This window comes from Adlercreutzia sp. ZJ176 (assembly GCF_011038975.1).
Lineage (GTDB): Bacteria > Actinomycetota > Coriobacteriia > Coriobacteriales > Eggerthellaceae > CAAEEV01.
Genome location: NZ_JAAKEC010000011.1, coordinates 1 through 57,028 on the forward strand (window position 1 = coordinate 1; position 57,028 = coordinate 57,028).

Sequence of the window (57,028 nt, forward strand, 5' to 3'; positions counted from 1 at the left end):
CTTGATCTACGCCGCGCTGTTGCGCAAGAAGGTAGTGATGCCCCTGGCCTACCTGTGCTCGTAGGGCACTAAAAATCGAACCTTCAAAAATCAGCCCTATCAAGGGCGTAGGTCGTTGTACCCAAAAACGGGTTTGAACAGGTGTTTTAGTTGTCAAAGATACGTTCAATTAAGAGTGTTTTGCCTGATGGCGAGTTGATTATTGCGGTTTACTACCTAACATTTTGCCTAGAACCGGGAGGCGTGGCACTTCCCAACTACAACGAGTAGGCCGCACATGGCGGATCCTCCGATCTCTCGGAGGCGATGCGCTTGTTCTAGGTTTTTAAGGTTCGACATCACTTTTTTTGAAATACCCCTGTAAGGGGCTTGGGTAGGTGCGCCCTAAAATCAGGCTAATTTGGCAGAACCTCCATCGACTTTACTGTGTTTTACATTCATCATCGCAGATCAGGCTAAGCTTTTGCTCGAATCGTCCACACTAAATCCTGGATACCCCAAGTTTGCAGGACCAGCGACTTTCATGACAGGTTTCTGGTCATCGACGACGAAACCGTCTACCATATCGGTGCCTCTCTCAAGGATGCCGGGAAAAAGACTTTTGCTCTAGCACTCCTTAATGACGATGAAATAAAAGGGGCGCTTTTGAGTAAGCTTGAAGAGGAGTTCTGATCTGGTGTAGCGCATCGAAAGCGTTAATCCCTTACTTATAATCCCAGCAAGCCGTCGTGTTTGGGATATGTGGTGGTAGCATTAAATGCGGACATTCTTTCGGTTCGACGGGAGTTCAACCGGCTTGGCAGGCGTTGCCGCGTTTCCTAATGCGGCAATTCGACATAGCGCTATATGCTGTGACAGCTTTGACCTCCCATCTTGGGTTTGTTGATAAGATGTTTGCCACAGTAGGGCTTTGATGCCACTGTGCTTGTTGATGAAAAACCTCCGAAGTTTTGTAAGGGTCGGCCCTACCGTGGCTGGTCCCTAGTGTTTATGGTGTGGTTTCCTTACAGCTCATTCGCCAGAACGTCGGCTATTCGCTCGCTTGCGTGCCCATCGCCGTAGGGATTGGATGCATGCGACATCGACTCGTAAGCGGTGTGGTCGTCCAACATAAGCGAGAACTCTCGGTAGATGGTCGTCTCCTCGGTGCCGACCAGGCGCAGCGTGCCTGCCGCCACGCCCTCGGGGCGCTCGGTGGTGTCGCGCATGACGAGCACGGGCTTGCCGAGCGAGGGCGCCTCCTCCTGGATGCCGCCCGAGTCCGTGAGAATGAGATACGACCGAGCCATGAAGTTATGAAAGTCAACCACCTCGAGCGGGTCGATGATGCGCAGGCGGTCGAAGCCATCGAGTTCCTCGTGGGCGGCCTTCCGTACCTGCGGGTTCATGTGGATCGGGTAGACGGCCTTGGTGTCCGGACGTTCCTCCATGACGCGACGAATGGCACGAAACATGCAGTGCATGGGTTCGCCAAGGTTCTCGCGGCGGTGCGCCGTTATGAGGATGAGACGGCTCCCGACAGCCCAATCGAGCTCAGGGTGGAAGTAACTATCGCGCACCGTCGTATGCAACGCATCGATGCCAGTGTTGCCAGTCACCCAAATACGATCAGCTGGTTTGCACTCATCAAGCAGATTTTTTTTAGATGCCTCCGTTGGCGCAAAATACCAGTGACTCACTACGTCAACAGCCTGCCGATTGAACTCCTCCGGCCAAGGAGATTGGAGGTTGTGGGTGCGGAGGCCCGCCTCCACATGCCCCACAGGAATCTGCAGGTAGAAGCAAGCCAAGGCCGCCGCAAAACTCGTCGTCGTGTCGCCGTGTACAAGCACGCCATCGGGACGCTCAGCTTCCAACACCTCCTTGAGATTCAGCAACACGTTGCAAGTCACGTCAAAGAGCGTCTGACCAGGTTTCATGATCGCCAAGTCGTAATCTGGCACGACATCGAAGACCCGCAACACCTGATCGAGCATTTCTCGATGTTGACCCGTTACACAGACAACAGTTTCGAACTTCTCAGATCTTCCCTTTAGCTCGTTCACGAGAGGACACATTTTGATTGCTTCCGGTCGCGTACCAAATACCAGCATCATTTTCATTGTCATTTTCCTTTTACAATACCGCTAGGTTCTTTGATTTCCACTATGAGAGCAAATCGGGCATCTCAAAAAACCAGCGCCCACTAAATCCGGGATACCCTAAACTTCGAACCGCCATTCTGCAGATTAGAACTTTGAGCCGATAAGCTTAGCCGCTGCCCACGACGAGGGAACGACTCGGCCAAAAAGAAGCGCCTTGGCCAAACCATGATTCTCTATAAGAATTGGCTTGAGGTATATATTATTGAGATAATCCATCGAACGCAGCTCGTCACATGCCAAACGATACTCGGATAAGTTGTTGTTTCGTGCGGATATTAATGCGAGTTGCAGCAGAGAATAGATCACGCGATAATCAAAATAAGAGGACCATTCGCTATCCAGGCCAAACTCTTTCGAAATTACTCTTTGAGCCTTTGTGAGAAGCACATTGTCCCTGTATTTTTCTACGCTGGCATACGACGAACTCATAGAGACATGGCCAACGCGATAAAAGTAGAGCTGATCATCTACGGTCGTGATTCTCTCTGCCATCGCAAGCAACAGAGAGCAAGATCCATCGCTACATCGTTCAAGCATGCCCGAAAAGTTAGCTGCTCGTAGGTAATCCTTTTTGAAAAGCTTATTCCAAAGCTGCGTATTGCGCTCTACTGTATGAGGAGTCGCCTGCCCATCAATCCGTCTGAACCATTTCTTCTTTCGGGGTGTTTCTGCTGGGAAAAAGACATAGTCACAAAGGACAATCTGCGCATTTGTTTTCCTCGCTTTATCAATTAGAACTTTATACATTGCGGGCTGGACATAATCGTCCGAATCGACCCATCCGATATACTCTCCCCTTGCATGCTTTAGCCCCTCAATACGAGCTTGCGCCAAACCAACACCCGGGCCATCAACAAGAAAGAAGTTCTCGTAGCACTCGCAAAACCGACTCGCAATTGATCTCGTGCCATCAGTTGACGCGTCATCGACAAGCAAAACCTCGTAGACGAATCCCCTACTGTCGAGATTCACGAGGGACTGGAGGCATTCGCCGATGTAACGTTCCGTGTTCTTCGCGGGAACAATAATTGATATGTCCACTTTTGATTCCATAGAAGATAACCCTCTCAGTTCGCTATTCGATATTCGACCACTCTTGCCGGAACGCCAACCGCTACCGTTGTTTTCAAGGTTTTCTACCAACTTTTTGACTAGAACCAAAACCATCCTTCTCGGCACTGCCGAGATGCGATTCCCGATTCACAAGTTGCACCTGACTGGTAATTACCGCAGATTCCAAGTCGTTTAGAACGATTCGAGTAAACTCGCTTGAACCGCTTCCGTTCAATAATTCGGAGTCTAAAAAAAACTCATGCCTTCTAATGAAACGTTCGTCGCGTAAATAGTCGAGAACCGGCGCATCTACGCCTGATTTGACAATGTTGTCGTACATGAAAGCCTTAAGGAACGCATCCGAGAAGCGATTGAGCATTACGTCTGTCATCGGCGGGATGACCAGAGCGGGCTTGGCGCCGATTACCCTAATTTGCTCTACGATCTCGCGAAGGTACTTCCGATTGACTTCGAACTCTGATGCCATTCTTTCTGCTGGCGCAGCATCTTTCAGATTCTCCAGGCCGAAGTTCCTACACCATGCCTGCTCCATGCAAAGTGCTTCTTCTTCCCGCTCTTCTTCACTCGTGCACTGACGAACTGGCGTCGTCACGGAAGCATCCCTCACAACAGAGAGCAAAGCCCTTTTCGATGACAGAACGGGCAACATACGCTCCTGAAGCGCAATCAGAGGGCTGTATTCCCTGATGTCCTCACGAGGCAGAAAATGGTAATACATTCGGTTGTTCTGCCCCGGGTAGTGAACCACAGCAAACAATAGCGGGGCAATGGCAACGATCACGATGGCGCCAGTCGCGAATCTGTCCGAATACCGGCGAAGTATCGCAAGATCGTACGAAAGGGTCTGCGACTTGAGCGCGAAGTTGAAGCCTTTGACCCTCGCAGCCTGGTAGTCGAACGCTTCGCGCGCATGCGCGGAGCCGAGATTGGCCACGGTCAGCTCCCTCGGCACCTCTTCGATGTATTTCTCCAGCTGCAAGACCTTGAGCTTCCAGTGGTTCGTTCCGAGGTATCTCACATTCGCCACAAAGACGCACGCGACGAGAGCCATCGCGACGATTAAAACGACTAGCAGCGCATCAACGAGCATGACTCGCCTCCGTCCAATGCAATGACCTGACCCGTCATATGGCGAGCTGCAGACGAAACGAGCCACACAGAAAGATCGGCGATTTCCTCGACAACGGCCATCCTTTCGTCAGACGCTGGTGGATACCCCAGCTCGCTTTCCGAGGATCTCCCATTGATAGGAGTAGCAACGGGTCCAGGCGCTATGGCATTCACCGTAACTCCCTTCCCGAGTAATTCCTTGCCAAGACCCTCCGTCAAGCCGCATATCCCGTGCTTGGAAGCCGCATAACATGACCATGCGCCCATAAGTCCCGTGTTCGAAGCAATGTTGATCACAGATGCCTCTATCTTCCTCTCGATGGCTCGCCTACAGAACTCCTGGGTTACAAAGAAAGTCCCTTTGAGATTCGAGTCAAGCACCTCATCCCATTTCTCCTCTGAGCAATCAAGGAACGAGGCGTACCTGTACACCCCGGCGCTGTTGACCAAAATGCTGGGGGGATCCAACGAAAACGCGTCCTCCATAACGCGCGCAATGGCTGCTCGATCTCGAACGTCTAGCTGATGTGCGACAAATCCCCTCTCGCCCAACTCTGCGAGCTTCGAGGCGTTTCTTCCTGTCACATGCACGACCGCTCCCTCGTCGCTGAATCTTTCGACAATCGCCAGGCCAATTCCGCTCGTCGCGCCGGTTACAAGTGCAGACCGCCCTTGTAACCTCGCGTCTGCTGAGAGAACATTGACGTTTGCATAGACGGGCTGCTTTGCCAACACGTCTTTAACCTTTTTCAGTATTTCAATCATAGAGCCCTTCTGTCCAGTATCGTCGATAGCAGCTTCCTCGCCAGCCTGACCAAATCAAAAGCCTTAACGACGCCGATCAGTAGAACGGAACTCGCAAGGAGCTTCAGCGCCACCGAATCGGCCATAAATGACAGCGCCATCCAGGCGACGAGAAGCACCCACACAACACCGACCCTCACGTTGAAGAGCATGCCCATGTCGAACGCGCCTTGAAAATAGAGCACAGCGAGCATGAACGTGAGCATGATGGCATAGCCCGCAAGAACAGCGCATGCCAAGCCGACAGCGCCGAGACTCAAGAGTGCAACCGTGCAAAAGATGGTCGCTATCGCCCAGATCAGGTTGCCCATGAAGGCTGTCCACATCTTCTGCCTTTGGATCACTTTTCGATTGACCCCATTGAGATATGATCCGACCACGCACGAAGCCATGAGCGCTGTCATGCAGTCGGAGAAGCTCGTTGCGTCATATGTTTCGCCGTACAGAACAGTCAGCACACCAGAAAACGGAGCGATGAGTGCAGATATCATTATTGCAACGATCCACTCAGTTAACATGCTGAGCCTCTCGATGCTTTCATCCGAATCCTTGGCGGCAATAAGAATAGGAAGCATCGCGTTTCCGAACGCGCCAAGAACGGTGGTGACCATCGTTCTCCACTGGAAGGCAGCAGAGTAGAGGCCGTACTCGGCATAACCTGCGGGCAAGTTGATAAGAAGGACGCCGCAGACCCAGTTCACCGGACCGACTAGAACGCCCGCAAGCATCGTCGGCAGAGCGAAGGAGCCCAGCAGTCGCAGCTCGCTTTTCGCACCTTTAAGATCGAGCCTTAAACTAAAGCGCCTCAGCTCCCTCCTAACAGAAACCCAGTACACCAGGTTAGTGACCACGGCAACAATAGCAAGTGCCACGATGTAGCCGTCCACTCCCCAGAGAGTAGCCGCAACGGGACAGAATATGATGTTCGCCATCCCTGAAACGATGTCAACCGTCATCACCTGTCGAAAGCGCTCCAAACCAACGAGTGTTCCCCGCTGGATTCCGTTATACGTGGAAAACGCGAGCGTTACTGCAGCTACTCTTAAGTAGGGGGCCATCGACGAGGACCCGAGCTGGGATTGCGCGATCGTATCCGCCGCCGCGAAAAGAATGACAGCAAAGGACACGGATGACACAAACCCTACAGCAGCCGACATGCCGAGTATTCGATTGAGGCGATCTTTGTCGCTGTCTCTTAGCTCAGCAGCAAAGCGGGTCGTCAGAACCCCCAGCCCCAAAGCAGCCATGGCTGCAAACACCGCTGTGGTATTGACCACTATGCTTGCCTGACCATAAAGTGTTGCGCCCAAGATGCGGGAGGCAAGCACCTGTGCTATGAAAGCAGCTCCTTTACTCGCGCAAAGCCCGGCTATATTGTAGCCAAGTGCAGAGCCTATTCGCGCAATGCCCCCCATAGAGTTAAACGCACCCCTTGCTCAAGAGCTTGCGAATCAGCCTCTTCGCCCTCAAAAGGAATGAATCAGAGGCGTTTCTTCGAATGGCGTAGTCGAAACCATGAGCCGCAAGATCGGCGTAGAAGCTCTCAGAGCGCGAGTCAAGCTTCACGCAGCGAGTCAAAGCGTTCATGTTGGCGGGTGTCAGCGCTTGCTCAAAGGGCACCTCATTCCAGACGAGTCGAGATGCGGCATCCTCGAACAGTCCAACTCCTCGCGTCGTGTTAACGAACACAACGGAGACGCCATGTGAGGTATCGATGTCAGGAAGGACCCTTTCAACGCCCCAGAAATCTCCCAGGGTCACGTCACTGCCGTGAGGCGTGCCCTTGAAGCGGCAACGCTCGCAGCATTCGCGTACGTAGAGAGGGTGGACGATGTATCCCCGCATGAACCCGTCGGTGTCTCTATCCTCGCGATAAACGCTTCCGTCGTCGAAGTCGACCCTCGTCGAGAATTGATTCCAGCTGATCTCTTTGTTCTTGAACCAAACCTTCGCCACACGGCTACCAGCGTTTCTCTCCAATGATTCGAGATACTTGCGATAGACAAGGGGCGAGTTGCACCCTAGACAAAGGAAATCAACGGTAAAGAGGTTCGCTGGATCGCCAACTAGCGTCTTCAATGCGGCTATCTCACACGGAGCTGCAGCGTACAAAACCTTGCGCCCAGCATCAAGAAGGCGCTTCGCTTCCAGATAGGTTTCTTTCTTGTCGCTTTGGGCATACTTCGACTGCCGAAGCCGCGGAAGATCACCTATATCCTCGACAAGTATATGGGCTATCTGGTTGTCCTTGTCGTACGCCGCACCGAATACCGCTCCTCCTTCGAGAAGTACCTCGGTTGCAAGCTCGGTGAACAAACCCCCCGAGGTGCTTAGGTAACGAGTATCTTCATTTCTTGAATATGCAGCATATGTGTGCATAACTGGCGTCAGGGCCGAGTCTGGCGATGATGACAAGACGGGGCATGACTGCACGCACTTTCCACACGAGACGCACGCGTTCTCGTCAACACAAGGGCAGAGGAAGCCCTTCTTATCCGGTTGCATGGAAACCGCATTCGTCGGACAGATGCTGTGGCAGGCCGTGCATCCTGTGCAATCCGTCGCATTTACCGTCTTTCCCACATGCGGTCTTCTCAATCCCACCAGACACCCTCCTTAATTACCTTTGCAGGGATGCCTGCGACCAACGAGTTGGGCGGTATGTCTTTGGTAACAAGTGCCCCCGCTGCGACTATCGATCCTTCACCGACGGTAACGCCCTTGAGAATAGTCGATCGAGTTCCGATCCATACATGATCGCCTATTACAACCGGTCTTGCAGCGACCGGTTGGCCGCAAATCGAATGATGATCGGAATCCATAATCGTCACGTCATGTGAAATGGCGACCTCTTTCCCTATGTTTATCGATTTGGCGCAACGAATCTTGCAGCTCGAGTTGATGTAGCCGCTTCCGAGGGTGAGCTCGCCTCCCGGAAACACAACGACATCGGCATCATAGAAAAATGAGAAGCTACCAAGCGCTCTCACCCTCGCTCCTTTGTCCAATCTGATAGTGGACTTTCTCTCACCTCGGCTGACGCAATTGGTATTGATGAATAGCCTCGCTCCTTCGTTAACTCGAAGCTCTGCCCCTCGCGCCATGCGAATTCGAGACCCCGCAAAAGGTATGACAACACCTTTTGCGGCCGGGTTCATGCATAAGCGCAGGACGCTTAGGTACGCGATGCGCAGCGCCATATGAACTTTTCTATTGAGGCCTTTCAGCATGCCTAACCCCAGCTTTCTACTGCCGAGCAGAATTTGTCTTTTGACTCAGAAGAACATGTTCCAGCTGCTTAAAACCGCTAGTCGTTTTCAGCGTTGATCTAATGTCTAATATCCGAGCAACAAGCTGCTCGTGAACCTTGGTCGATTCCCCCTGAAGCTCAACGAGTTTGCCGGGCAGCTTCTCATCAGCTTCGGTTAACGGGAGCGCCCAGCGATCCGATCCGTAAACGAACTCGCACATCCCCTGCGCCTTCTGGCTGTAGGAGAGCAAGATGGTCGGAACGCCCTCGCACATGGCGTTCACGGCGCAGTGCATGCGCGCGGCAACCACGAGGCAACACCGACGCAGCTGACGTTTAGCATCCAAAAAACCAGTGGGCTCAATCACTTTGGCACGCCCACGGTGAAAGTCATCCATGGCGTTGTATACTCTCCTCAGGAACACAGAATCATTGTCACCCGGATTGGGAGACAGTACGTGCGGAACTAGCAACGCAGGCATACTCACCTGATCCATAAGGCACTGCACCAACATCGCTAACCGCAAGATGTCAGCATCTGACACGGCTCCATTAATCTCTCGCAAGGACAGTGGACTTAAATTCACGCCCAAGTACTCGGCGTGCACCCAGCCATTACCTGCGCCCTCATCTTCTACAAAGAAAGCAGGATCGGGTAAAAGGCACACATTATTGGAGACACCTATTGATTCCAAATAAGTCATGCTGCGCCTCTCACGACAACATATGAGATCCACATCGCATAAGTGATTCGAATAGTAGTTTACAGCCGGCATCCAGTCTCCAAAAGGGCCCACGGAAGCACCGACCACCATCTCGGAGATGCCACGTTCCTGTGCCAACTCCCCTATACGTACAAGCTTATTGAAATACGGATAGCGACGCCGTAATCGCAAATAAGCCGGGATGGTGTAAATGTCACCCCCGATAGACACAAGCACGTCCGTACCGTCCAGCACGACCCCGTAGTTCTCACGTGTCGAGTCGAAAGGAATGCATAGCGTCCTAGCCACTCTATTGAGCACACGCAGCAGCATACTCCTGCGTCCAGCTCTTAGCTGCACCACTTCAATGCCTAGGTCAGCAACTTGTCGCACGTCATCCCGCGCTCTAGGCGAAAAGTATCTCACCCTCGCATTGGGGTAAACTTCGCGCAACATACGAGTTGTTCCTCGCACAATAGCCTCACACCCGTAGTTGTACAGACCCCCTATGCCGTAAAGAGAGAATACAGGTTGTTCCGGCCTAACGGCGGCGCTCTCAAATAATTTGTGAGTAGTTTTCCTGTCTTGGGGCATTTGCACACCTCAGCTCTCTATAAAATGAGGCCACCTATATGCGGCCCCTATAAAATATATAGTATTAAATATGGTTTTGTTATCTTTTACGCTCAGCAAGCCGTGCCTCAACCGTCTTCAAGATATCGCCCATAAGGGCAAACATGTCAACAGAATCGTAATAAGCCCTGGAGGCAGCAGACATCGTTAAATAATTAGAGTCAATGGCTGAAATAGCTTGCGCTATCGCTTTGGCGTCAAAGGATGATACAGTCTTTCCGCAGCCCCATATGTCAAAGATATAATTGAGGTTCGGGTTTGCGTTTGAGAGCATAGGAATACCAAATTTGGCATATTCAAACGTCTTGTTAGGGGCGCAAAATAGAGGATTGAGCGGCGAGAGGTGTCCCCTGAAGGGAAAATAGGAGAGGACACCTATATAGGCGTTACTCGTAACCTCAAGGTGCCTCGGTGCTTGAACGTAGGGAATATGAATGTATCGATCACTTACTTGATTCTCAAGAGGGTCTTCTATACCCATTGTCGCAAAAACGAATTCGCCACCGAGAAGCTCCACTGCTTCTAAGTAGGGCTTCAAGGGGCGCTCTCGGTGTGTGATGCCCTGATAAAGTACTATCTTTTGACCCGCAACAGCATCCATAACGGAACGGGCAGCGTAGTCACTTATGGCCTGGGACCTCTCCAAAGAACCGTTGTCAACAGGTTTGTTGGGAAGCACAAGGGGTAAATCTTTGAGGTTCCACCATGCCTGCGTGATATGAGCACGGGTACGCTCGGGCACAATAACAGCCAAGGACGAGTTACCTATGGCCTCGGCGTCCATTGCGGGAAATCTATGTCCAAGCCGATAACTCAAGCATTCTGCCAACTCCATGACGTGAAAAACGTAGTTCCGGCGAAGGATCTCTCGACCAAGAAACTTCATAGAGAGGTCAGCGGATACCCAAATAAGCGTGGTTTTGGACGAATAGCTTGCATCAATGAGCCGCCAAAGCTCGCCCTTGAGACGGACGACATCCAATAATTTGGATACGATAGGCTCTTTGCCAGAGTAAGGCGAAGAGAGCAGAGATATGCTTACCCCAGAGGGTAAAGATGCCGCATAGTCAGCTTCTGGGTGGTCTCTCGTCGAGATGAGACAGACATCAACACCGGCAGAGTCAAGTAATCTGGCCACATTCAAGACAGGGGGAAAGGCAATCACATCACCGATATGGACAATTATTACGTTTGTTATAGAGCGACTCAAGAGCGTTCCTCCTCGTTACATTGAGACATATCGATGGCCTTTCCATCCGTAGCCAGGGCGGATCCCCATAACAAGCCAAACCCCCTTTACAGAGCGCCCTGTTTATCTCGCATCAAAACACTTGCCTCGGAGGCGGTATTTCCCATGGCAACGAAAAGCCAGAGCATTAGCGCAACGTTGACGGTGTTTTGAATCATCGTTACCTCAAAGCAACCAAGAACGAGAAGCATGATAAGAGAGCAAAAGGCAACTCGTTTGACTTTCGACTCCTTGCCATCGGAGAACACAAGGGACCATAATCGAGCCAGAATACCTACGAAAAGAGCAAACCCTACTATCCCTCCCTGAAACAGTATGGTCAGATATGTGTTATGAAAAGACAGGCCGACTCCATCAGTTCCATTGATGACGCCAACGGAAACACGAGAATTAAGTCCATTTCCCAGCACAGGGTTCTCGCTGATTGCGGAAAACACCTGATCCCAGATGATATTTCTCCCTGAGAAGAAATTCGAACCGAAATAGTCTCGGGAAAACTGATTTATTTCATATCCTAAAACTGTACCGTACAACGAAACGTACACAAGAGGCACCGCAATTGAAAAGAAAATGATTGAACAGAATACTCCCCAACAAACCAGTCGACGGCGGATTAGAAAGCCATAGCCCCAATAGGCAAGCAAACCAGCTGCACAACATATTGCAGAGGCCCTATCTCCAATGAGAATAAATAGAACTACGAATGAGGCGCAAAGCACGAATCGTCTCTCGCACTCCAACAGCAGTACGCAAAATACCGCTAGAAGTGTTTTGTAGATTGTCATACTAAATACAGATTCAAACATTCTTATATGCGCATCACCACCTCCTGCAACGACAATTGCAAGAACAAATGGAGAAAGAAGCAAGCATAAAGCTAGTAACCATTTCCTAAAAGAACGAACGATAACGCTCTCGTAACCAACGGCGACCATCCCTAGCAAAAACAAGTACGCCACGATTTCCACTGCAAAAGTCCGTATCGCAAGACCGCTTGGGTCCTTCGCAAGTTCAAAAAGGTTCCAGAGGCAAGTCCCAATTACGAGAAACAGAAGAATTGAATCGAGCTTCTTTCCCGTTCGAATGAGATACCCATAAACCATTAGCACACAAGCAATTAGACAAGCGTAACCTAAGGCAACGAAAACCATATTGTCAAACAGATACACTAGACCCAGCGTCAAGGCACCTGGAATCGCACTCAGATACAGTGTTTTCTCTTCGTTTCTAGCTATTTTTCCCATTCGCAAGCTCTCTAAGCAAGGAAATCTCAACTTTAACGGTATTCTCTTCAGAAAATGTGAGGTTCTTATCCGTGCTCATTTCGACAGCTTCACAAAGCGCTCTACCTTTTCTCAAGTTTAATGCCAAGCTGTCTGTGTCTAAAAGTAAAACGTTAGAGAACGATGAGAGCATCTCGCGACATATCTCGATATCGGAGGTGATAACTGGAATGCCGTAAGTAGCTAGCTCGCATGCCATGACACCCTGTGTATCCTGCCTCGTCGGCATCAATGCAAATCTAGATCTGTTAACATACTTGAGCATTTCCTCATGTGAAAGAGTCCTGTCAATTAAAGTCATGTTTTTCGGGAGTTCGTTATATTTGAAATAGTCTCCTTTTCCAATCAGCAAGAATTTCATGTTCTGATTGAGAACTGCAGCCTCTACTACAACGTCAATGCAGTACTTTGGCGAATCAAAACTTGAACGTATGGTTATAAAATCAAATTCCTTGTCACATTTCTCGTCATATGAGTACGTCAGAAAGACCTTACCTATCCCATTGGGAATAACACGAATATCCAGTCCTTTGGCATCCGCACCGCGAAGCACGTACTTACAAAACGAATTGAGCATCCACTGGCTAACCATTACACAAGTAGTTTTATCTGCGTAATCGGAAATAAATCTCCGCCAACACTTCAATTTGAATAGATCATAGACATCCTGAACGGTTATGCGCCTCAGCCGATTCCTCGCGAAGGGAAACTCGGGAGGATAGCAATCATTTATGCGAAGAAATTCGTGGCCGTGTCCAAAAAGCACAAGGTGAGATATTTCATCAATATATCGTCGCAGTAGACGAAAATGCTTCCGTATATTAGGTGCATGAGCTATCACAATATCAAATGTTTGAATAAGGTCACTGGTTACATTTCGTTCAGGAATCACATCTATCCCATCAATCCTGTACTCATTTTTGGCAGAGAAATTGAGTACAGTAACCTGAATTCCATGGTCTCTGTAAGTGACATTGCGCACATGTACATACATGAGACTTTTTCCGCCAGCCGGATCAGGATATGTGGTTGCCAGAACGAGTACCCTCATTGATAACATAAACTCACAGCTTCCAGACGTTCTCGCCGTCGCCCATGACGTCGCGCGGGTCTACCAAGACGCAATCGCCGAACGCCTCGGGCCTTCCCTTCACCTGACTGTGGCCGACCATGACGATCACCATCTCCAGGCCGTCCAGGAACTCCTCCATGGAGTGCACCTGGTTCGGGACCTCGTCGCGCTCGACCCAGGGATCGTAGACCTTGACGGCATGCCCGCAGAGGTGCTCCTCCATGGACTCCAGCATCTGGAGCGTCGGAGACTCGCGCACGTCGTCCACGTCCTCCTTGTAGGTTAGCCCATAGATCCCGACCTTCGAGGGGTCGGTTATGCCGTTCTCTGCCATGGCCTCATGTGCGCGGCGCAGGACGTAATCGGGCATGGAGGCGTTGGTCTGGAGCGCCAGGCGGATGAGGCTCGCAGTCTCGGGGTAGTCGCCCACGAGGAACCAGGGGTCCACTGGGATGCAGTGGCCGCCAACGCCAGGGCCTGGCTGGAGAATGTTGACGCGCGGATGCTTGTTGGCAATCCGTATCACCTCATGCACGTCCATGCCTCCCACGCGGCATACCTTCGCCAGCTCGTTGGCGAAGGCAATGTTGACGGCGCGGAAGGTGTTCTCCACCACCTTGGTCATCTCAGCGGTGCGGATGTCGGTGACGGCGATCTCGCCCTGGCAGAAGCTGGCGTACAGCTCGGCCACGCGCCCGCCCACCTCAGGGTCATCAGCGCCGATGGTTCGGTTGTTGTGCAGCAGCTCGTGGACCATGTTGCCGGGGATGATGCGCTCGGGGGCGTGGACGAGCGCCACGTCCCCGCGGCCCGCCTCGATCAAGAGAGGACGCACGAAACGATCTATCGTACCCGGGGAGATTGTGGATTCGACCACCATTACTGCGTTCTCGGGAGCTACCTCCAGAACCGTCCTGCAAGCGGCGACCACATAGCCAGGGTCGATCTTCTTGCTGACCTTGTCGTAGGGGGTGGGCACCGAAACGATATACGTGTCGCACACCGGATACTCGGTAGTGAATCTGATACCAGCCTTGAGCGCCTCGGCGAACAGCTCGTCCAGGCCCTCCTCCTTAAAGGTGGTGCGACCGGCATTGAGCGTTGCCACGAGTTCCTCGTTGTAGTCCGTACCCACCACCTCGACGCCGTGAGAGGCCATCATAAGGGCAGTGGGCAGCCCGATGTAGCCAAGACCGATTACATTAACCATCGTCTTCATTCCTTCCATTTATGGATATGCGATATGAGATCAACCTGTCGTGGCCCGTCAGGACGATTGACTGCGCAGCATCACAGACAAAACCGAGCCAGTCGGAATATCGAGATCGTTTAGCTTTCCTGGTTGTGAAGTTGTGTCTCATAACTTCCGTATTGTTCGAAGGTTGAGCAGGGCCTTGCTAAGCATGCCGCGCCGCCAACCTCCCGACCTCCTGCGCGAACGTCTCCGCGAACCGCTGGCGCGAGTGGTTCGCGACCACCCACGCCGAAGCGGCAGCCCTCTCCTCGTCTGAGAACCGGCGCCCCATCAGCCGATCGAAGGCAGCCAGCAGCGCGGCGGGATCCTCTGGCGCAGCGTGCACGCCGAGCCCGCATTCGTCCAGCAGGTCAGCCGCGTCACCCTCGGCGGCGAGCAGCACCGGGCACGAGCACCCGAGCGCCTCGTACATCTTGGTGGGGATGCTGTCTCGCAGGCGAGAGCTCACCAGTGGAACATAGGCAAGCGTCGCATGGCGCAGCACAGTGAAAACACTTCTCTCATCAACGGCTCCGCAGAACTCCACGTTGGAAAGGCCCTCGACAAGAACCCTCTCCCTAAGCTTCGCCTCATCCGCTCCCTTCCCGAAGATCAAGAATCGCACGCCCGAACGTGTCTTCGCGATGTCCAGTAGCGTGCCGAGCCCTTGAGCGAGGCCGATGTTGCCCACATAGGCGCACACCGGGCCGTCATCAAGGCGCAGGCGCTCCACGAGAGAGGGATCGTCTTCGTTCTCCAGGAACGACTCGTCGATCCCGTTAGGGACGAGGACCACCCGGGCGTTCGGCACCCGGGCGTTCAACTTCTCGACCTTGCCAGGAGAAACAGAAGTCACGAGGTCGGCAGCGGCGTACGCCTTTCGGGCGACGCGCTCGAAGAAACGACCGTAGAGGCTGCCCGGCACGAAGCTGCCCATCTCATAAGCCACGTCCGGCCATATATCCCGAACGTCCAGAACGAGCTTCGCCCGCTTCCTCTTGGCTATCCACACAGCGGAGGATGCGAACAGGAGCGGTGGCAGCGTGCAGACAACGGCGTCGAAGCCCCCGAGTCCATCAGCAGCCCTCACCGCCTCTCGCGCCCCGCCGAAGTTGTTGCGAAGACGGTTCACGAGTGTCTTCTCCACGAGGGGAAAGGTCTCGAAGAACGTAACGTATTCCGGAGGCGTGTAGCCCTCGGGCGCACCGATCAGGCTGTCACTCGACGCGAGTACGCGCACATCGTGGCCAGCGCCGCGCAAGACGTTCGCGAACACCACGCTGCGGTTGGCGCACGCCGTCCTGGCAGGACGATAGGTATCCGCGAGGTAGAGGATCCTCATCGCGCCCCCTCGTGGGTAAAGAGCACGCGTATTGTCTTCCAGATGATCGACCAGTCCATCACAATCGACCGGTGCTTGACGTACTCCAGGTCGTAGAGCGCCTTCTCCTCGGGGATGAGGTCGTAACCGCCGTTCACCTGGGCCAGGCCCGTGATGCCGGGCTTGACTACCATGCGCTGGGAGAAGCCGCGGATATACTTCTCGAACTCATCGTAGAACACCTTGCGCTCGGGGCGCGGGCCTATGAGGGAGAGATCACCCTTCACCACCGACCAGAACTGGGGCAGCTCGTCCAGCCGGTTGGCCCTGATCTTCTTTCCTATGGGGGTGACGCGGGGGTCGTCTCCCTCGGCCCACTGTGCTCCGCGCTCCTCGGCGTCGACGTACATGCTGCGGAACTTGACGATGGTTATGGGCCTGCCGTTAAGGCCCAGGCGCTCCTGCCTGTAGAAGACGGGGCCAGGTGAGTCCCTCTTGATCTTGCAGGCGATGACGGCCATGGGGATGGCGCACACGACCAGCGCACAGGAGCAGCTCACTATGTCGAAGACGCGCTTAACGAAGCGGTACAGATGGCGCTTGGGCAGCTTGTCCGGGTCGATTCTCTCGAGTTCGACCACCTTGGACGTGTCAACGAGCTTGGCGACCGTCTCGACTACGGCGGGGTCAACCTCGTCGTTGTAGTTGGCGCGGGGCAAGATGCCTCCCGCATGCCGTCGCTCTGCAGTGCCAGAGTAGGCAACCCCACCGCCCCCGGTGACTAAACCAGCTTGGCCATCAAACCTATCATCAAAAGGTGGTTGTGCGATCTCGAAGCCGATGATCCCAGGCCGCTTGGCCGAGGCGGAGCTCCTTTCGTCAACGATCATCATACAAACGCCGCAGCTGACGTGGTAGGCACAACGAAGCCGCGTCCCTTTCTACCGAATGCGCATTTGGGTTTTCTCGAAACCAGCTTGTTTCCATTGCCTAGCTGGGCTTTCAGGGTGTTCAGCGAGCAACTTCCGAAGCTGTGCCTAATTATGACTTGTTCGTCGCGCTCCTGCGCGTAGATCACGGGGCCCGGGGACTCCGACTTGACCTTGACCGCCATCGCGGCCATGGGCAGGGCGAGCAAGGCGAGCGCCAGCCCGCACGCGCACACGTCGAACGCCCTCTTGACGAATCGGTACCCGAGCCCGCCCGCGACCTCGGGCTCCTCGAGCACCAGCACGTCGTCGCCAGGCAGGAGCCTCTCCAGCACGTCGGCGGGGATGCCCCTCTCGCGGAGAGCAGGCTCGTGCTTGCCGGCCGCGTCCACCGCGGCCGCGGCCCTGCGGGCCCCGGGCGTGACGTAAGCGTCCTCTAGCTGCGCATCAAAGCTCACGCGCAGACCCTCCCCTCTCGCTGGGTCAATTGACCCAGTTTCACCAAGGAACACCTTGTCCGGTTGTCAACGCTTTTCTGCAATCTTGTCTTTCTCGTGCTTCGTCATTCTGGGAGAATGCCCAGGCCAACGGTGGTCTTTATCTTCATGGGACCCACGTGGAACTCCAGGAAGGCCAGGCTGTCGGAACGCCTCACCTTCGTGATACGACCCTCGTAGCCTTTGAGCGGGCCCTGCGTCACCTCGAGCGCATCGCCGACCTTGCGGCCGAAGCTCATGGGGACCACGCGGTCGCCGCGTCTCGTGTTGGCCTCCAGCCATGTGCGCTCGTAGGCGCTCAGGGGAACGTACGTCTGACCAGCCTTGACCACGCGGCAGAAGCCGCCCACGCGCCGCAGGCACTGCGCCAGCTTGGCAGGGTCGTTGGCGACGGCGATCAGGTAGCCCGGCATGAGCGCACGCTCGACGTCGCGCCACTCACCGCGCATCTTCTTCTGCGTGCGGTAACGGGGTGCGAAGCACTCGTCGAGCTTCAGGAGCTCGGACCGGCTGTCAGCGCCGTCAGGCTCGCTCATTTCGCTTGAGTTGCCTGCTAGCAGAGCGCCAGCAGTATCGCCAGCGTTGTCGGGGCCAGCAGTTTCGCCGCAGCCATCCACGTCATTCGCGCTGTTTACTCCGTCGTCTTCGGCCAGCTCACTTGCCTCAGCGTACGCAGCCGTTATCAGCCGCACCATCTTGCGCTCTTGGCCGGACATGACCTGCACCGGATACCAGTCGAGTTGGGACATGGCTTCGCCGCTCCTTCCTTCGAAGGTCTCAAAACCCCCTGGCAGAGCGCGGCTTCGCCGCTCCCCTCGCCAGGGGTCAGACCGCTCGCAGGCACGGCTTCGTCGTGGTCGCTTCGGCCTTGGTCAGACGTATCGTTCCCGCACCCGCGAGCCCTCTATGGAAGGAGCTGCCCGCAAAGCTTCTCGGGAGTATGTGGGTTGCGAGGTCGCCGCCAAAAAAGGCAGCTTCCTGCGGCGGAGGCGCGCTCGCGCTCCCGCCGCAGGAAGCTGACATGCGCCAGCCTTCCCTCTATGTCGTCGTTGCCGCTGTCGCGCCCGCCGCAGCTCGCGAGCTGGTCATCGTTGTCGTTGCCGCGCCCCTAGCGTCCCGCCGGCATCGCACGCGCAGGCCCATGCGGGCCTCCACCTCTCGCCCGGCCACGCTCATGCGCACGTAGGCGCGCTTGCCGCGATGGCTCACGCGGCGGATCAGGCCCTCGCGGCCACAAAGCGGCCCGCTTGTCACCGTGACCTCGCCGCCCGGGCCGACGAGTCCCTCCGAGAAGCCGACCACGCGGCGTCCTGGACGCGTGAGCGCGCAGAGGAGCGCGACCTCGGCCTCGCCCATCTCGGCGGCGCCGGGCCGCGAGGCGAGCACCTCGTCGACGCCACGCGCATGCCGCAAAGCCGCCCGCACCTCGCGTCGCCCGGGCGCCACGGCCACGACGACGCCGGGGATCAGGGGCTCCGCGCCCTCGACCACCTCGCCGCCGCGCACCGCGCGCGTCACCGCACTCGGCACGAACAGCTCCTCGAGCCCGTCAGCTACAGCCGTGTCCCGCAGAAGGGACAGCGCTTCCCACTCACGACCCCGCCTCACGTTGATCGCGAACCACATGCCGATCACCCCTAGCTCTTGAAGGGAACGTCTAAGGGCACAAGCTCGGTGAACCCGCGGCCGCCGTCGCCCACCCGCACCGCGCAGCGGCGCTTGTGACGGTCGACCTTGCTCACGCGCGCCTCCTGGCCTACCAAAGGGCCGCTCTGCACGCGCAGCTGACCGCCCGCGATCACCGCAGTGCTGTTGCGCAGCACGCGCTCGCCGTCGAGGGCGGCCTCGAACCACGCCTGCGCCTCGGACGACAGCGGCGTCGGGCGCAGGCTGCGCCCGCCGGCGACCTCGGCCGGGAAGCTCAAGCGGGATATGGAGCGCGCCAACGCGCGCCCGTCACGCGACACGGCGACGAAGTAGCCCTTGTACATCGGCGCGGACTCGAGACGCCAGATGCCGCCGCGCTTGAACCAGCGCTCCTTGCGCATCACGAAGGCATCGTCGATCAGCTCGGGTGAAACGGTGCCGCGCACCTTCTCACACGTGGACGCCTCGCGGCCCTCAGGCACGTGCACGAGGTACCAGCGCGCGCATCCGCGCAGGTCATCGCCCGCATGAACGCCGCCCAGAAGCCTCTCGGCAGCAACGGCCTCGCTCGTGCCCAACCCGCTTCACCTCCGTCTCGCAGCAAGGACGCCGACGCGAGGAGGAGCCCCCTCAGGCCGACGTCGTCAAAACGTACACGTTTTGACGAAGGCCCTCTGCAGGACGATATTTCGGCGCGAAAAAGCGCGCGTTCGTTGAAACGGCAGGTAATTTGCCACGTGTTGCCAGATGGAATGGGTATAATAGGCGAGCGTTAAGCGTTATGAGAACGTGTACTTTTTGTGAGCGCGCATGCTGTGCTTGGTGGCTGTTGGCGCTTTGTGCGCAGCTGCGGGCGCTTCGTGCTTGGGGCCAGATCCTTCGACTTCGCGCCCTTCGGGCGCTCCGCTCAGGATGACACGGAAAACGGGTGCTTTATTCGGAATGACACGGGAAAGAAAAAGGGGGCCTGCGACGTTTTTCGTCGCAGGCCCCTTGTCGCATTATGGCTGGCCCCTGCTGTAGGTTCAGGCCTTACCGCTCCTCTATGCTGAGGGATAGGCGGGGGGCGGCGAGGTGGTTGTCTACGCCTACTGCTTGGCAGGCGCCGCAGCCGGTGCACTTCTCGAAGGTGCAGTCGGGCGTGGTCTGACCGCGCTCGGCGCGCTTTCGCTCGAGCGCCAGAAAGCGCGTCGACACGCCGCACGAGATGTGCGCCCAGGGCATCACGTAGCTCGGGTCAAAGGCGGCCTGCGCGACGCGCTCGGGGTCGAGCCCCAGCTCAGCGGCCGCATCGCGCCACGCCTGCTCGCAGAAGAGCTCCGTCCACGCGTCGAAGCGCGCGCCGCGCCGCCAGGCGCCCTCCACCAAATCGGCCACCTCGCGCCCGCCGCGGCTCATGACCGCCTCCACGAAGCTCGTCTCGGGGTCGTGGTAGCGCACGTCGACGGCCTTGTACTTCACCGAGCGCTTGAGGATGCCCACGCGCCGCAGCGTCTCCTCGGGCGAGATCTGCCCGTCCCACTGGAACGGCGTCTGCGCCTTCGGCACGAACACCGCGCACGACACGCTCACGCGCACGCTGCCGCGCTGCTCGGGCGGCACGGCGGCCTTCGCGCGGTCGTACGCGCGGCTGGCCAGGCTCGCGATCCCCTTGATGTCGTCGTCGGTCTCGGTGGGCAGCCCGATCATGAAGTAGAGCTTGCAGCGCCGCCAGCCCGCCGCGAAGGCGGCGTCGATGGCGCCGAAGAGATCCTCCTCGGTGACGTTCTTGTTGATCACGTCGCGCAGGCGCTGCGTGCCCGCCTCAGGCGCGAACGTGAGGCCGCCCTTCTTCTGCCCGGCCACGAGGCCCGCCATCTCCACGCCGAACGAGTCGAGGCGCTGCGAGGGCACCGACACGCGGATGCCGCGGCCCGCGCACGCCGCGTTCACGCGCGTGAGGATGTCGGCGATCTGCGAGTGGTCGGTCGAGGAGAGCGAGGTCAGGCTCACCTCGTCGTACCCCGTCTCGTCGAGGCCGCGCACCACCGCGTCCACGATGCTGTCAGCCGGCCGCTCGCGCACGGGGCGGTACATCATGCCCGCCTGGCAGAAGCGGCACCCGCGCGCGCAGCCGCGCAGCACCTCCACGTTGAGGCGGTCGTGCACCACCTCGGTGTAGGGCACCACCGTGGGCTCCCACGCGCTCGACGCGGCGAAGCCGGCGAACACGCGCTTGTCGACGCGCGCGGGCACGCCCTCATCGAGCGGCTCCGCCCAGCTGCCCGCCTCCTGCGCCTCCGCTTCGCTTCTCCAGCGGTACAGCGACGGCACGTAGGTGCCGGGGACCTGCGAGAGCGCGCGCAGGATCTCGGCGCGCGAGGCGCCGGCGGCGCGCAGCTCGCGCGTGAGCAGCAGAAGCTCGGGAACCGCCTCCTCGCCCTCGCCCACCGAGATCACGTCGAAGAACGGCGCGTAGGGCTCGGGGTTGTAGGCGCAGGGGCCGCCGCCGAACACGAACGGGTCGTCCTCGGCGCGGTCCGCCGCGCGCACGGGCAGGCCCGCGAGGTCGATCACCTCGAGCACGTTGGTGGCGGCGAGCTCGTGGGGCAGCGTGATGCCGATCACGTCGAACTCGACAAGCGGCGCGCAGCTCTCGAGCGAGAACAGCGGCAGGCCCTCCTCGCGCATGATCCCGATGAGGTCGATCGCAGGCAGAAACGCGCGCTCGGCCATGAGGTGATCGGCGGCGTTCACCGCGTTCACGAGGATGCGCACGGCCTGATTCGCCTGCCCGAGCTCGTAGGTGTCGGGATACACCATGCAGAAGGCGAAGTCGGCGCCCTGCTTGTAGGTGCAGCCCCACTCGTGGTTCAGGTAGCGCGCCGGGCGCTCGACGCGCGCGAGCAGCGGCTCGAGGCGCGGCCACAGATCGGTTCTGAGCATGGGACCCCTTCGCTACTGCGCGCGCAGGCGGGCGAACGCCGCCTGGGCCGCGTCCTTCGCCACCCCGAGCGCGCGCTGCCCCGCCGGCGTGGCCGCAGCGGCGCTAGCCACGTCGACGGCCTCGTCGCGCGCCTTCTGCACCACGCTCGCGAAGCCCACGATGTCGCCGCCGGCCTCGAAGTACTCGATGGCCGCGCGCCCCATGGCGACCGTGCCCGCGTACCCCACGCCTGCGCGCACGGCCCAGCCGAGCACGGGGACGGCGCCGGCCACGCTGCGCGCCACGTTGCGGCAGAAAAACGCGCCGCCCACCACGGCGGCGAGCTCCTTGATGCGCTCGCCGTTGAGGGGGCAGCCGTAGGCCGCGGCGATCTGCAGCAGCATCTTGGCCTGGTTGAGCGTCATGACGGGCATGTCGGCGCCGGGGATGATGAGCACGAGGCCCACCGCGCCGTTCTGCAGCGCCGTGGCGTTCACCGCGTCGATGGACAGCGGGCGGCGCACGAAGGGGAAGGCCAGCGCGAAGGCGAGCTTCTTCTGGGAGCACGCCGCGATGATCCACTCGCCCATGCGGCGGTCGAGCGCGGAGGCGGCCTCGTCGTCGAGCTCGTAGGGCTCCGCGGCGGCAGCGGCGTCCGGACCCGCGGCGCCCTCCGGGCTGGCAGCACCCGCGCCCTCGCCCGCAGCGCGCAGCCCCACGCGCGCGGCCAGCTTGCCCGCCACCTCGCCGACGCGCGACGACGCGCGCACGGGCGACACGACGTCGCCCTCGGGGATCGGCGCGCCGAACGCCTCGGCCATATCGCGCACGAGGCTCGGCATGGTGGTCGCCACCATCACGGGGATGCCCGCCTCGCGCAGGCGGGCGGCCTGCGCCCCTATGAAGTCGGAGGTGCCCGCCACGATGACCGCCATGTCGTCGGCCTCGTAGGGCACCACGGGGCGCTCGTCGAGGTAGCTGATGGTCACGCGCGTGTGCCGCCCCGCGCTCGCGAACGCCGAGCGCACGTGCCCCACCACGTCGCCCGGGGCGGTGTCGTCGATAAAAACCGACACCGCCAGCGGCGTCTTCGTGGCCGTCTCTATGTCAGTCGCCGCCTTGATCACGGCGGGAATGTCAACGGGCAGTTGCATAGTTGCCTCCCTTCCCGAGGGCGCTCTCATGGGACCACACCGAGCCGATGAGCCCCAGCATCACAAAGTTCACCACCATGAACGACGAGCCGTAGCTCACGAACGGCAGCGGGATGCCCGTGATGGGCATGAGCCCGCAGCACATGCCCACGTTCTCCAGGATCTGGAACAGCCACATGCCCACGATGGCGCACACCACCAGCATGCCGAAGAGGTTGTCGCAGTTCCGCGCTATGGACAAGCTTACCAGAATGAGCGCGACGTAGAGGGCGAGCAGGGCCATCGCGCCCACGAAGCCCGTCTCCTCCGCGAGCACGCAGAAGATGAAGTCGGTGGGCGCCTCGGGCAGAAAGCCCATGGTCGACTGGCTGCCGCTCAGAAGCCCCTTGCCGAAGAGCCCGCCCGAGCCGATGGCGATCTTAGCCTGCGCGAGGTTGTAGCCCTCGTCGGTCATGTTCGCGCCGTCCTGGTCGAGGAACACGAGCAGGCGGTTGCGCTGGTACTGCTTGAGCAGGCGGTACTCCCACTCACCCGAGTCGGTCTGGTACTTCAGCACCTCGTCGACCGCGAACACGCAGGCCACTGCCGCGATGCCGGCCGCCAGCGTGATGAGCAGGTACTTCCGCTTGGCCCCGCCCATCACGAGCACCGTGCCCGAGATGAACAAATACACCAGGCCCGTGCCCAGATCGGGCTGAGTCATGATGCACAGAAACGGGATGGACAGAAGGCCGAGCACCTTCAGGTACTCGCGCGCGTCGTCGAGCGTGCCGCCGTAGCGCGCCACGAGGCTCGCCGCGAACAGCACCACCGTGACCTTCGCGAACTCGCCAGGCTGCACCTGCATGCCGATGTTGATCCACGAGGTGGCGCCCATGGTGGTCACGCCGATCACCGGCAGGTGCGGCGAGAGGATGAGCACCACGTTCACCACGAGGAAGGCCGTGGTCATGTTCGCGAGCTTGCGGTAGTCGAAGCGCCACACGAGCGCCATGAGGATGAGGCCCGCCGCCACGCCGCCAAGCTGCTTGGCGAAGCTGTAGTCGGCGTCGGTCTCCACCGCCGACCAGCAGATGACGAGGCCGAACGTGACGAGCACCGCGACGATCGCCACGAAGGGGACGTTCACCCACCGCAGAAGCCCCGTCTGCGGGCGGGCGGCGGAGCGCTTCACGTCAGGCGTGCGCAGCGCGTCGATCTGGGGAAGTCGTGCCATAGTTCGCTCCCTCCCCTAGTCCGTGCGGCCCGTGCTGCCGGTGAACTCCACCGCGACGGACTTGCCCGTCGAGCCGGCCACGCGCTTGACCTCGCCCGCCTCGCCCGCCTCGGCCCGCATGAGCGCGCCGAGCACCGCCGCCACGATGGGGCCCGCGGTGTCGGAGCCGCCGCCGCCCTGCTCGATGATGCAGGTGGCCACGTAGTGCGGGTCGTCGTAGGGCGCGTACGCCGCGAACCACGCGTCGTCGGGGCGGTCGGTGTGCTCGGCCGTGCCCGACTTGCCCGCCGCGTTGAGGCCCTGCTCGTTGAACACGCGCGCCGAGCCCGCGTTGTCGGTGATCACCGCGCGCAGCGCGTCGCGCACGTAGGCCAGATGGTCCTCGTTCACGTCAGGCTCCGAGACCACCTCCGCCGACGCCTTCACCACGGCGTCGTCCTGGGCGTTGCGCACCTCCTTCAACAGGTGCGGGCGCATGATCTTGCCCGTGGCGATGCCGCCGTAGGCGCAGGCCATCTGCAGGGGCGTGACGAGCACGTCGCCCTGGCCGATGATCATGTTGGTGTAGTCGCCGCCGCGCCACGCCGCCTCGGAGGGCACGTTGCGCCACTGCTCGGCCTTCCACGCCGGCGTGGGGATGCGCCCCGCGAGCTCGCCGTCGAGGTCGACGCCGGTGGTCTTGCCGAAGTTGTACTTGGCCAGGTAGTCCTGGAGCGCCGTCTCCGACAGCTCGCCCGTGCCGTTCGGGCCGTGGTCGTAGAACGCCTTCGCGATCTCGTAGAACACCACGTCGCACGAGTGCACGATGCCCCCGCGCAAATCGAGCGTGCCGTGCCCGGTGAGCAGCCAGCACTTCTGCACGTCGCCCGAGCCGAAGCCGTCCCACGAGCCGCTGCACGCCCACGTGCTCGTCTTCGTGGCGAACCCGTGGTGCAGGCCCGCCATGGAGGTGAACGCCTTGTAGGTCGACGCAGCCGCGTACTGCCCGGCCACGGAGCGGTTGGTGAGCGGCGAGTGCGACTCCTCGGTGGTGTAGAGGTCCCAGATGTCCTGGGAGATGCCGCCGGTGAAGTTCGCCGGGTCGAACGTGGGGTAGCTCGCCATCACCATGACCGAGCCGTCGCGCACGTCCATGGCCACCACCGAGCCGGCCACGCCGCTGCCCGTGCCGATGTCGCCTTTGGGCGCGATGGTGGAGGCCAGAAGCGAGTCGGCCACGTACTGGGCCGCCGCGTTGATGGTGAGGTGCACGTCGGAGCCCTTCGAGGGCTGCGTCTCGCTCACGACGTCCTCCACGTTGCCCTCCGCGTCCACCATCACCTTGCGCTGGCCGTGGTCGCCCGAGAGCACGTTGTCGTAGTACGCCTCGACGCCCGACAGGCCCACGGTGTCGGTGGCCTTGATGGTGCGCCCGTCGATGGACGTCTCGAGCAGGTCCTCGGTCGGCGCGCCCGTGTAGCCGAGCGCGTGCGCGCACAGGGCGCCGAAGGGGTACTCGCGCACGGTGCGCGACTCCACCGACACGCCGGGGAAGGCGTCGGCGTGCTCGGAGATGAAGGCCACGTCGCGCAGGCGCACGTCGTCAGCCACCACGCGCTGGCTCTGCGCGCCCGCCGTGGTGTCGCTGATGCGCTTGCGCACGATGTTCGCGGGCAGGCCGAGCACGGCCGACAGGCGGCGCACCACGTCGTTGTCGTCGATCACGTCGGGGTCGGCCAGGACCGTCTGGCTCGCGCGGTTGGTCACGAGCGCCACCCCCGTGGAATCGTAGACGCACCCGCGCGGCGCGGGGGTGGACACGGTGGCGTAGAGGTTCTCCTCGGCGTCGGAGGCGTACTGCTCGCCCGACATGACCTGCATGCCCCACAAACGCGTGGCGAGCGCGGCGAAGATGCCAGCGGAGAGCACGCCGAGGCCCACGAAGCGGCTCGAGAGCGAGTCGCTCGGCTTCTTCGCGGCGGCGGTGTCGGTGGACACGTGCACGTCGCCGGCGAGCGCGGACTTCGCGCCCGACTGCTTCTCGAAGGGAGACGAGCCCACGCCGACGGTGTCGAGCTGGGCCACCTTCTTGCCCGATCCCGCCTTCGGCGTGGCGCTTCGGGCGCGCACCACGAGCACGGCGATGACGACGGCGATGACGACGAGCGCGGCGACGACGGCCGCGATGATGGCTGTGAGCATTCCGCGCACCTCCTCGCTAGATCATCGTGGGCGTCTTGGGCTGCTGCGGTCCGCGGCGGGCGATGAAGCGCACGACGAGCGGGAACATCACCAGCCCGATGACGGCGTCGTAGAGCGCGCACGGCAGGCCGCGGTAGACGAGCGCGTCGAGCAGGCTCACGTCCATGCCGCACACCATGAGCAGCACGCCGTAGAGCAGCTCGACCGCAAGCGACGAGACGAGCAGCATCAAAAGCGGCATGAACAGGGTGCCGTTGTCCACGAGCGCCGAGGCGCGGGAGAGCAGAAACGTTGCCAGAACGAGAAGAAGCGCGCACGCCCCCACCGGGCCGCCGCCGATGAGGTCGAACAGAAGGCCCAGCACGAACGGCATGACGAGCCCGCACGACTGCGCGCGCGTCACGGCGACCACGAGCGCGTAGGCCAGCATGAAGTTCGGCACCGCCGCGAACAGCGCGATGTGGGGCGCCACGACGACCTGCAGCAGCACGGCTATGACCGCGCCTATGCCCGTGGCTATGCGCTCGCCGTTGTCCATGCTACTGCCCACCTCCCCCGTTGTCCGAGCGGTCGGACGCGGCGCTCTTCACCACGATGACCTCCTCGAAGGAGGTGGCCTGCTCGTTCGGCGACACGATCACGCGCCGCGTGCCGTCGTTGGCGTTGCCGTCCACGCGCACGATGGTGCCGATGAGCAGGCCGCGCGTGTAGCTTCCGCCCAAGCCGCTCGTGAGCACCACGTCGCCCACGGAAAGCGTCACGTCGGCGTCGACGTTCTCCAGGTACAGCAGGCCCGCCAGAGACCCGCGCACCACGCCCTCGGCGCGCGAGGACTGCACCATGGCGGCCGCGCCCGACTGCGGGTCGGTGAGCAGGCGCACCTCGGCGGAGCCCGGGCTCGCCGACACCACCTGGCCGACCACGCCCGAAGGCCCCATCACGGTGAGGCCCGGCTCCACGCCGTCGGACGTGCCCACGTCGATGGTCACGCGCTGGTTCCACGCGTCGGTGGAGCGCCCGATCACGCGCCCCGACACGCCGTCGACCTGGTACTTGTCCTTGAGCTCGAGCAGGCCGCTCAAGCGCTCGGCCTCGAGGCGGTACTCCTCGGCCTGCGTGACGAGCTCGGTGAGCTCGGCGTTGCGCTCGCGCAGGGCCGTCAGCGTCTCCTCGGAGGCCGTGGCGTCGGCCACCGCCGCAGCCGCGCCCTCCCCTGCCGCGCCGACCGCCGTGCCCGCCGCCTTGAACGGCGCGGCGGCTCCCGCGAACGCGCTCTGCACCGCGTGCAGGGGCCCGTCGGCGCCTTCGCGCGCGTAGATCGTCATGCACGCGATGGAGACGACCACGAGCACGACGAGAAGCACCCGCGTGGCGGATGCTGATCCTCTGTCTTGGAAGTTCAACGCCATGCGGAGACGTGGAGCCCTATTTGGAGCGCATGAGCGTCTGGCGCAGCGCCGTGGGCGTCTCGAGCACCTTCAGGCAGCCCGACACCACGTTGGTGAGCGCCGTCTCGGACACCCACACGGGGATCTCGAGCTTGTCGGTGAGATAGCGGTCGAGGCCCGACAGCAGGCCGCCGCCGCCCGTGAGCAGGATGCCGTTCTGGATGATGTCCGAGGCCAGGTCGGGGTTGGTGGTCTTGAACGTGTCCTTGATGTGGATGACCATCTCCTCGATGGGCGCCTGCAGGGCCGCGCGCACGTCCTCCGACTGGATGGTGACCTCCTTGGGCTGTTCGGTGTAGACGTCCTGGCCCGAGATGATCATGTCGCGCTCGCGCCCGTCCTCGAACGGCAGGATGGAGCCGATCTTGATCTTGATGATCTCGGCCGTGCGCTCGCCGATCTTGATGCCGAGCAGGTCGCGCAGGTGCATGGCGATGGCCTCGTCGAGGCGGTTGCCCGCCAGGCGCAGCGAGCTCGAGGTGACGATGCCGCCGAGCGAGATGACGGCCACCTCCGTGGTGCCGCCGCCGATGTCGACGACCATCGAGCCCGTCGGCTCGGTGACGGGCAGATCAGCGCCCATCGCGGCCGCCATGGGCTCCTCGATGAGGTAGGCCTGGCGCGCACCGGCCTGGATGGCCGCCTCGAACACCGCGCGCTTCTCCACCGAGGTGGCGCCGCACGGGATGCAGATGACGATGCGGGGCTTGGGCTGCCAGGGGTACTTGCGCTCGGACGCCTTGTTGATGAACGCGGAGAGCATGGCCTCCGTGACGTCGTAGTCGGCGATCACGCCGTCCTTCAGCGGATGCTCCGCCGAGAACGCGTCGGGCGTGTGGTTGATCATGTTCTTGGCCTCATGGCCCACGGCGAGCACGCGGTGCGTGCTCTTCTCTATGGCGACGACCGAGGGCTCGTTGATGACGATGCCCTCGCCCGTGATGGCGACAAGCGTGTTGGCGGTGCCGAGGTCGATGGCCATGTCGGCGGACATCTGACCGGTCAGACTCGAGAACGCATCTAAGAAGGACATGCGAAATTACCCTTCTGATTGGGTCGTACAGATAGACCAAAATTCTATCATAGCGCCCCAACCGCAGGCGAAAATCCACAGGGGGAACAATCCTCGGGCAGGCACGGGGCGCGCCCCTCACGCGCGCCCGGAAGCGCCCCGCCGGCCATGCGACGCGATCGGCCGAATCCTCGGACGCACCCGCCGACGCGGCGGCGCCCGCGCTCCCCTCCCTAGTGGACGCTGCAGCTCAGGCAGGGGTCATAGGCGCGCACGAGCTTCTCCACCTCGAGCTGGATGACCTCCTCCGACTCGCCGGCCGCGACGAGCTTCCCGGCGAGCTGGCGCATGTCGGCCTCGAGGTTCGCGATGTTCTGCGCCGTGGGCGTCATGATGCTCGCGCGCACCACGCGCCCCTCCTCGTCGAGCTCGAGCTCGTGGAACAGCGCGCCACGCGGGGCCTCCGTGAACCCGACGCCGCGGCCCGCGCGCACCTCGAACGCCACCGGCTCGCTTACGCCCTCGAACGCCGCGCCCGCCGGCTCGGCCAGGCGCCGGCACAGCTTCGCGCACCGCTCGAGCGCGTCCACGATCTCGACCGCCTGCGCCACGTTGTTGGCGAACGGGTTGTACTCGGGCGGGCGCAGCCCCGCCTTGGCCGCCGCGAAGCGGGCCGTGCGGGACAGCGCGCCCCACGAGGCGTTGATGCGCGCGAGCGCCGCCGTCATGTAGGGCGCGCCCGTCGCGCGCACGCGCGCGCAGAACGCCGCCGAGTGCCCCACCGCGTACTCCTCGATGGCCTCGCCGACATGGGCGGCGTCGAACTCCACGCCGCTGCGCACGAAGCGCGCCGTGTCAGAGTCGATCACCGGGTAGGCGCCCGGCGCCACCATGGCGAGCATGTCGCCCTCGGTCTGCACGTCGACCACATCGAAGTCGTTGAACAGGTCGACCGCGGCCAGCGCGAAGGGCTGCGCGGCCTCGAGCTTCTCGGCCAGCTCCAAGTACTCGTCAGGCGAGATCTCGTGCGTGAAGCCGCCCACCACCGCCGTGATGGGGTGGATGGAGCGCCCGCCGACCTTCGTGCACAGCTCGTTGCCGAGCGCCTTCAGCGAGAGCGCCCCGTCGAACAGCGCCGGGTTGGCGTCGGCCAGCGGGAACACGCTCTTGTGGCCCAGGAAGTCGGGCGCGGCGAACACGAACAGGTGCGTCGCGTGGTTCTGCAGGTAGCTCCCGTACACCAGAAGCTCGCGCAGCGCGCGCGTGCGGTCGGACACCGCGACGCCGAAGGCCTGCTCGATGGCGCGCAGGTCGGTGACCACGTGGCTCGACGAGCAGATGCCGCACACGCGCGAGGCGATGTAGGGCACCTCCTCGAAGTAGCGGCCGCGCACCATGCTCTCGAACAGGCGCGCGGGCTCCACCACGGCGAGCTCGCACGAGGTGACCTCGCCGTCCTCGATGACCAGGCGGATGTCGCCGTGCCCCTCGACGCGGGCGACGTGATCCACGGATATGGCGGTTTTGCTCATAGCTCAAACGTCCTTCACTCGTGCGGCAGCTGACGTGCGCAGCTGGCAGCTAGGCGGAAATGGCGGGGTTTGTCTGGTTGAACATCTCGAGCGCCTCGTCGAAGCGCGCGACGGGCACGCCCGAGCGCTCGCAGACGCGCCGCGCGGCGGGCACGTTCGCGTCCGGCGAGAGGCCCGCGCACCCGTTGCAGGGGCGGCCCAGGTTCGGGCAGCGCGCGCCGCAGCCGGAGCGCGTCACCATCCCCAGGCACAGCGTCTCGCGGCCGTAGAAGCAGCCGCGCTCGTTGCGCTTGCACTCGCCGCACAGCGTCGAGCTGCGGCGGAAGCTGTTCGAGCCGTAGAGCACCTGCTGGAGCACGCGCACGAACTCGAGCGGGTCGACCGGGCAGCACGCCACCTCGAAGTCGACGTCGATCACCGAGCTCACCGGGCGCGGCGCGCACATGGTGCCGCACGCCTCGGGGACGTGCTCGCCGTACACCTGCACGGGGCGCGTCAGGTAGCCCTCCGCCGCCATGCCGGGGATGCCCGCCGTGGCGGCGCACGCGCCGATGGTGATGACCGCCGACGCGCGGCGGCGCACCTCGAGCAGCGTGCTCACGGCCTCCTCGGTGGTGACGGCGCCCTCGACGACGGCCACGTCGAACTCCTCCGGCATCGGCTCGGAGTGCGTGAGCTGCCAGTAGCGCAGGTCGATCTGCCCGAGCACGTCGACGAGGTGAGCCTCGGCGTTCGTGATGTTGATCTGGCAGCCGAAGCAGCTCGCAAGCCCCACGAATACCACGCGCGGCATGCGCGCCTCCTCGGCGCTGTTCGTCAAGTTCTGCATTTACATCGACCCCTGAATGTTCTTGGCTTCCCAGTAGTTGAACACGGGCCCGTCGATGCAGCAGTACTGGTGCCCGATTTGGCAGTGGCCGCACTTGCCCATGCCGCACTTCATGTGCCGCTCGAAGCTCATGTAGATGTGGTCGTAGCTGATGCCCTTCTTGCGCATCTCCTCGACCACGAACTTGTACATGACCGGAGGCCCGCACACCGCGCCGTACGTGCTCGACGCGTTGACCTCAAGGTGCTCGAAGGGCTTGGTGACCAGGCCCACCTCGCCGTCCCACGTCTCGTCGGGATGGTCGACCGTCAAATACAGCTCGAAGTCCTTGCGGTGGCGCCACATCTCGAACTGGTTGCGGAACATCACCTCGGAGGGGTTCTTCGACCCGTAGATGATGGTGACGCGGCCGAACTCGGAGCGCTCGTCGTGGATGTTGTTGATGAGCGAGCGCAGAGGCGCGATGCCGAGGCCGCCCGCCACGAGCAGGATGTCATGCCCCTTCATCTGCTCGAAGGGGAACGGGCGCCCGTAGGGCCCGCGGATGCCCACGATGTCGCCGCACTGCATCTGGTGCAGCCGCTCGGTGAAGGTGCCGGCGCGGCGCACGCACAGCTCGATGAAGCCGCTCTTCGACGGCGAGCTCGTGATGGAGATGGGCGCCTCGCCCACGCCGAAGATGGACACCTCCACGAACTGCCCGGGCTCGTGGTGGAACGCGTTGCGGATGCGCTCGTCCACGAGGCGGAACTCGAAGAGCTTCTCGGTGGCGGTGAGCTCGGTGATGCTCGTGATGCGCGCCGGCCACGGGCGGTACGGGTTCGCGCGCATCATCTCGGCGCCGGTCTGCGGCGCGCCTGAGTCGCGGAAGGGATGCACGACCACGCTGGTGCTCCTAGGCATTCTCGGCCCCCTTCCGCTCGAAGAACTTCAGCACCTCGATGGGCGATATGTCGGCCTTGCAGGCGTACACGCAGCGCCCGCACCCCACGCAGAGGTTGCGGTCGTGCGCGGACAGAAAGCCGTTGAGCTTGTGGTACATGCGGTGGCGCACGCGGTTGCGCCCGTCAGCGCGGAAGTTGTACCCGCCGGCCACCTGCGCGAACTGCGGGCTCGTGCAGGCGTCCCACACGCGCTCGCGCCGCCCGGACTTGCCGTCGGGGTCGAGCGTGTCGCAGATGTCGAAGCAGTAGCACGTCGGGCACACGCTCGAGCACGCCGTGCACGAGAGGCACCGCCCCCCGAGCTCCTCCCAGAACGGGTCGGAGTGGAAGGCGTCCATGAGCATGGGGATCTCCTGGATGTCGGGGATGTCGGGGTTGAACGCGGCCTGGCGGCGGCGCGTGGCCTGGCGGAACGCGATGCGGTCCTCGTCAGTGGCCTCGCGCGGGCTGCACGCGCCCTCGAGGATGTTGGCCGCCTCGACGCTGCCGATGGACACGAGGTAGCGGTCCCCGATGTCCTGCAGGAACAGGTCGTAGCCGTTGCGCGCCTCGTCGGAGTCGAGCAGGTGGCAGAAGCACCCCTCAGACGGCATGCAGCTCACGCCCACCACCATGGTGGCCGCCTTGTGCGCCTCGTAGTAGGGGTCGGGGTAGCGCGCGTCCTCGAACACGCTGTTCAGGCAGTTCAGCGCGTTGATGTCGCAGGCGTGCGCGCCGAAGAGCACGCGCGGCTTGACGCGCATCTCGAAGTCGCGCACCTCGTTGCCGTCCTTGTCGAACTCGAACAGCGTCTCGCGCGGGGGAAGGTAGTACTTCTTGAGCGACGTGATGGTGGTCGGGTAGTCGAGCACGATGTCGTCGAACGACTCGATCACCTCGAAGGCGTAGCTGCGCCCGCTGCGCACAGGCGCCACCACCTCATACGTCTCCATGAAAGCCGACACCAGCGAGGGAAGCTCGCTCGCATCGATGACTCGATAGAGCATACGCGCGTGTCCTTGTCTCGTCTTGGGGTTGTCGCGTGTGCCCTATGATAAACCCCGCGCCCGCCTGTGGCCCGTTACATTCTGCCTAGCGGCCAAAACGAAAAGGCCGGCGCCCCAAAAGAGGCCTGATCACCACAGCGAGAGCACGCCCGCTGGTCGACTCAAGACAGCGAGAGGCCCTGAGGCGCCCGCCATTGCCGTGAAAGCGCAGCAAAGCGTACTTCGTACGTGAGCTGCGCTTGGAGCGGCAAGGGTGGGTGCATCAGGGCCTCGCAGCGTCAAGCGGTCCGCTTGTCCCGTCAGGGCAAGCGGAACCTCCTACGCGAAGAAGATGCCGATCTCGCGCTCGGCGGACTCGGGGCTGTCGGAGCCGTGGATCACGTTCTCGTCCATGATCAGGCCGAAGTCACCGCGGATGGTGCCGGGGGCAGCCTCAGCCGGGTTGGTGGCGCCCATGAGGGAGCGGCACTTGGCGACGGCGCCCTCGCCGGAGATGACCATCTTCACAACCGGACCGGAGGTGATGTAGGAGATGAGGCCCTCGTAGAACGGCTTGCCCTCGTGCTCGGCGTAGTTGGCCTTCGCCTGCTCGGGGGTGACCATGCCGAGCTCCATGCGCTCGACGGTGAGGCCGGCGCGCTCGAAGCGGTTGATGATTTCGCCGATGTGGCCGTTGCGCACGCCGTCCGGCTTGATCATGGAGTAGGTCTTCTGGATTGCCATGGGTTTCCTTTCGGTCTTGTCTCTCTATTAGCTGGCGACGCGCGGAGGGGCACTTGGCCCGTCCGGGGCGCCGCCGATGCCCAAACATAGGCGCGGCGGCCCGCTGCCGCCGCGCCGCCCTAGTTCTGGCTGGGGAAGTACAGCTCCACGTTGGAGATCTTCCAGCCGATCATGTCGCGCACCATGCTCAGGCGGTACGTCACGTCGCCGCCCTGCTCGGTGGAGGCCGTGACGTACACCTCCGACTCGCTCATGGAGCGGTTCACGCCGTCGACGGTGGCGTCCGCGTCGGTCACCACCGGATCGAGCATGGAGTCGATGTCGGCCTCGTCCATGTTCGCGAACAGGCTCGTCTTGGCCGCCTCGGGGTCGGCGAACAGCTGCTTGGCCACGCTCTCCTGCGTGGGATAGCCGTAGCCCTGGCTGTAGGCGAACACCGCGCCGGCGAACGCCAGCACGAGCACCACGATGAAGGCCACGAGGATCTTGAGTCCCACGTTGCGGCGCTTGCGGTCCTGCTTGGCCAGGCCGCGCGACCACTGCTCGAGCTCCTCCTCAGAGGCGTTGAAGAAGCGGTCTTCGTCGCCCTGGTAGGCGCCGACGTAGCCCGGGTAGGCGCCCGCGTTCTGGTCGTACCCCTCGTCGTAGTAGAAGGGGTCGGCGGCGTAGTCGTCCTCGTAGAGAGGGTCGCCGTCAGCCGACACGTCGAGGCCCGAGATGTCGGCCAGGTCGAGCACCTGCGTCAGCTCGGAGGTGCCCTGGGCCACCGCGCCTACCGCGCGCTGGTAGTCGACGCTCGCGGAGTCGGACAAAAAGTACGTCTTGTCGGCGATGGCGCCCTCGAACGCCTCGACGGCCTTCTCCATCTGGCCGCAGGCCACGTGCGCCTGGCCGAGGCTCGCGAGCAGCTTGTTGCGCGTGTCGGGGGCCATGTCGAACTGCAGCGCGCTCTCGTAGGAGGCCACCGCGTCGGCGGGGCGGTTGAGCGCCATGAAGCACACGCCCAGGTTGAGGAGCGCGCGCGTGGGGTCGGGGTTGGCCTCGTCGAGCGCGGCCTCGCGGAAGGCCACGCCCGCCTCGGCGCTCTTGCCGAGCTTCATCAGAGCGCTGCCCATGCCCATGTACGCCTTGAACGGCGTGTCGTAGCCGTCGTTGGCCACCGCGGCCTCGAAGCGGCTCACCGCATTCTCGTAGTCGCGCAGCGAGGCGTACGCCATGCCGAGGTTGCACTCCACCGTGCCGAGCGCGCCGTAGGCCGCGTCAGCCGTGGCCTGCGTGTAGGCTTGGATGGCCTCGGCGGGGTTCTTCAGCTTCACCAGGCAGTTGCCGATGCGGTGGTACAGAAGGCCCATCTCGCCGGGAGCGAGCGGGGCGCTGGCGTCCTGCAGGCAGTCGGTGAACCCGATGAGCGCGCCTTGGAAGTCGCGTTGCTGGTATTGGGCGTTAGCTCGATTAAATAGCTCGTTGTTCACTTTGTTCCTCTGATCTTAGTTGACTGTGCCGAAGAGGAGGGTTCCTACTCGGCTGCGTTCTCGATCACGACGGACTCGATGACGTCGCCCACGCGCAGCTTGCCGATGACGTCGAGGCCCTCGAGGGTCTGGCCGAACACCGTGTAGCCGTCGTCGAGCATGGGCTGGGCGCCCAGGCAGAAGTAGAACTGCGAGCCCGCGGAGTTCGGGTTGGACGAGCGGGCCATGGCCAGCGTGCCGTCGTTGTGCTCGTTGTGCGGGTTGGTGGTGAACTCCTCCTTGATGGAGTAGCCCGGGTTGCCGGTGCCGCAGCCGCGGCGCGAGCCCTCGTTGATCACCTGCTCGGGCGTGAGGTCGCGCGTGGTGGGGCAGCCGCCCTGGATGACGAAGCCCGGCACGTAGCGGTGGAACTTGAGGTTGTCGTAGAAGCCCTTCTGCGCGAGCTCGACGAAGTTGCCCACGTGGATGGGGGCGTCCTTGCCAGCCAGCTGCACGCGGATGGTGCCCTTCGACGTGGTGAGCACCGCGATCTCGTCACCGGTGGGCTGATACGCGGGAGTGTAGAGAGCCATAGCCTTTCCTCTTCCGTCAGCGGCGCCCGCGCGCCCCGGTCCGCCAGGACCCGCCGCGAACCCGCCGGGGGCCCGCTGCTGCGCGCATGCGCCATAGAACTATTCACATACGATCAGAAATTCTACCAACAATGGAGGCCAGGCGGGCAAAAACCTAGCAATCTTCACGTGCGAGGATGCTCGCGGTCTCCACGTGGTAGGTCTGCGGGAAGAGGTCGACAGGGGTGGCCCTCACGAGGCGGTAGCCGCGCTGCTCGAAGAGCGCGACGTCGCGCGCCCAGGTCAAAGGGTCGCAGCTCACGTACGCCACGCGCGCGGGGCCCGCGGACGCGATCGAGTCCACCACGCCGCGGGCGAGCCCCGCGCGCGGCGGGTCCACCACGAGCGCGTCGAGCTCGCCGAGCTCGGGCAGCTCGCGCGCGGTGTCGCCGCAGACGGCCTCCACGAACACCTTGTTCGCGTCCGCGTTGCGGCGCAGGTCGCGCACGGACGAGCCCGCCACCTCGACAGCCACCACGTCGGCGCCCGCCTGCGCGAGCGGGATGGAGAACGTGCCGCCGCCCGCGTACAGGTCAGCCACGTACATGCCCGGGGAAACCTCGAGCCCCTCCATGACGAGCTTCACGAGCTTCTCGGCCTGGGCGGTGTTCACCTGGAAGAACGACGGCGCGCTCGTGAGGAAGCGCGCGTCGCACACGCTCTCCTCCCACAGGCCGCGCCCGTCGAGCACTTCCACCTTCTTCACCTTGCGCGCGCTTCCCGGCTCAGCGAGCACGCGCACCACCGACGTGGCCTTGACGGCGTCCTTCAGGGTCTTGGCGACCGCAGTGCGCGGGAACGCGCTCGGCGGCGTCCACAGCGCGATCTCGGTGCTCTTCGTGCGCAGGCTCGCGCGCACCCCCACGCGAAAGATGCCCAGGTCCTGCGAGCCCTGCAGGTAGCGCAGCGCCCCGCGCAGGGCCTTCGGCGCGCGCTCGATGAAGCGGACGGCGAGCGGGCAGGCGTCGACCGACACCAGGTCGTGCGTGCCCTCGCGGTAGAACCCCAGCGCGAGGCGGCCTGCCGCGTCGGTGCCGCAGGCGAACTCGAGCTTGTTGCGGTAGCCCCACTGGCGCTTGCTCGGCGCGCACTCCTCCACGAGCTCCTCGGCGCGCCCGGCGTCCACATGGGCCGTGCGCACGAGCGCGTCGACGACGCAAGCGCGCTTGGCCTCGAGCTGCGCGGCGTAGGTGAGGTGCGCCCACGGGCAGCCCCCGCAGCCGCGCGCGCAGGCGGGACGGGACTCGCGCGCCCTGGCGGGCTCGAGCACGCGCGTCAGGCGGGCGCGGGCGAAGGAGGGCTTCTCCTCGGTGATCTGGACCTCGACGGTCTCCTGCGGGACGGCGCCCTCCACGAACACAGTCTTGCCGCTTGCCAGGCGCCCCACCGCCGCCGAGCCGTAGCTCATGCGCTCGATCCGCACCACCTCGCGCAAACCCTGCTCTTCCTCCATGAACGCTACCCCCTCGGCTTGTAAGTCGTCGCATTGCCCGACCATTTTATAGCTTCCCGCGCCATTCCCCCGAAAGCACCGCAACTCCGCAGAAACAAAACCCCCACGCGCGGCTTGTCCTTATTTTGGCGAACGGGGTTTCTCGCTTGCAGCGCACTGCGCATTTGGTAATATGGTCGGGTTCGCTCGCGGAGCAGCGCGAACAGGACGGCTTCGCCATCCGCGCGCCCCGACGCAAGCGACCCCCGCCCTCGTAGCTCAGGGGATAGAGCACTTGCCTCCGGAGCAAGGTGCCGCTGGTTCGAATCCAGTCGAGGGCACCAGGTCATTTCCGCAGGCCAGCCGCAAGAAAGCGCGCTGGCCTGCTTGTTTTTGCCCCGCAATTATGGAGACGCGTAGCCTAAAAGCAGGGTCATGTTTCTAATCCTGGTTGAAACGAGGTCGTTACCGACAACGGCGCTTCTTCATCCACCTCTCAAGTGATTCTGGATGAAACAAGGCCGTTATCGGCGATTTCCTGGGAAAAGTGGATGCGAAAGCGCCGTTGTCGGTGGTTTTCGGGGCCCAGAGCACCGATAACGGGCATTTTCCATCCAGTTTTTCCGAACGATGGATGAAAAGGGGGCGTTGTCGGTGCTCAGGACTTCGCGCCCTCGGTCGAAATCCTCATCGGTCAGGATGCGTCCGCCTTTCATCTTGCGCTCCATCATGGCTCCTCATTACTCGCGCCTGCAGTCATCTTGACTCCTGGCCAGCATACACCATGCCAGCGCGAGCTGATCCGCCCTTTAGTTTTCGCCGGCGTCGAGGAACTTCTTCCTCGTTACGAAGTTCCACACCATGACGACGGCGGTGGCGAAGATCTTGGTGATGAGGTAGCTGATGCCGAGCAAGCCCGTCCCCAGCCACATGAGCGCGTCGTTGATGAGCAGGCCGATCACCGACAGCACCACGAAGATGACGAACTCGCGGCGGCGCGACAGGCCCTCCTTGTGCGTGAACACGTAGCGCATGGACGCGAAGTAGTTGAACGTCACCGACACGATGAACGAGACCGTGGCGCTCACGAGGTAGTTCACGCCGAAGAGCTCCGTCAGGGCCACCATGAGCCCGTAGTCGATGACGAACGCGATGACGCCCACCACGCCGAACTTCATTATCTGGTCGATGAGCTTTCTCACGCGCGGCTCCTCTGACGGCAATCGAACGGGTCAGCTGCCTTCGCGCGTCCCACGGCGATCCGCAAAGCGCGAGCGCCGCGCATGCCTGTGGCAGCCTTGCGAAGCGCCAGCGCCAGACATGCCCGTGGCGGCCCTGCAAGGCGCAAGCCCGCGCATGCCCACAGCGGCCTTGCGAAGCGCCAGCGCCGGACACACCTGTGGCAGCCTTGCGAAGCGCCAGCGCCGCGCGCACCTGCGGCAGCACGCAAGGCGCAAGCGTCGCATGGCGGAGAAGAGCGCGTACGAAAAAGGCCGATGCGAACATCGGCCCTCGTCATTCATGGTGCCCCCAACGGGAATCGAACCCGTGTCTCAGCCTTGAAAGGGCCGCGTCCTGACCTCTAGACTATGGGGACAAAGCGTCTTCTCGCGAAAACAGCTGTACCAGTATGCCAGAGAGCGCGCCCGCTTGCAAGCCGAGCACGCGACTTTTTCACGCAAACCGAACGAGAACGCCCTGCGTACGGGCTGCCTGCGTGCACGAAGCCGCACAAGCGCCAACCTCGGCGCGGACGGCGGAAAACGCGGCGCAAAGCAAGCGGAACAGGCAAGCACGCATCCTGCGCAAGGGCGTGCAAGCGCATAAGCGCATCCTACGCAAGGGCGTGCAAAAGCGGGCAAGCACAAACAGCGCAAGGGCGCGTAAACGGGCGCATACGCGCATGTGCCTCAGCCGTGTTATGATGCGCCTTGTCAAGGGCGAGACCGCGAACGCCTGAGGAGCGCCTCAGCTGGGAGCTCCCAACCAACGAGGTCTCGCCCTTTCGCGCGCCATGGCCCCACGGTCCGCTGCCCCGCGCTCGCGCCCCCGTATGCGCAGGCCCGCAAGCCCCACGGTCCGCCGCTCGCGCCCCCGCAAGCCGCAGGCCGCGATCCCCGCAGGCCCGCAAGCCCCACATTCCCTCAGGCCGCAAGCCTCACAGCAGCCAAGCGCCTTCGCAGGCGCATCCCGCCGTCACGCTTCCCCTTGCCGCGCCCTAGCGGCGGTACACCCGGTACACCTCGAGCTCCCACTGCTTGCGGCTGTTCTTCGCCACCGTGTCCAGGATGAGGCCGGCCGTGAACGAGAGCGCGCCGCACAGCACGAACGCCACCGCGAGCAGCGCGGTGGGCATCCTCTCCACCAGGCCCGTGGCCAGGTACTCCAGGATCACCGGCACGCCCGCCACCAGCCCGAAGAGCACGAGCAAAAGCGCCAGCCACCCGAAGAAGGCCATGGGGCGGCAGTCCTTGAACAGGCTCGCGATGGCCCCGAGCACCTTGGCGCCATCGGTGAAGGTGGACAGCTTGCTCTCAGACCCCTCGGGGCGGTCGCGGTAGGCGATCGGCACGTCCACCACGCGCCAGCGCTTGTCCACCGCATGGATGGAGATCTCCGTCTCGATCTGGAACCCCGACGACATCACCGGCATGGTCTTGACGAACGGGCGCGTGAAGGCGCGGTAGCCCGTCATCACGTCCTCGAAGGCGAACCCGTAGATGAGCTTGATGAGCCAGCGCACCAGGTCGTTGCCGAAGCCGTGGAAGGCGCGGTCGTTCTCCTCGCCGTAGGAGCCGTTCGAGAGGCGGTCGCCCACCGTCATGTCGGCCTCGCCCGCGGCCAGAGGCGCCACCAGGTCGGGCGCGGACTCGGCCGGGTAGGTGTCGTCGCCGTCGACCATCACGTAGAAGTCGGCCTCCACCTCGCGGAACATCGAGCGCACCACGTTGCCCTTGCCCTGGCGGCTCTCGGTGCGCACGAGCGCCCCGTGCTCGCGAGCGATCTGCGCCGTGCCGTCGGTGGAGTTGTTGTCGTAGACGTAGACCTCCGCCTCCGGCATCACGCGCCGGAAGTCGTCGATCACCTTGCCGACGGTCAGCGCCTCGTTGTAGCAGGGCACGAGCACCGCCACGCCGACGCCGCGCCGCGCCGCCTCGACGCGCGCCGCCGCCCCCTCGCAAGCGGTCAGTGTATCGTTAAGCACGAAAGCTCCTTCGCAAACCTTTTGTCAAGCTCTTGTCAGACTGAGCAGCTATGTTACCAAAGCGGGCGCCCGTTGGGGGCGCAAGGGCGACGGCAGCATGCAAAATGCGGTATTATAGGCGCATGGAATCTCAGGAACTCAGCCTCTCAGGCGCATCGAGCGAAACCGAAGCCGACCGCGAGCCCCGCGTGCTCATCGTGCACGCCTCCGTGGGCTCGGGGCATCGCAGCGCCGCCAACGCCATCGCCCAAGCCATGGAACTCGTGCGCGATGACGCTGCGGAGGCCGCGGCGCTCGGCATCGACGTCCCCGAGGACCTGAAGGTTGAGGTGCTCGACGTCCTCGACTTCGGGCGCATCGTGTTCAACGGCGATCGGACCGCCTCCATGTTCACGGGCTTCACGCGTCCCTACTACGACCTCACCTGGCGCTACACCCTCACCGGGCGGTTTTTGTGGGCAGGCGGCACCGCATGGGCGCGCATCATGTACCCGAAGTTCACCGAGCACGTGCGCAAGGTGCGCCCGCTCGCCGTCGTGTGCACGCACATCGTGGCCGCCAACGTGGCCGTGAGCGCGCGCATGATCACGGGCCAGTCCTTCCCCATCGTGTGCGTCCCCACCGACTACGAGGTGGAGGGGATGTGGCCGCACCTGCACGCCGACCTGTTCTGCGTGGCGAACGAGTACATGGCCGAGACGCTGCGCCCGCGCCGCGTGCCCGAGGACCGCATCTTCATCTCGGGCATCCCCACGCGCCCGGCCTTCCGCCGCAGCTACGACCGCGCCCAGACGCGCGCGCAGTTCATGCTGCCGGATGACGCGCACGTGGTGCTCGCGCTCGCCGGCGCGAAGCTGCCGCGGCCCTACGTGCACTTCCGCGAGGCGCTCGACCAGCTCATCCCCTACCTGCACACGTTCACGGGCATCCACCTCGTGATCGTGGCGGGAAGCGACGACGAGTACGCGCGCCACGCGCAGCGCCTCGTGGCCGACCACGGGCTCCCGAACGTCACGGTGCTCGGGTACGTGGAGGAGATGGCCGCGCTCATGGCCGCGAGCGACCTGGTCATCTGCAAGTCAGGCGGCCTCACGGTGACCGAGTGCCTCTGCGCGGGCGTCCCCATGATCCTCATGGGGCGCGCCTACGGCCAGGAGAAGGCCAACGTGCGCATGCTCACCGCGGCGGGCGCGGCCCTGCACGCCACCACGGCGCGCGAGCTCGTGGACACGCTGCGGCACGTGAACGCCTACCCCGAGTCGACGCATGCGATGCTCGTCAACGCGTCGTTTCTGCGCAAGCCTGACGCGGCGCTCGACATCGCGCGCGCCACGTTCAAGCTCGCCGAGATGGAGCCCTCATCCGACGCGCGGCTGCGCAAGAAGCACTTCCTGCATTTCTACTGGGGGCGCAAGCCCGCCCACAACCGCTAGCTGACCCGCGCCCGCGCAGACGCGACGCGCGGGCGCCATCGAAAGGAACAACCCGAACATGACAACGTTTGCCGAACTCGGCCTGCCAGCCGCCGCGCTTGCGGCCGTCGACGACCTCGGATACACCGCGCCCACCCCCGTGCAGGCCCAGGCCGTGCCGCTCGTGCTCGAGGGGCGCGACGTGATCGCCGCTGCCAAGACGGGCACGGGCAAGACCGCCGCCTTCTCGCTGCCCACCCTCGCGCGCCTGCCGAAGGGCGCGAAGCCCAAGCGCCCGCGCATGCTCGTGGTCACCCCCACGCGCGAGCTCGCCGCGCAGATCGACGAGGTGTGCACGGCCATTGGGAAGCGCACCGGGCACCGCCTCGGAAGCGTGGTGGGCGGCGTGGCGCTCACGCCTCAGATCCAGCGCCTCGCGCGCGGCGTCGACGTGCTTATCGCCACGCCGGGGCGCCTGCTCGACCTCATGGGGCAGGCGGCCGTCAACCTGTCGGAGGTGGAGGTGCTCGTGCTCGACGAGGCCGACCGCATGCTCGACATGGGCTTTCTGCCCTCCGTCACCAAGATCGTAGCCGCCACGCCCGCCACGCGCCAGACGCTTCTGTTCTCGGCCACCGTGGACCAGTCGATCATGAGCCAGGTGGGCTCGCTTCTGCGCGACCCCGCGCTCGTGCAGATCGCCGTCAAGGGCGAGACAGCCGACACCGTGGACCAGTACGTCGCCGAGGTGCCGCACACCCTGAAGCCCGCCCTGCTCACGGCGCTTTTGCGCGAGCGCGGGCACAAGCGCGTCATCGTGTTCGCCCGCACGCGCCACCGCGCCGACGCGGCGTGCCGCAAGCTCAAGCGCGCCGGGTTCGTGGCCGAGGCCATCCACTCCGACCGCTCGCAGAACCAGCGCCGCCGCGCGCTCGACAACTTCGCCTCGGGCGCCACCGACATCCTCGTGGCGACCGACGTGCTCGCGCGCGGCATCGACGTGGAGGACGTGGCCTACGTGGTGAACTACGACCTGCCCACCCAGCCCGAGGACTACGTGCACCGCATCGGGCGCACGGGCCGCGCGGGCGCGCGCGGCTTCGCCGTGTCGTTCGCGAGCCCCGAGAACGCCGCCGAGCTCGCCGCCATCGAGAAGTTCACGAAGCGCAAGATCCCCGTCATCGAGGTGGCCGGATTCGACCTCGAGGCCGCGGCAGCCGAGGCGGCCGCGCGCGCCACGCGCGTCGCCGCCAAGCACGACCCCGAGCTCGCTCAGGCCGCGCGCGAGCTGGCGAAGAAGAGCCGCAAGAAGGAGCGGGCCCGCGAGCGTGCCGCCGAGGAGCGCGCCGAAGCCGAGGCCGCCGGCGCGGGCAAGGCGGCGAAGGGCAAGCGGAAGAAGGCCGCCGGCAGGCCTGCGGCAGCCCCGGCGAAGCCGGCGGCCAAGCCCGAGCGCGCGCCGAAGGCCAGAGCCGCCGGCAAGGCTCACCCGGCCGGCAAGCCCGCCGCGCGCAAGGGCGCCCGCGGCGCGTCCGACCTGCGTCCCGGCCGCGCGCACCGCGCCGTCGTCGCCGAGCAGCGCCGCAAGCGGCGCTAGCAATTGAGCGCTCTATTTTCCCCGCTCACCGCCGCATCGCGCGCCTTGCGACGCGGCGCGAGTATCGTGGAGCGCAACAGTTGGGGAAAGGAACGTTCATGAAGATTGCCATTGCCTGCGACGGGCTTGCCACCTCGTCGCACGCTGCTCGATGCGACAGCTTCATGTGCTATACCATCGAGCGGGGCATCATCGTCGACTGCAGGAACCTGCCGAACAACGGCATCACGAGCCACGAGGGCGCGCGCCTCATCATCGACTTGGGCTTCGACGCCCTCATCACCTCGGGCATCGACATCGACATGGCCGACGAGCTGTGCGCCGCCGGCGTGGAGGTGGTCGCTGGCGCCACCGGCACCGCACGCGAGGTGGTCCAGTCCTACATCAGCCACACGCTCATGGGAGCCGTGCCGTTCTGCCACATGGACGAGGACGAGGAGGCCGAGGAGGACATCGAGGCCGCCTTCGCCGCCCTCGAGGAGAAGATGCAGGCTGCAGACACCCCAGACGCCCAGGACTCCCCAGGCGCCTAGTCAACGCGCAAGCACATGAAGCGGGAGGGCCCCGGTCCATGAGACCGGGGCCCTCCCCTTTTTCGAACGAGAGAACCGCCCTGCCGGCCGACGCGAAAAAAGGAGCCCCGACCCGAAGGCCGAGGCTCCCTTCCCTAAGTCTTCTCCGCCAGCAGCGGCGAGACGGCTACAGGGCCTTCTTCGCGACCTCGACGATCGCGGTGAAGGCGGCCGGGTCGTTCACGGCCATGTCGGCGAGCACCTTGCGGTCGAGCTCGACGCCGGCCTTCTTGAGGCCGTTCATGAACACGGAGTAGGACAGGCCGTTCAGGCGGGCAGCCGCGTTGATGCGGGTGATCCACAGGCGGCGGATGTCGCGCTTCTTGTTGCGGCGGTCGCGGTACATGTACTGGAGCGAGTGCTGGACCTGCTCTTTCGCGGCACGATAGGAACGGGATTTCGCGCCGTAGTAACCCTTGGCACGATTAAGGACAGTACGACGCTTCTTGCGTGCGTGAACCGAGCGCTTTACACGAGGCATTCTTCAATCACTCCTTTTGAACTAGCGAAGACCGAGGTTGCGAGCCACGACCTTGTTGTCGGCCTTGGCGAGTTCCGTCTCATGGCGGAAGTTACGCTTGCGCTTCTGGCTCTTCTTGGTCATGATGTGGCTCTTGTAGGCCTTGGCACGCATGATCTTGCCGGAGCCGGTGACGCGGAAACGCTTGGCGGTGCCGCGATGAGTCTTCATCTTGGGCATGTTATTCGTCCTTCCCTTCTTGCTTTTCGTTTTCCTTCTTCTTCCTTGCCGCAGCGGGCAGAGGAGCGATGAGCATGTGCATGTTGCGGCCCTCCATCTTGGGCTGGTTCTCGATGACCGCAACGTCCTTGAGATCGTCAGCCAGGCGCTCCAGGATGGAAAGACCCTGCTCCGGGTGCGCCATCTCGCGCCCGCGGAACATGATGGTGATCTTCACCTTGTTGCCGGCGTCGAGGAAACGAAGCACGTGCTTCTTCTTGGTGGTGTAGTCCCCCACGTCGATCTTCGGGCGGAACTTCATTTCCTTGATCTCGATCTTGGTTTGGTTCTTGCGCGCTTGCTTGGCCTTGATGGCTTGATCGTACTTGAACTTGCCGTAGTCCATGATGCGACACACCGGCGGCTCGGCGTTGGGTGCGATCTCCACCAGGTCAAGTCCGGCGCTCTCAGCGATGCGCAGGGCCTGGGACGTGGGGTAGACGCCCATCTGGTTCCCGTCGAAGTCGATCAGACGGCACTCACGCACGGTGATCTCGTCGTTGAGCCGGGGCTCTTGAGCAGCTATCGCGCTCACCTCCTTCTGTGCACGTGCACATAAAAGAACCCGCAGGCGCGATGCGTGCGGGTCGTCGTGATGCTGCCACGCGAGGTGGCTGGTATTCGAACGACCCATCAGCTGCGATCAGCGCCGAAACAGGTGGAGGGAATTCCCTCTCTTGATTAAACAGCCTGAACAGTATAGCGCGCAGCTGATGGATACGCAAGGGCGAATCTCGTCCTTTTCTTCGGCGCTCACCTATGCCGGCAAGGCGCCGCCGGCGCGCGGCGGCGCCGGCGAGCCAGGCGGAGCCGCCAGCGAGCCGCCAGCGAGCCAGGCGAGGCAAACGGAGCCGCCAGCGAGCCGCCGCCAGCGAGCCAGGCGGAGCCGCTAGGCGTTCACGTAGACGTAGATGGTTCGAATGGTGTCGGCGAGGTTGCCCGTAGCGTTGGCCATGGCGTAGTCGTACGAGAGCACGGCCGACCAGGCGTGCGGCGCGCCGTCGATGTCCACCTCGCCGGAGAACGAGCAGTACTCCTTGGTGAGCGTGGTGCCGTCGCTCGCGTAGGTGGAGTACGCCGTCTTGTCCTCGGGCAGCACCACCGCGCCGTCGGGCACCTGGACGCCCGCCTCGGCGAGCGTCTTCTCGATGATGTGCTCGTTGCGCACGGCGTCGGAGAAGCTCAGCGAGCCGTAGCCGAGCGACGACGTGGCCGCCGAGTAGCCGGCCTGCACCACCCTGCCCTCCTCGTTGAGGCCCAGGTACACCGTCGGCGTGCCCGAGCGCGTGTCGGCGGGCTCGGCGGTGAGCGCGATGCGCACGTCCTGCTTCACGGGGTTGCCCTCCTCGTTCACCTCGCGCGTGCTCGACACCTGCGCGCCGTGCTGCAGGCGCTCGATCGCCTCGTCCTGCGTGAGGCCGAGCAGCGCGGTGAGGTCGGGGACGGTGGTCTTCTTCGCCGTGGCGGTGGAGGCGTCCTTCGCCGCGGCGTCGCCGTCGATGGCGCTCACCTCCTGCGTGACGTTCTGCGCCTGCTGGGAGGCCGTGGTCTGCACCGCCTGGAGGAGCTGCCAGGCGAGCACGCCGCCGACCGCGAGCAGGATGACGAACACGACGATCACGCCGATGAGGATGCGGCGCATGCGCTTCGACTTGCGCAGGTACTCGGGGATCGGCTCGGGCGCAAGCGCGTCGGGGAGGGGCAGCTCCGGGTCGTCGAACGCGCTCGGGACGGCCGCGGGCTCGGCGGCAGGCCGCGCATGGCGCGCGTGCTTGCCCGCGTGCCGCGGGGCGGGCGCGGGCTCGGCGGCTTCGACGGGGCCCGCGAAAGCGGCGGAGCCGGCGGGATCGGCGCCTGCGAAGTCGCCTGCTAAGTCGGCGTCGCCTTGCGGCTCAGGGGTGTCAAACGGGTCGGTGGGTACCGTGCCGTCGAAGTACTCGTCGGCTTCGACGGGCGAGAAGGCCCTCGTCAGACCGATGGCGTTGCCCTCGCCGTCGTCGAAGAGGTCATGGCTTTCATGGTGGCGTCGCGGCATGCGGCATCTCCTATCTCGTGCGGTGCGAAAAGCGAAGGCCCGGCGCGCGGCTAGACCAGAAGGTTCCAGAGGGCGAAGGCCGCGAGGGCGAGCACGGCGAGCGCGATGACGGCCTTCTGCGCCGCGGGCATCTTCGAGCCCTCGATGTCCTCGAGCGTGGTGGCGCGGTAGCCGTCCTCGCGCGCGGCGGGCGCGGGGGCGGGCTCGGGGGCGGACGCGCTCGCGGGCTCGGGAGCCGGCGTGGCGGAATCGGGCGCAGGGGCGGGCTCGGGAGCCGGCGCGGCCGCAGGCGCAGGCTCAGGTTCGGGTTCGGGCTCAGCCGCAGCGGCGCGGGCGGGCTGCGCCTGCGTCCGCGGATCGGCTGCCCGCGCGTGCACGACCTGCGTGCGCGTGGGCGCGGCGCCCGCCTGGATCACCACGTCATCGTCGTCAGGCGTCACCGTGATATGCGAAAAGGACGGCTTCTCTGCCATGGGCGGCTTCTTCCTCTCAAGCGTTTCTGCCATTATAGCCTGAAACGCACGCGTGGCGGGCTACTCCCCCAGCACCTCCACGATGTCGAAGCCCTCGCGCGAGCGCTCGAGCACCTCCCGGTTGCCCACGGCGCAGACCAGGCGCTGCTGCGCGGCGCGCATGACGGCCTGCCCGAGCGCGCGCACGTCCGCGGGTGCGGCGGCGAGCACCTCAGCGCGCACGCGCGCCCGGTCGGCAGGCGTGTACTTCGCCAGGAACATGCCGTCCTGCCGGCGCACGAGCTCACGCGCCTTCAAGGGCGCGTCGAGGCTGGCCACCGTGCTCACCACGTACCCCGCCATCTCGGCTTCCGTCGGCTCGAAGGCGGCCAGCCACGCGCCGGCGCCGGCGAAACGCTCGATCGTCTCGTCGACGCGCGGGTCGCGGAACGAGTAGAAGCGCATCGAGCCGGGGCGCGTCATCTGGAAGCCCGCGCCGTACGCGCCGCCCTTCACGCGCACCTCGTTCCACAGGTAGTCGTACGACAGCGCGCGCGAGGCGAGCAGCCACGTGCCGGAATAGGACTCCTCAAGCAGGCGGCGATCGTACCCCATGGCCGTGAACGTCACGTCGGTGGGCACCGCGAACGCCTCGTGCCGATCACGCGGCCTCGGCACCTCGAGCGCGCGGGCCGCAGGCGCAGGCGCGGCCTCCAGCGCGCCGCCACCCGCAGGCACGTCCTCTGACACGTCGCCACCACCGCTCGCAGGCGCGGCCTCCAGCGCGCCGCCACCCGCAGGCGCATCGCCACCCGCAAGCACGGCCTCCGGCGCGTCGCCGTCACCTGCAAGCGCGCCTGCTCCGCCCGCGCCCCGCGAGGCGCCGGCGGCCCGGTAGCGGCGCAGGTCCTCGTCGGTCCCCGTGAACGACAGCAGGCAGCCCTCGCCGGCCACGAGGCGGCGCGCCAGCTCGCGCAGCTTCAGCTCGAGCGCGCCGACGCGCTCGTCGAAGTGGTCGAGCAGGTCCTTCAAGAACAGGTAGAAGTCCATGCCGCCGAGCTGCTCGCGCACGAGCGCCGCAGGCAGGTAGTACGACGCCACGCGCGCCATGGCCACGCTGTGCCCCGCCGACGCGAAGCCCTGCTCCATGCCCACGCGCTTCTGCGTGAGGATGTCGCGGATCTTCTCGTGATCGCTGAAATCCGTCTCGCGCAGGACCTCGTCGGTGATGAGCGCCATGTGCTCGACGTTCTCCGCCAGAGCCGACGAGCTCGCCACGAACTTCGGCATGAACGCGTCGCGGTCGCGCGCGTCCTCGTGCACCTCGGCGAAGAAGCTCAAGTTCCCCAGCTTGCTCTGGGCCAGCGTGTCGATCTCGGCGGCGGTGTGCTCCCGCGTGCCGAGCCGCCCGAGCACCATGGCGAGCACCGTGGCGTAGGGCAGCTCCTCGAACGTGAGGCAGCCCAGGTCGAAGTAGCGGTAGGCGTACGCGATGCCGTGCGTGTGGACGTCGTGGCGCAGGCACGCGTCCGGCGCGCCCTCCTCCAGGTAGAACGCTCCCTCGGACGGCGCCTCGCCGATGTCGGCCACGGACAGCTGCGGGAGCTTCGCCACGTCCTCGGGGGCGTCGGGCGCCTCCTGCGCGGCGCGCAGGGCGGCCACCTCGCACTCGACGGCGGCGAAGTCGTCGGGCCCGAAGCCCGCGGCGATGCGCGCGAGGCGCTCGCGGGCATCCGCCTCCTCGTCGCGCTCGCACGGCACGAGCTCCACCTCCGCGAAGTGCGCGTTCTCCAGCACGAGCTCGCGCAGGAGCCGCTCGAAGTAGCCCTCGGCGATCTTCGCGCGCAGGCTGGCGAAGGCGCGCTCGTAGCTCAGATACGCCGTGGCCAGGCCGTCGTCGTAGAGCCAGCCCGCCATGCTCGACATGGCGAGCACCACGCCGTCGGCGTAGCCGAAGTTGCGCTCGCGCATCACGAACTCGGCGTGCGAGAGCGCCGCCTCGATGAGCGCGTGGTCGAGCGCGCCGTCAGCCAGCGCCCGCGCGCGCTGCTCGACGCAGGCGCGGAACCGCGCGGCCGCCTCGGGGCGCACACCTTTGAGCTGGATCACGGCGAAGGGCTGCAGCACCCCGTCGGCGAGGTACGCCACCGCGTCGGCCGCGATCCCCGCATCGAGCAGCGCGCGCTTCAGGGGCGCCTCGTTCGAGCCCATGACGGCGTCGAGCAGGATGTCGACCGCGATCATGCGCTCGCGGTCGGACGCGCGCCCAGCCACGTACCCGAGCGCCATGCCGGCGTTCTCGGGGGCCGTGGGCATGAGCTTGCGCACGCCCGTGCTCACCACCGGCGCCTGCTCCTCGAGCGGGTTGGCGCGCAGCGCGCCGCGCTCCTCGGCGGCGAGCGGGGAAAGGTACTCCTCGTCGATGAAGGCGAGGAACGCCTCGAGGTCGAGGTCGCCGTAGAGCATGAGGTAGCTGTTGTCGGGGCGGTAGTGGCGGCGGTGGCTGTCGAGGAACGCCTCGTAGGTGAGCTCGGGGATGGCGCGCGGCGTGCCGCCCGACTCGAAGCGGTAGGTGGTGTCGGGGAAGAGCTCCGCCGAGAGCGCGTCGTAGAGCACCGAGTCGGGGTCGGACAGGGCGCCCTTCATCTCGTTGTACACCACGCCGTTGTAGGAGAGCTCCCCGTCGGCAGCCTCGAGGTGCCAGCCCTCCTGCTCGAAGATGGCGCGCTTCTCGTAGATGGCGGGGTAGAACACCGCGTCGAGGTACACGTCCATGAGGTTCATCAGGTCGCGCTCGTTGGTGGAGGCCACCGGGTACATCGTCTTGTCGGGGAAGGTCATGGCGTTCAGAAACGTCTGCATCGAGCTCTTGAGCAGGTTGACGAAGGGCTCCTTCACGGGGAACTTGCGCGACCCGCACAGCACCGAGTGCTCGAGGATGTGAAACACGCCCGTGTCGTCGGCCGCGGGCGTCTTGAAGCTGATGGAGAACGCCTTGTTCGCATCGTCATTGCGCAGGTAGAGCAGCTGCGCGCCGCTGGCGGCGTGGCGCATGACGTAGGCGGCGCCCTCGATCTCGGGCAGCTCGTCGGCTGACGTGACGGCGAAGCCGTGCCGAACGGCAACGGAAAAGACATCGTTCATAGTGGCCCAAGCCTTTCAGCTCATCAGGATTATCGCATGACAAGCGCGACGCCCATCGTCATCGCGCGCTGGTTTCCGCTCCATTCTACCTGCATTTCAGCCCGCGCGTATGCGCGGCTGGCCCCGCTGCCAACTTTCCTCACATGGCGCCAAGCGGCAACGCGCCAAGCAGCAACGCGCCGAAGGCCCAACCACCCTGCCGTGATGCCGCTCGCCCCCCCTTCGTCCCGCCCGCAGTCAACTCGACACCTTTTCGCTGGACAAAGTGCGAGAAACGCACAATCTGATACCGCACAGTGGCCTCAAATCAGTTAAAAATAAACCTGAGCTAACGCCGATCAGGCATTTCGCGAAGGCATTCCGCCATCTCAACGCGCCCGCTCCCTTAATATCGGTATCAGATCGTGCGTTTCTCGCACCTTTGCAACCGAGTTTCTTGCGCCTTTGCAACCGAGAAGGTATCGCGCTCAGTCGATAGCCCCATTTCGCGTGCACCGACGCGCTGCGCCCCCTCGCCGCCCGCGCGCATCCCCGCGCTCGCCACCGCCCGCGCTCCCCTCGCCACCGCCTGCTTCGCCGCCCGTACGCCTCCCCTTGCCGCCCGGCCCGCTTCGCCGCCCGCGCTCCTCCCCTCGCCCCTCGCCGCCCGCCCCGCCCTTCCCTAAATGCTACTAAAATTGTGGCATTAGTTTGGAGCCGCGCCAGATATCAGTACGCGCGGGTGGGTTTGCCGTCAACTTTTGCGCGATTGGGGCTACAATGTGTCAGTGAAAAACACGTCTTGCGAGGTGCGGGAAGGTGTGCGCCCTGCTCGCCGCCCCCCCGCCTCGCACGAGGAGAGATGGAGTACACCCGACCATGCTTGAACTGAGAGACCTCGTGTTCGAGGTGCCCACCGAGGAGGGCGCCCCGAAACGCATCATCGACGGCTTGTCGCTGACCATCGGCGACGACCGCTTCACCGTGATCACCGGCCCGAACGGCGGCGGCAAGTCCACGCTCGCGAAGCTCATCATGGGCATCGAGCATCCCACGAGCGGCCAGATCCTGTTCAACGGCGAGGACATCACCGACCTCGGCATCGCCGAGCGCGCCAAGCTCGGCATCGGCTACGGCTTCCAGCAGCCCGCCCGCTTCAAGGGCATGAAGGTGAAGAAGCTGCTCGACATCGCCGCCGGACGCAAGCTGCCCATGCTCGCCTGCAACGAGTACCTCGCCAAGGTGGGCCTGTGCTCGGCGAGCTACCTCACGCGCGAAGTGGACAAGTCGCTCTCGGGCGGCGAGGTCAAGCGCATCGAGATCGCCACCATCCTCGCGCGCGACCCGCAGCTCGCCATCTACGACGAGCCCGAGGCCGGCATCGACCTGTGGAGCTTCGACCGGCTCACCGAGACGTTCCGCGACATCCACGCGGCGCGCGACGGCCGCTCCATCGTCATCATCTCGCACCAGGAGCGCATCATCCAGCTCGCCGACGAGATCGTCCTTTTGCGCGACGGCCAGGTAGTCGAGATCGGCACGCCTGACGAGCTTCTGCCGAAGCTCGGCTTCGCAGCCAAGGGCATCGGCGGCTGCCCGCTCACGCAGCCCACCGAGCTGCACCTCACCGAGATTCCCACCACGTGCTAAAGGAGACGGACCCATGGCAGTAGACCTTTCCCCCATCGACGAGAGCTTGCTCGCCGAGATAGCCAACCTCCACGGCATGCCGAAGGGCGCCTTCAACATCCGCAAGGACGGCCAGCTCGTCCAGCGGTCGTCCTCGGCGTTCGTGGAGATCTCCACCAAGACCGACCATCCCGGCATCGACATCCGCGTGAAGCCGGGCACCAAGGGCGAGACCATCTTCATCCCCGTCATCGTCACGCAGTCGGGCCTGAAGGACGTGGTGTACAACACGTTCTACATCGGCGAAGACTGCGACGTCAAGATCGTGGCGGGCTGCGGCATCCACAACGCGAGCCACGAGGCGTCCGAGCACGACGGCATCCACAGCTTCTACCTCGGCAAGAACAGCCGCGTGAGCTACGTGGAGAAGCACTACGGCGAAGGCGAGGGAACCGGCGAGCGCATCCTGAACCCCACCACCAACGTGTACCAGGAGGAGGGCTCCTTCTGTGAGATGGAGCTGGTGCAGCTGCGCGGCGTCACCTCCACGGTGCGCGACACCAACGCCGAGCTGGCCGCAGGCGCGAAGCTCGTGCTTCTGGAGAAGCTGCTCACGCATGACAAGCAGACGGCCGTCTCCAACATGAAGGTGGAGCTCAAGGGCGACGACTCGAGCGTGCAGGTGATCTCGCGCTCGGTGGCCCAGGACGACTCCGTGCAGGTGTTCAACCCGCTCGTGATCGGCGAGGCGGCCTGCCGCGGGCACGTGCAGTGCGACGCCATCATCATGGGCAACGCGAAGGTGAAGGCCATCCCCGGCATCGAGGCCGCCAGCGAGGACGCGCTCCTGGTGCACGAGGCCGCCATCGGCAAGATCGCCGGCGACCAGATCGTGAAGCTCATGACGCTCGGGCTCACCGAGGAGGAAGCCGAGCAGGAGATCTTGGAGGACTTCCTCAACTAGCAACAGAAGGGCCCGCGAACTGGTCGTTCGCGGGCCCTCGTTCGTTTTGCGCTGGTTTGCGCGCTTAGGCTGCTGCGGGAGCCGGCTCCGCCGGTGCGGCGTCGGCAGCGGGTGCAGCGTCAGCAGCCGGAGCCTCGCCTTCGGCGCCCTCGCCCGCAGGCGCCTCAGCGTCGGCGCCCGTCGCCTTCGCGGACGTAGCGCCTGCCGTGAGCGGCGTGTTCGAGAAGTCGAGCGACTGGCCGAGCCACTTCATCTCGATCACGTCCACCATGCCCTGGTCAACGAGGGTCTTGAGCGCGTCGGTGATAGTGGTCTGCAGCGCGGTGTTGTCCTTCGCCACGCCCACGCAGTACCCGCTCGGCTTCGCCATGAGCGCGACCACCGTGGTGTCGAGCCCCGCGCGATGCGCGGCGTACAGCCCGATGAGCGCGTCAGACGCCACGTACTTCACCTTGCCGGCCTCGAGCTGCGCGAAGGCGTCGGCGAGGTTGGTCGTGGAGACGAGCGCCTCGTCGCCGAACTCGTTGGAGACGGCCCACGCGCTCTTCGAGGACACCTGCGCGGCCACCTTGGGCTTGGAGGCGGCGTCAGGCACGCCGGCGTTGCTCGAGGTGAGCGCGAACAGGGCGACGCCCGTGGGCAGGTACTCCTCGGACAGCCAGAAGTTGTTCGTGTCGGAGCTGTCGATGCCCATGACGATGTCGACCTTGCCCTGCGCGAGCGCTTCCTCAGGGTCAGACCCCACGTCGACGATGGAGAGCTTCAGCCCCAGCTCGTCGGCAAGCGCAGCCGCGATGTCGACGTCGACGCCGATGATCTTCTCGCTACCCATGCCAGCCAGAGGCGACTTCTCGGTGTTCACGCCCACGCGCAGCGTGTCGGCCTGGCCGATGGTCGGCGTGGTGACCGTGGCGTCCTTCAACTCAGGCTGGTACGTCGAGCCGCCCGAGCAGCCCGCGAGCACCAGCATCATGCAGAAAGCCGCAGCGCACAGGACCACGGCATGCAAGCGCTTCCTCACAACATCCTCCATTTGCCCTCAGAAGAGGCTCTTCTCCTTCACCTGTCAAACAAGGCTTCCTTCGACTGACCTAGTCTTTGCCCCCACACTCGCGCACCGGGGCTTCCGCTTGCGCTTAGAACCCTCTCGCCCGCCGCAGCCGAATGCCGCGAAGGTAGAACGGGCGGTGCGACTTACCCCTAGGATACGCCATGCTCACCGCCCGGGCACGCCCGCTCGGCTTACGTGGATCCTTTCGACCGCATCTGCCATGGACTGAGGAGCGAGCGCTCCCGCAACTACAGACTCGAAAGAAGCAATTTACTAGTGTAGCAGAAGCGGCGGGCTGTTTTCGCCGAGCGCGCCGCAGAAATACGCCAGCGAGAGGAAGGAAGCGCAGCGCGCGGGTGCGGGGCTGGTGCACGGGGGCATAGGGCGCGCCGCACGGATGCGGGGCTGGTGCGCGAGGCACGGGGAACGAAAACATGCCGACGGCGCGGATGCGGAGCTGGTGCGCGGGTGTAGTGCGCGGGGCACGGGGAACGAAAACGCGCCGATAGCGCGGCGCGAAAAGAGCGGCGAAGACGCTCTCCTGTGCAGAGACGCGCGCCAAACCGGTGCGGCGGTTCTGCCAGGCTCTCGCCAGAAGCACGGGATACCCCTGCCAGACGGCGCCCCTATGCTGGAAGGCATGGCCGCCCTCATGCGCGACATATCCCCCGCCCGCTGCCTGAGCTTCGCATCCGAGGTGCTCACCGAGACGCTCTGGCCGACGCGCTGCGCCGTATGCGACGCGCCGGGCGAGCTTCTGTGCGACGCGTGCGCCGCGCGCCTGCCCTTCATCGACGCGTGCCTCGCCTGCCCGCGCTGCGGCGCGCCGTTCGGGCGCGTGCAGTGCACCGAGTGCAACCACGCCCTGCTCGCCCTCAGCGGGCGCGAGCAGATGCCGTTCGATCAGGCCGCAAGCGCGCTTGTGCTCAACGAAGCCGCGCGGCGCATCGTCACCACCTACAAGGACCGCGGCGAGAGACGCCTCTGCGCGGTGATGGCCGGCGTCATGGCGCGCTACGTGCCGCCTGAGTGGACGGCCGACCCGGCGCGCACCGCGCTCACCTTCGTCCCCGCCACCGCCGCGGCCGTGCGCAGGCGCGGGTTCGACCATGCCGAGCAGCTCGCGCGCAGCCTCGCCGCGTTGCTCGACTTGGAGTGCGCGTGCGTCCTCACGCGCCCGCGCAACGCCGACCAGCGCAGCCTCAGCCGAGCGCAGCGCCACGCGAACATGGCGGGGAGTTTTGCCGTGCTGGCAGGCGCCACCCTGCCCGAGCGCGTCATCGTCATCGACGACGTGTGCACCACCGGCGCCACGCTCTACGCCGCCGCCGACGCCCTGCGCGAGCAGGGCGCCCGCACCCTCCAAGCCCTCACCTTCGCCCGCGCCTAACGCAAGCAGAAAGGAAAGGAGCCGCTACGGTTGACCGAAACTCACACTTTAACACATACGATCATATTTGTTATAATTAATCTATAAAAGGAGCACCCATGAAAAGCTACTCATCAAGAGAGGTTATCAAGCTTCTAAGGAAAGACGGGTGGTACGAGGTGGCTGCCATGGGAAGCCACCACCAGTTCAAACATCCCCTGAAGCCAGGGCGTGTGACGGTGAAGCATCCCGACAACGACATCCCGCCAAAGACGCTCAGAAGCATTGAGAAGCAGTCAGGGCTGTCGTTTCGGTAGCCTCGGCAGAACAGGAGTGATCATGAAAAAGGTAGACCGTTACTTCTTCCCCGCCGTGTTCACCTATGAGGAAGGCTGCGAGATCGCCGTGGAGTTCCCCGATCTGAACGTGGCGACCAGCGGCAGCGACGACGGTGACGCGCTGCTCTCCGCGCGCGAACTGCTCGGCTGCGTGCTCTTCGGCATGGAGGAGGACGGGGTGGCCATCCCCAACCCCACGCCGCTTCCCAACGTCAAGGTCGAAGAGGGCGAGCATACCGCGCTCGTCGACGTGTATATGCCCGCGGTGCGCCTCGCGCAGTCGAACAAGGCCGTGAACCGCACGGTTACCCTGCCCGCCTGGTTGAACTCGCTGGCCGTAGAGCGCGGCGTGAACTTCTCGCAAACCCTCCAAGGAGCCCTGCGCGAGCAGCTGCGAGCTTAGACAGCTCACGAAAAGCTCATCTGTTCCTCGAAATCAGCCAGTCGCTTGAGCTGGGCGCGCTGCGCGTCGCCGAGGAGGACCGCTTCCTGCCCGCCGAGCGTCGCGTCGAGGAGGTAACACAGCACAGCCCCTGTTCAGCTTGCCTACATGACAAACGCTTGCGCAATCCGAAACAAGTGCTGACGACGCGGGTGCTGGGGTGCTACAATGCGGGTAGCCAGCAAAGCCCGTGTTGTAAAGCCGGTTACGGGCGGCGCGGGTGATTGGAACAAGAGCGGTAGTTGCCGCTACCGCTCCTTCTCCTTACCCTTGTCATCCGATCGTGAATTGCACTCTTTCCAAACGTCGAGGATGAACTCCCCGATGGCCGCAATGGCGGCCATGATGAAAAGCAGTTTTTCGATCATAGGCGATCACCTCCTTTCAGAAGGCGCCGCCCACGTCGGACTTTGCTGGCATGCTGATTGTACGGCGGTACGCGTCAAGCAGACCGTGAATCTTGGGCTATAAAAACTATCTATCCCGAAGTCCGGTTTCGCGCTTTTCGAATCAGCATGAGCAGGCGGCCCCTTGGCTGAGGGGCCGCCTGCTCACCGCTATCGCACGATGAAGGTGTAGAACACGTCGTCGTTTTCGCTACCGGCGGCAAAGGAGAACCGCACGCGATAGGTTCCTGGCTTGCCGGGAATCGCTGCGGTGACCGTAGCGGTGGCCATCTGGGAATTGTCCGCAGAGTCCGATGGCAC

52 protein-coding genes and 2 tRNA genes (1 of these 54 cut by a window edge) are annotated in these 57,028 nt (G+C 63.6%); 9 read left to right on the plus strand and 45 right to left on the minus strand.

Going from position 1 to position 57,028, the window contains the following annotated elements:
- Positions 1–1,004: 1,004 nt before the first annotated feature.
- The 33 genes from wecB to rlmD all read right to left on the minus strand — a co-directional run bounded on the left by wecB (position 1,005) and on the right by rlmD (position 37,417).
- Positions 1,005–2,093, minus strand: a complete 1,089-nt coding sequence (wecB, locus tag G7Y50_RS07045; RefSeq protein WP_370458007.1) for a non-hydrolyzing UDP-N-acetylglucosamine 2-epimerase — start codon at positions 2,091–2,093, stop codon at positions 1,005–1,007.
- A 135-nt stretch (positions 2,094–2,228) separates the two neighbouring features.
- A complete protein-coding gene (locus G7Y50_RS07050) occupies positions 2,229–3,305 on the minus strand; it encodes a glycosyltransferase family 2 protein (protein WP_165051620.1) in 1,077 nt (358 codons plus the stop codon).
- Positions 3,271–4,308, minus strand: a complete 1,038-nt coding sequence (locus tag G7Y50_RS07055) for a hypothetical protein (RefSeq protein WP_165051611.1) — start codon at positions 4,306–4,308, stop codon at positions 3,271–3,273. Before G7Y50_RS07055 ends, G7Y50_RS07050 begins: the two co-directional genes overlap by 35 nt.
- Entirely contained in the window at positions 4,287–5,093 is an 807-nt protein-coding gene (locus G7Y50_RS07060; protein WP_165051603.1) for an SDR family NAD(P)-dependent oxidoreductase, read from the minus strand. Before G7Y50_RS07060 ends, G7Y50_RS07055 begins: the two co-directional genes overlap by 22 nt.
- Positions 5,090–6,547 (minus strand): oligosaccharide flippase family protein, encoded by a 1,458-nt coding sequence (locus G7Y50_RS07065; protein ID WP_165051594.1) that lies wholly within the window; start codon positions 6,545–6,547, stop codon positions 5,090–5,092. Before G7Y50_RS07065 ends, G7Y50_RS07060 begins: the two co-directional genes overlap by 4 nt.
- A gap of 4 nt (positions 6,548–6,551) precedes the next feature.
- On the minus strand, positions 6,552–7,715 hold the full coding sequence (locus G7Y50_RS07070; protein WP_165051573.1) for a Coenzyme F420 hydrogenase/dehydrogenase, beta subunit C-terminal domain: 1,164 nt from the start codon (positions 7,713–7,715) through the stop codon (positions 6,552–6,554).
- 11 nt (positions 7,716–7,726) lie between these two features.
- Complete coding sequence (locus G7Y50_RS07075; protein WP_206214798.1) at positions 7,727–8,122, minus strand: DapH/DapD/GlmU-related protein; 396 nt, start codon at positions 8,120–8,122, stop codon at positions 7,727–7,729.
- A 256-nt stretch (positions 8,123–8,378) separates the two neighbouring features.
- Positions 8,379–9,680 (minus strand): polysaccharide pyruvyl transferase family protein, encoded by a 1,302-nt coding sequence (locus G7Y50_RS07080; protein WP_255464131.1) that lies wholly within the window; start codon positions 9,678–9,680, stop codon positions 8,379–8,381.
- A 79-nt stretch (positions 9,681–9,759) separates the two neighbouring features.
- Complete coding sequence (locus G7Y50_RS07085) at positions 9,760–10,929, minus strand: glycosyltransferase family 4 protein (protein WP_165051556.1); 1,170 nt, start codon at positions 10,927–10,929, stop codon at positions 9,760–9,762.
- Between the two features lie 86 nt (positions 10,930–11,015).
- Positions 11,016–12,212 carry an O-antigen ligase gene (locus G7Y50_RS07090; protein ID WP_165051546.1) on the minus strand — a complete coding sequence of 399 codons (1,197 nt, stop codon included), beginning with the start codon at positions 12,210–12,212 and terminating at the stop codon, positions 11,016–11,018.
- Positions 12,196–13,311, minus strand: coding sequence for a glycosyltransferase (locus tag G7Y50_RS07095; protein ID WP_165057006.1), 1,116 nt, complete (start codon positions 13,309–13,311; stop codon positions 12,196–12,198). Before G7Y50_RS07095 ends, G7Y50_RS07090 begins: the two co-directional genes overlap by 17 nt.
- A 4-nt stretch (positions 13,312–13,315) precedes the next feature.
- On the minus strand, positions 13,316–14,533 hold the full coding sequence (locus tag G7Y50_RS07100; protein ID WP_165051527.1) for a nucleotide sugar dehydrogenase: 1,218 nt from the start codon (positions 14,531–14,533) through the stop codon (positions 13,316–13,318).
- 187 nt (positions 14,534–14,720) lie between these two features.
- Positions 14,721–15,899: a glycosyltransferase family 4 protein gene (locus tag G7Y50_RS07105; protein ID WP_165057008.1), complete on the minus strand. Its 1,179-nt coding sequence runs from the start codon at positions 15,897–15,899 to the stop codon at positions 14,721–14,723.
- On the minus strand, positions 15,896–16,597 hold the full coding sequence (locus tag G7Y50_RS07110) for a sugar transferase (RefSeq protein ID WP_206214799.1): 702 nt from the start codon (positions 16,595–16,597) through the stop codon (positions 15,896–15,898). Before G7Y50_RS07110 ends, G7Y50_RS07105 begins: the two co-directional genes overlap by 4 nt.
- A 170-nt stretch (positions 16,598–16,767) precedes the next feature.
- A complete protein-coding gene (locus tag G7Y50_RS07115; protein ID WP_206214800.1) occupies positions 16,768–17,265 on the minus strand; it encodes a sugar transferase in 498 nt (165 codons plus the stop codon).
- Positions 17,266–17,369: 104 nt separating this feature from the next.
- Positions 17,370–18,053, minus strand: coding sequence for a hypothetical protein (locus G7Y50_RS07120; RefSeq protein WP_165051502.1), 684 nt, complete (start codon positions 18,051–18,053; stop codon positions 17,370–17,372).
- A 289-nt stretch (positions 18,054–18,342) separates the two neighbouring features.
- The gene (locus G7Y50_RS07125; protein ID WP_165051497.1) at positions 18,343–18,930 is read right to left on the minus strand and encodes a transcription termination/antitermination protein NusG; all 588 of its coding nucleotides are present in this window, start codon (positions 18,928–18,930) and stop codon (positions 18,343–18,345) included.
- A gap of 11 nt (positions 18,931–18,941) precedes the next feature.
- A complete protein-coding gene (locus G7Y50_RS07130) occupies positions 18,942–19,529 on the minus strand; it encodes a hypothetical protein (protein WP_165051488.1) in 588 nt (195 codons plus the stop codon).
- Between the two features lie 454 nt (positions 19,530–19,983).
- A complete protein-coding gene (locus tag G7Y50_RS07135; protein ID WP_165051481.1) occupies positions 19,984–21,876 on the minus strand; it encodes a TIGR03960 family B12-binding radical SAM protein in 1,893 nt (630 codons plus the stop codon).
- 12 nt (positions 21,877–21,888) lie between these two features.
- Complete coding sequence (locus tag G7Y50_RS07140) at positions 21,889–23,010, minus strand: YcjF family protein (RefSeq protein WP_165051476.1); 1,122 nt, start codon at positions 23,008–23,010, stop codon at positions 21,889–21,891.
- Positions 22,994–24,226 (minus strand): rod shape-determining protein RodA, encoded by a 1,233-nt coding sequence (rodA, locus tag G7Y50_RS07145; RefSeq protein ID WP_165051470.1) that lies wholly within the window; start codon positions 24,224–24,226, stop codon positions 22,994–22,996. The genes G7Y50_RS07140 and rodA overlap by 17 nt, the downstream gene beginning before the upstream one ends.
- Before the next feature lie 15 nt (positions 24,227–24,241).
- The gene (gene mrdA / locus G7Y50_RS07150; protein WP_165051460.1) at positions 24,242–26,407 is read right to left on the minus strand and encodes a penicillin-binding protein 2; all 2,166 of its coding nucleotides are present in this window, start codon (positions 26,405–26,407) and stop codon (positions 24,242–24,244) included.
- A 16-nt stretch (positions 26,408–26,423) separates the two neighbouring features.
- On the minus strand, positions 26,424–26,945 hold the full coding sequence (mreD, locus tag G7Y50_RS07155) for a rod shape-determining protein MreD (RefSeq protein ID WP_165051451.1): 522 nt from the start codon (positions 26,943–26,945) through the stop codon (positions 26,424–26,426).
- A gap of 1 nt (position 26,946) precedes the next feature.
- The gene (gene mreC, locus G7Y50_RS07160) at positions 26,947–27,816 is read right to left on the minus strand and encodes a rod shape-determining protein MreC (RefSeq protein WP_165051440.1); all 870 of its coding nucleotides are present in this window, start codon (positions 27,814–27,816) and stop codon (positions 26,947–26,949) included.
- Between the two features lie 16 nt (positions 27,817–27,832).
- Positions 27,833–28,888, minus strand: a complete 1,056-nt coding sequence (locus tag G7Y50_RS07165; protein ID WP_165051415.1) for a rod shape-determining protein — start codon at positions 28,886–28,888, stop codon at positions 27,833–27,835.
- A 212-nt stretch (positions 28,889–29,100) separates the two neighbouring features.
- A complete protein-coding gene (locus G7Y50_RS07170; protein ID WP_165051406.1) occupies positions 29,101–30,399 on the minus strand; it encodes a Ni/Fe hydrogenase subunit alpha in 1,299 nt (432 codons plus the stop codon).
- A gap of 49 nt (positions 30,400–30,448) precedes the next feature.
- A complete protein-coding gene (locus G7Y50_RS07175) occupies positions 30,449–31,228 on the minus strand; it encodes an NADH:ubiquinone oxidoreductase (protein ID WP_165051400.1) in 780 nt (259 codons plus the stop codon).
- A complete protein-coding gene (locus tag G7Y50_RS07180; protein WP_165051392.1) occupies positions 31,229–32,131 on the minus strand; it encodes an FAD/NAD(P)-binding protein in 903 nt (300 codons plus the stop codon).
- Positions 32,124–33,158, minus strand: coding sequence for a 4Fe-4S dicluster domain-containing protein (locus tag G7Y50_RS07185; RefSeq protein WP_165051384.1), 1,035 nt, complete (start codon positions 33,156–33,158; stop codon positions 32,124–32,126). The genes G7Y50_RS07180 and G7Y50_RS07185 overlap by 8 nt, the downstream gene beginning before the upstream one ends.
- 318 nt (positions 33,159–33,476) lie before the next feature.
- A complete protein-coding gene (gene ndk, locus G7Y50_RS07190) occupies positions 33,477–33,881 on the minus strand; it encodes a nucleoside-diphosphate kinase (protein ID WP_165051375.1) in 405 nt (134 codons plus the stop codon).
- 119 nt (positions 33,882–34,000) lie between these two features.
- Positions 34,001–35,353: a tetratricopeptide repeat protein gene (locus tag G7Y50_RS07195; RefSeq protein WP_165051364.1), complete on the minus strand. Its 1,353-nt coding sequence runs from the start codon at positions 35,351–35,353 to the stop codon at positions 34,001–34,003.
- A 44-nt stretch (positions 35,354–35,397) separates the two neighbouring features.
- Positions 35,398–35,925: a peptidylprolyl isomerase gene (locus tag G7Y50_RS07200; protein WP_165051354.1), complete on the minus strand. Its 528-nt coding sequence runs from the start codon at positions 35,923–35,925 to the stop codon at positions 35,398–35,400.
- Positions 35,926–36,079: 154 nt separating this feature from the next.
- Positions 36,080–37,417 (minus strand): 23S rRNA (uracil(1939)-C(5))-methyltransferase RlmD, encoded by a 1,338-nt coding sequence (gene rlmD / locus G7Y50_RS07205; RefSeq protein WP_165051344.1) that lies wholly within the window; start codon positions 37,415–37,417, stop codon positions 36,080–36,082.
- Positions 37,418–37,664: 247 nt separating this feature from the next.
- On the opposite strand from rlmD, the gene G7Y50_RS07210 reads away from it, so the two are divergent.
- Positions 37,665–37,740 (plus strand) — tRNA-Arg (locus tag G7Y50_RS07210).
- 180 nt (positions 37,741–37,920) lie between these two features.
- Here G7Y50_RS07210 and G7Y50_RS07215 read toward each other — a convergent pair.
- The 4 genes from G7Y50_RS07215 to G7Y50_RS07230 form a co-directional block, all read right to left on the minus strand.
- Positions 37,921–38,127 (minus strand): hypothetical protein, encoded by a 207-nt coding sequence (locus tag G7Y50_RS07215; RefSeq protein WP_165057010.1) that lies wholly within the window; start codon positions 38,125–38,127, stop codon positions 37,921–37,923.
- A 78-nt stretch (positions 38,128–38,205) separates the two neighbouring features.
- Entirely contained in the window at positions 38,206–38,598 is a 393-nt protein-coding gene (locus G7Y50_RS07220) for a GtrA family protein (protein ID WP_165051314.1), read from the minus strand.
- 320 nt (positions 38,599–38,918) lie between these two features.
- Positions 38,919–38,993: transfer RNA gene (locus G7Y50_RS07225), tRNA-Glu, on the minus strand.
- Between the two features lie 621 nt (positions 38,994–39,614).
- Positions 39,615–40,529, minus strand: coding sequence for a glycosyltransferase family 2 protein (locus tag G7Y50_RS07230; protein WP_206214805.1), 915 nt, complete (start codon positions 40,527–40,529; stop codon positions 39,615–39,617).
- A gap of 194 nt (positions 40,530–40,723) precedes the next feature.
- Between G7Y50_RS07230 and G7Y50_RS07235 the strand changes: the two genes are divergently transcribed.
- The 3 genes from G7Y50_RS07235 to G7Y50_RS07245 all read left to right on the plus strand — a co-directional run bounded on the left by G7Y50_RS07235 (position 40,724) and on the right by G7Y50_RS07245 (position 44,140).
- Positions 40,724–42,034: a glycosyltransferase gene (locus G7Y50_RS07235; RefSeq protein WP_241156430.1), complete on the plus strand. Its 1,311-nt coding sequence runs from the start codon at positions 40,724–40,726 to the stop codon at positions 42,032–42,034.
- Positions 42,035–42,092: 58 nt separating this feature from the next.
- Complete coding sequence (locus tag G7Y50_RS07240) at positions 42,093–43,607, plus strand: DEAD/DEAH box helicase (RefSeq protein ID WP_165051299.1); 1,515 nt, start codon at positions 42,093–42,095, stop codon at positions 43,605–43,607.
- A gap of 98 nt (positions 43,608–43,705) precedes the next feature.
- Positions 43,706–44,140, plus strand: a complete 435-nt coding sequence (locus G7Y50_RS07245; RefSeq protein ID WP_165051292.1) for a NifB/NifX family molybdenum-iron cluster-binding protein — start codon at positions 43,706–43,708, stop codon at positions 44,138–44,140.
- Positions 44,141–44,306: 166 nt separating this feature from the next.
- Here the strand turns inward: G7Y50_RS07245 and rplT are convergent, their stop codons facing one another.
- The 6 genes from rplT to G7Y50_RS07275 form a co-directional block, all read right to left on the minus strand.
- Positions 44,307–44,660, minus strand: coding sequence for a 50S ribosomal protein L20 (gene rplT / locus G7Y50_RS07250; protein WP_165051285.1), 354 nt, complete (start codon positions 44,658–44,660; stop codon positions 44,307–44,309).
- A gap of 21 nt (positions 44,661–44,681) precedes the next feature.
- Positions 44,682–44,879 (minus strand): 50S ribosomal protein L35, encoded by a 198-nt coding sequence (rpmI, locus tag G7Y50_RS07255; RefSeq protein ID WP_165051279.1) that lies wholly within the window; start codon positions 44,877–44,879, stop codon positions 44,682–44,684.
- A 1-nt stretch (position 44,880) separates the two neighbouring features.
- The gene (gene infC / locus G7Y50_RS07260; protein WP_172137176.1) at positions 44,881–45,453 is read right to left on the minus strand and encodes a translation initiation factor IF-3; all 573 of its coding nucleotides are present in this window, start codon (positions 45,451–45,453) and stop codon (positions 44,881–44,883) included.
- 354 nt (positions 45,454–45,807) lie between these two features.
- On the minus strand, positions 45,808–46,953 hold the full coding sequence (locus G7Y50_RS07265; protein WP_206214802.1) for a histone-lysine N-methyltransferase: 1,146 nt from the start codon (positions 46,951–46,953) through the stop codon (positions 45,808–45,810).
- Between the two features lie 50 nt (positions 46,954–47,003).
- Positions 47,004–47,426 (minus strand): SURF2 Surfeit locus protein 2, encoded by a 423-nt coding sequence (locus G7Y50_RS07270; RefSeq protein WP_165051258.1) that lies wholly within the window; start codon positions 47,424–47,426, stop codon positions 47,004–47,006.
- Between the two features lie 60 nt (positions 47,427–47,486).
- Positions 47,487–50,549 (minus strand): insulinase family protein, encoded by a 3,063-nt coding sequence (locus G7Y50_RS07275; protein ID WP_165051251.1) that lies wholly within the window; start codon positions 50,547–50,549, stop codon positions 47,487–47,489.
- Between the two features lie 858 nt (positions 50,550–51,407).
- Here G7Y50_RS07275 and G7Y50_RS07280 point away from each other — a divergent pair.
- Both G7Y50_RS07280 and G7Y50_RS07285 read left to right on the plus strand, forming a co-directional pair.
- Positions 51,408–52,178, plus strand: a complete 771-nt coding sequence (locus G7Y50_RS07280; protein WP_165051239.1) for an ABC transporter ATP-binding protein — start codon at positions 51,408–51,410, stop codon at positions 52,176–52,178.
- Positions 52,179–52,191: 13 nt separating this feature from the next.
- Entirely contained in the window at positions 52,192–53,121 is a 930-nt protein-coding gene (locus G7Y50_RS07285; protein WP_165051210.1) for a SufD family Fe-S cluster assembly protein, read from the plus strand.
- A gap of 64 nt (positions 53,122–53,185) precedes the next feature.
- Here the strand turns inward: G7Y50_RS07285 and G7Y50_RS07290 are convergent, their stop codons facing one another.
- Positions 53,186–54,142: a transporter substrate-binding domain-containing protein gene (locus G7Y50_RS07290; protein WP_241156429.1), complete on the minus strand. Its 957-nt coding sequence runs from the start codon at positions 54,140–54,142 to the stop codon at positions 53,186–53,188.
- A 658-nt stretch (positions 54,143–54,800) separates the two neighbouring features.
- On the opposite strand from G7Y50_RS07290, the gene G7Y50_RS07295 reads away from it, so the two are divergent.
- The 3 genes from G7Y50_RS07295 (at position 54,801) to G7Y50_RS07305 (ending at position 56,282) form a co-directional block, all read left to right on the plus strand.
- Positions 54,801–55,562 carry a ComF family protein gene (locus G7Y50_RS07295; protein ID WP_165051194.1) on the plus strand — a complete coding sequence of 254 codons (762 nt, stop codon included), beginning with the start codon at positions 54,801–54,803 and terminating at the stop codon, positions 55,560–55,562.
- A 98-nt stretch (positions 55,563–55,660) separates the two neighbouring features.
- Positions 55,661–55,858 (plus strand): type II toxin-antitoxin system HicA family toxin, encoded by a 198-nt coding sequence (locus G7Y50_RS07300; RefSeq protein ID WP_165051186.1) that lies wholly within the window; start codon positions 55,661–55,663, stop codon positions 55,856–55,858.
- 22 nt (positions 55,859–55,880) lie between these two features.
- Positions 55,881–56,282, plus strand: a complete 402-nt coding sequence (locus G7Y50_RS07305) for a type II toxin-antitoxin system HicB family antitoxin (RefSeq protein ID WP_165051171.1) — start codon at positions 55,881–55,883, stop codon at positions 56,280–56,282.
- Positions 56,283–56,878: 596 nt separating this feature from the next.
- Here G7Y50_RS07305 and G7Y50_RS07310 read toward each other — a convergent pair.
- On the minus strand, positions 56,879–57,028 hold the final stretch of the coding sequence (locus G7Y50_RS07310) for an InlB B-repeat-containing protein (RefSeq protein ID WP_165051161.1). 14,409 nt of this gene lie beyond the right edge of the window; only the last 150 of its 14,559 coding nucleotides appear in the window; the start codon falls outside the window, past its right edge; the stop codon is at positions 56,879–56,881.

What these genes read in the sequence shown, in the direction of transcription:
- G7Y50_RS07120 (WP_165051502.1), bottom strand. Translation starts at nt 18,053, where the DNA reads ATGTCCCAACTCGACTGGTATCCGGTGCAGGTCATGTCCGGCCAAGAG.
- G7Y50_RS07185 (WP_165051384.1), bottom strand. Translation starts at nt 33,158, where the DNA reads ATGCTCTATCGAGTCATCGATGCGAGCGAGCTTCCCTCGCTGGTGTCG.
- rlmD (WP_165051344.1), bottom strand. Translation starts at nt 37,417, where the DNA reads ATGGAGGAAGAGCAGGGTTTGCGCGAGGTGGTGCGGATCGAGCGCATG.
- G7Y50_RS07280 (WP_165051239.1), top strand. Translation starts at nt 51,408, where the DNA reads ATGCTTGAACTGAGAGACCTCGTGTTCGAGGTGCCCACCGAGGAGGGC.
- G7Y50_RS07105 (WP_165057008.1), bottom strand. Translation starts at nt 15,899, where the DNA reads ATGAGGATCCTCTACCTCGCGGATACCTATCGTCCTGCCAGGACGGCG.
- G7Y50_RS07165 (WP_165051415.1), bottom strand. Translation starts at nt 28,888, where the DNA reads ATGTCCTTCTTAGATGCGTTCTCGAGTCTGACCGGTCAGATGTCCGCC.
- G7Y50_RS07265 (WP_206214802.1), bottom strand. Translation starts at nt 46,953, where the DNA reads ATGCCGCGACGCCACCATGAAAGCCATGACCTCTTCGACGACGGCGAG.
- G7Y50_RS07300 (WP_165051186.1), top strand. Translation starts at nt 55,661, where the DNA reads ATGAAAAGCTACTCATCAAGAGAGGTTATCAAGCTTCTAAGGAAAGAC.
- G7Y50_RS07090 (WP_165051546.1), bottom strand. Translation starts at nt 12,212, where the DNA reads ATGGGAAAAATAGCTAGAAACGAAGAGAAAACACTGTATCTGAGTGCG.
- mrdA (WP_165051460.1), bottom strand. Translation starts at nt 26,407, where the DNA reads ATGCTCACAGCCATCATCGCGGCCGTCGTCGCCGCGCTCGTCGTCATC.
- rpmI (WP_165051279.1), bottom strand. Translation starts at nt 44,879, where the DNA reads ATGCCCAAGATGAAGACTCATCGCGGCACCGCCAAGCGTTTCCGCGTC.
- G7Y50_RS07170 (WP_165051406.1), bottom strand. Translation starts at nt 30,399, where the DNA reads ATGAGCAAAACCGCCATATCCGTGGATCACGTCGCCCGCGTCGAGGGG.
- G7Y50_RS07095 (WP_165057006.1), bottom strand. Translation starts at nt 13,311, where the DNA reads ATGTTATCAATGAGGGTACTCGTTCTGGCAACCACATATCCTGATCCG.
- G7Y50_RS07240 (WP_165051299.1), top strand. Translation starts at nt 42,093, where the DNA reads ATGACAACGTTTGCCGAACTCGGCCTGCCAGCCGCCGCGCTTGCGGCC.
- G7Y50_RS07270 (WP_165051258.1), bottom strand. Translation starts at nt 47,426, where the DNA reads ATGGCAGAGAAGCCGTCCTTTTCGCATATCACGGTGACGCCTGACGAC.
- G7Y50_RS07295 (WP_165051194.1), top strand. Translation starts at nt 54,801, where the DNA reads ATGCTGGAAGGCATGGCCGCCCTCATGCGCGACATATCCCCCGCCCGC.
- G7Y50_RS07245 (WP_165051292.1), top strand. Translation starts at nt 43,706, where the DNA reads ATGAAGATTGCCATTGCCTGCGACGGGCTTGCCACCTCGTCGCACGCT.
- G7Y50_RS07235 (WP_241156430.1), top strand. Translation starts at nt 40,724, where the DNA reads ATGGAATCTCAGGAACTCAGCCTCTCAGGCGCATCGAGCGAAACCGAA.
- rodA (WP_165051470.1), bottom strand. Translation starts at nt 24,226, where the DNA reads ATGGCACGACTTCCCCAGATCGACGCGCTGCGCACGCCTGACGTGAAG.
- G7Y50_RS07215 (WP_165057010.1), bottom strand. Translation starts at nt 38,127, where the DNA reads ATGATGGAGCGCAAGATGAAAGGCGGACGCATCCTGACCGATGAGGAT.
- G7Y50_RS07140 (WP_165051476.1), bottom strand. Translation starts at nt 23,010, where the DNA reads ATGCAACTGCCCGTTGACATTCCCGCCGTGATCAAGGCGGCGACTGAC.
- G7Y50_RS07060 (WP_165051603.1), bottom strand. Translation starts at nt 5,093, where the DNA reads ATGATTGAAATACTGAAAAAGGTTAAAGACGTGTTGGCAAAGCAGCCC.
- G7Y50_RS07285 (WP_165051210.1), top strand. Translation starts at nt 52,192, where the DNA reads ATGGCAGTAGACCTTTCCCCCATCGACGAGAGCTTGCTCGCCGAGATA.
- G7Y50_RS07305 (WP_165051171.1), top strand. Translation starts at nt 55,881, where the DNA reads ATGAAAAAGGTAGACCGTTACTTCTTCCCCGCCGTGTTCACCTATGAG.
- G7Y50_RS07200 (WP_165051354.1), bottom strand. Translation starts at nt 35,925, where the DNA reads ATGGCTCTCTACACTCCCGCGTATCAGCCCACCGGTGACGAGATCGCG.
- mreD (WP_165051451.1), bottom strand. Translation starts at nt 26,945, where the DNA reads ATGGACAACGGCGAGCGCATAGCCACGGGCATAGGCGCGGTCATAGCC.
- mreC (WP_165051440.1), bottom strand. Translation starts at nt 27,816, where the DNA reads ATGGCGTTGAACTTCCAAGACAGAGGATCAGCATCCGCCACGCGGGTG.
- wecB (WP_370458007.1), bottom strand. Translation starts at nt 2,093, where the DNA reads ATGCTGGTATTTGGTACGCGACCGGAAGCAATCAAAATGTGTCCTCTC.
- ndk (WP_165051375.1), bottom strand. Translation starts at nt 33,881, where the DNA reads ATGGCAATCCAGAAGACCTACTCCATGATCAAGCCGGACGGCGTGCGC.
- G7Y50_RS07135 (WP_165051481.1), bottom strand. Translation starts at nt 21,876, where the DNA reads ATGCTCAGAACCGATCTGTGGCCGCGCCTCGAGCCGCTGCTCGCGCGC.
- G7Y50_RS07175 (WP_165051400.1), bottom strand. Translation starts at nt 31,228, where the DNA reads ATGCAGAACTTGACGAACAGCGCCGAGGAGGCGCGCATGCCGCGCGTG.
- rplT (WP_165051285.1), bottom strand. Translation starts at nt 44,660, where the DNA reads ATGCCTCGTGTAAAGCGCTCGGTTCACGCACGCAAGAAGCGTCGTACT.
- G7Y50_RS07065 (WP_165051594.1), bottom strand. Translation starts at nt 6,547, where the DNA reads ATGGGGGGCATTGCGCGAATAGGCTCTGCACTTGGCTACAATATAGCC.
- G7Y50_RS07100 (WP_165051527.1), bottom strand. Translation starts at nt 14,533, where the DNA reads ATGGTTAATGTAATCGGTCTTGGCTACATCGGGCTGCCCACTGCCCTT.
- G7Y50_RS07055 (WP_165051611.1), bottom strand. Translation starts at nt 4,308, where the DNA reads ATGCTCGTTGATGCGCTGCTAGTCGTTTTAATCGTCGCGATGGCTCTC.
- G7Y50_RS07180 (WP_165051392.1), bottom strand. Translation starts at nt 32,131, where the DNA reads ATGCCTAGGAGCACCAGCGTGGTCGTGCATCCCTTCCGCGACTCAGGC.
- G7Y50_RS07080 (WP_255464131.1), bottom strand. Translation starts at nt 9,680, where the DNA reads ATGCCCCAAGACAGGAAAACTACTCACAAATTATTTGAGAGCGCCGCC.
- G7Y50_RS07275 (WP_165051251.1), bottom strand. Translation starts at nt 50,549, where the DNA reads ATGAACGATGTCTTTTCCGTTGCCGTTCGGCACGGCTTCGCCGTCACG.
- G7Y50_RS07125 (WP_165051497.1), bottom strand. Translation starts at nt 18,930, where the DNA reads ATGTGGTTCGCGATCAACGTGAGGCGGGGTCGTGAGTGGGAAGCGCTG.